Source organism: Microcoleus sp. F4-D5, assembly GCF_036704885.1.
Lineage (GTDB): Bacteria > Cyanobacteriota > Cyanobacteriia > Cyanobacteriales > Microcoleaceae > Microcoleus.
The window spans coordinates 1-57,671 of the sequence record NZ_JAUBSX010000040.1; the positions used below are offsets into that span (position 1 = coordinate 1).

Consider the following 57,671-nt stretch of genomic DNA (forward strand, 5'->3'; position numbering starts at 1 on the left):
ACTCACCCTTGTCTCGGGTGATTCACTTTTACCCCCTCAATCCGACTATGTGCCAGTTTGGGGTGCGGAATGTGGGCTTAAATTATAATCGAATTTTAACCACAAAAAACATGAGCCAACTTTGGTAATATCTCAACCAGCATCCATCCCAAACCCAACGGCTGTAGGGTATGGACTGCGACCAACGGCTCTCCTGAGTTTATGGTGTAAAATGTACCTACTAATAAATTTACCGTTATGAGCTTCCATCTAGACTATTTATTAGCCTTGCCTGGAGTCATATTATGTCCGGTCGATTACCCCTAATACGGTAGGGACTCCCCTCGCGAAAAATATCTGCCAACAATCTCCAATCTCAAAAACCCGCCCTTTTAATCGCGGTCACTCGATCGGACATGATATAAATGGGAATTGAACCCAATAAACTTTAATTGCAACTCGTACAAAAACCCGGTTTCTTCAAGAAACCGGGTTTTTTAAGACAATTACCTAACTTTTACCGTTGCCGTTTCCATTTCCGTTAGTCGTTAGCAAAACCCGCTTAGCTAAAGGTTCCGGCACTTCTTGCAGTCGATCGAACTCCCAATTAAAAAATCCTACTCCCATTGTCTGCGATCGCAATTCTACGATCAAATTCTGCATTTCTGCGATCGGCAAATAAGCAGAAACAGCATCCCATCCCTTCCAGTCTTGTTTACCTTCGTAGCCGAGAATTTGGCCGCGGTGTCCGCTGACCAACTGCAACACCTTTGATGTACACTCGTTCGGAGCGCAAATTTCAACTTTGGCGATCGGTTCGAGCAATGCCGGTTCGCACTTGGTCATTCCCTCCTGCATCGCCAAACGCGCCGCTTGCTTGAAAGCTTGTTCGGAACTGTCCACAGAATGGTAGGAACCGTTCGTCAGCGTTACCGCTACGTCTACCACGGGGAAACCCAGCGGGCCGCGATCCAAATACTCGCGCACTCCCACTTCCACGCCGGGAATGTACTGTTTTGGGACGACTCCGCCGACTATTTTGTCGCTAAAGCTGAAACCTTCTCCGCGAGGCTGCGGTTGAATGTCGAGGTACACGTCGCCAAACTGTCCGTGTCCGCCGCTTTGGTGTTTGTAGCGCCCGTGGATGGAAGATGCTGGTTTGCGGATGGTTTCTTTGTACGGCACTTGCGGTAAGTGAGTGACCATCGGCAAGTTATACTTGCGGCGCAACCTGTCTAAGGCTACTTTCAGGTGGATTTCGCCTTGACCCCAAAGTATAATTTCGTGAGTGTCGCCGTGCTGTTCCCAGACTAAAGATGGGTCTTCTTCTAGCAATTTAGCTAAAGCCGAGCTCAGCTTAACTTCATCGTTGCGCTTTTCTGGGACGATCGCCAGTGCGTAGACAGGCGGGATGATTTCGGCTTTTGGCAATTCTTCCGATCGGTCTTGCGCCAGCGTATCGCCTGTTTTCACGCCTTCTAGCCTTCCCAAAGCCACAATTTCCCCGGCGCTGGCGGATTGCAAACTTTGGGTTTGCTGGCCGGTCAAGCGGTACAAACCGTTAACTCGAACGCCGTTTAAAATTGCTCCGTCTGTCAGCGTTCCCCGCCATATTCTCACTAACGATATTTTGCCTCCCTGTTGCGTGTAATAGGTTTTGAGGCTTTGAGCGAGAACCTTGTTTCCACTTTGTATAAGTACGCGGCGATCGGCTGTAGTTTCCGGTGTCGGCGCTTCCCTCAGCAAAGCTTCCAGCAGAGGCCGCACGCCGAAATCTTGTTCGGCGATGCCGATGAATACTGGCACAATTAAATCTGCGCCTAATTCCATCTTTAAATCGCGGGTAATTTCTTCGGCGTCGGGATTGATTTCTTCGAGCAATTCTTCGAGTAAATGGTCGTCAAAATTCGCCAATTCTTCGAGCATTTGCTGCCGCGCTGCGCTTTCTTGTGCTTTGAGGTGTTCTGGAAGCGGGACGGGATCTGCGGCGGCGCCCGGATGGTAGTGGTAAGCTTGTTCGGTTACTAAGTCGATAAAACCGATGATTTGTTCGTTTTTGCCGATCGGATATTGGTGAGGTACAATTGGTCTGCTGGAAACGGATTTGAGGGCGTCGAGCACGTCGGTGAAGTTGCTGCCGCAAGTAGTTTCGTCTGTGCAAGCGCGATCGATCTTGTTGATGAAAACTAGGTGGGGAATTTCCCAATCGTCGAGGAATTTAAACAGGGGTGCGAGGGTTAAAGTGCGATCGGCAACGGGTTCGCAAACAATGACTGCTGCATCGACACCGATAAGTGCATTGTAAGTTTCTTGGACAAATTCTACCGATCCCGGACAGTCGAGAAATGTGAAGCGGACGCCTTCATATTCAGCGGTGGCGGCGTTTATTTCTACGCTCATTTGGCGATCGCGCGCTTCCGGCGAACTATCACCTATTGTGTTGCCATCTTTGACATTTCCTTTGCGGGTAATTGTCCCTGTCACCGACAGCAAACTTTCGAGGAGTGCGGTTTTACCGCTTAAATAAGGGCCAACAATTGCAACGTTCCGCGCGGCCCCAAGGACTTTTTCGTTCATAATAGCCTCCAACAGAAAACTTGTTTTCCATTGCTCTTGGTGCAATCAGTTCAATACCATTTTCTAGACTTTTTCTAGGTTAATTTTTATTGCATTTTCGAGCAACTTCTGGTTTTGGTATGATTTAATACTTTTGACGCTAGCGTATTTTGAGTAACGCAAACACAAATTGTAGTTTTTCTTAATATTTTTATTTTTTAACCGCAGATGAAGGCAGATTAACGCGGATGAACGCAGATAAGACTCTCGTTCCCAGGAAGAGCCTGAGAACGCATTTCACTCTTGCTCTGCTTCGATTTTAGCGGTTTTTGGTGTCTAATTTCTCAGGAGGCGCAAACCGCTTAAGGTTACTATTACTGTAGAGCCTTCGTGACCGATGACGCCGAAAGGCATGGTGATATTTCCGAAAAAATTAGCCGCCAATAACAGGACAATGCAACTGAGTGCAAAAACAATGTTTTGTTTGACAACATTTTGAGCGCGGCGGCCCAAACTAATTGCTTTAGCTAGTTGCTCTAATTTATCTGCCATTAATACGATATCAGCAGTTTCTAAAGCAACATCGCTGCCGGAAATTCCCATCGCAATGCCCACGGAAGCTTGAGCGAGGGCGGGGGCGTCGTTGATGCCGTCTCCCACCATTGCTACAGTTTGATACTGGGTTTGCAGTTGTTTAATTGCCTGCACTTTGTCTTCTGGCAAAAGTTCGGCGTACACTTCATTGATGCCTAGTTGGCGGGCGATGTGTTGAGCTGTTTGCTCGTTGTCGCCGGTTAGCATAATTATATGTTCTACGCCTAATTTTTGCAAGCGTTTTACCGTTGCTGCTGCTTCGGGGCGGAGGGTATCTGCTACTGCAATGATTCCTAAAAGTTGCTCGCCTTTTGCCACCCAAACAACGGTTTTACCTTCGGCTTGCAACTGCTGGCTGATTTGAGTCAATTCGGAAGTTGCTTCGACAAAATCGGCTTTACCAATGGCAATAATTTGATTGTTGACTTTGCCGATAATTCCTTGACCGATTTTTGCTTGTACGTCGGTAGCGGTTGACAATTGTAACTGTTGCTGCTGGGCGGCACTGACAATTGAAGAGGCGATCGCGTGTTCGGAATGAGCTTCTAGGGCGGCAGCCAATTGCAGAACTTCTGTTTCAGTATATCCGATGGCTGGTACAATTTGGATAACTTCGGGTTTTCCGGTGGTGAGAGTTCCGGTTTTGTCAAAGGCGATCGCCCTGACTTTACCAATCATCTCTAATTGCGCCCCGCTTTTAAACAAAATCCCCTGTCTCGCCCCGTTAGCAATTCCCGAAAGCAGCGCCGGCATAATCGAAGCCATCAGGGCGCAGGGGGATGCGACTACTAGGAAAATCAGCGCCCGATAGATTGTCTCTTCCCAATTCCAGCCCAAAATAAAGGGCGGCAAAGTTGCGAGAAGCAAGCCTAAAGCGACAATTAATTTGGCATAACCGCGCTCGAATTTTTCCACAAACATTTGAGAAGGCGGCGCTGCTGTTTGCGCTTCTTGAACCAGCCGAATCACTCGCTGAATTAAGCTGCTTTCTGGAGTTTTATGAACTTCGAGTTTCAGCGCCCCGGCACCGTTAATTGTACCTGCATAGACTTCATCGCCGCTGGTTTTTTCCACGGGCATCGATTCGCCGGTAATCGATGCTTGATCGATCGCGCTGCAGCCTTCAATAATTATCGCATCTGTGGGGATGATTTCTCCGGGCTTGACTAAAATGTAATCGCCAATTTCCAATTTGTCGATCGCAACTTCGCGTTCCCCGCCGTACATTACCACCCTAGCAGTATCCGCAGTCAAACTCATCAAACTGCGGATGCTGCGTTCAGTCCGCTGCATAGCATAACCTTCCAGCGCGCCGCTAATTGCAAAGATTAAAATCAGCACCGCGCCGTCAACAATTAAATGATATTCTTGCCGCCACAGCCCCAAACCGGCCGCGCCCAAAGCAGCGACAATCATTAACAAATCTACATCTAATTCGCGTTCTTGAAAAAGCGTAGTTAAGCCTTCGCGGGTGCTGGAATAGCCGCCGATAATATAAGCTGCGGGCAAGATTAATACGGCTACACCCAGCCAGCCGAATTGCAGGGCTAGCGAACCCAAGATTACTAGAATTCCGCACAGGGCGGCAGTCACAGCATCTGGATGTTCTTCGGCGAGGCGCCCGAGGCGAGAAATGGGGAGGGAATTGGGAGTCATTGGGGAAATTTGATTTGGTAGAATGACTCCTTTAGCCTAAACTTTGACATTAGTGTCAATGTCAAGAGTGAAACCAAAATAAATTCAGCATCAACGAGGGGCGAGTTGAGTCCCAGAGTCCGACAGGGATTGAAATCCCTGTCTCATAGCGCAAGTCCTCTCAAAGAGGACTCAAGAGAGTTGAGAATTGAATTTAATGTTTTAGTCGGTTTTAACCGAGATATTGCACCATTCTCAATTAGCCGTAGGGGCGGGTTCGCCAACAGCCTTAAAGCTTGCAAATAGGTTCTATAAACCCGCCCGACCCCACGAAAAATCCTCTTATTGATATTGCTGCAAGATGTCAGTTTTAACCGACTTCTGCTATGAGACGGGGGATTTATTCACTCCTAGGAGTGCGGGTGAATTCCAGAACCAAATATACAATTTCCATATCCTAAAATCCCATCCAATAAGAATAGTTGAGTGCCAGAGTCGGACTGTCCGACAGTCCGACAGGGAATGAATTCCCTGTCTCATAGCGCAAGTCCTCTGGAAGAGGACTGAAGATAGCTGAGAATTGAATTTAATATTTCAGTCGGTTTTAACCGACTTCTGCTATGAGACAGGGAATTTATTCACTCCTGGGACTGCGGGTGAATTCGAGAACCAAATATACAATCCCAAAATTCCCAAAATCCCATGCAACAATACCTGACAATCAAACAACTTACAGAAGCGGTAAAAGGCGCAATTACCCCTCGGATGGTGCGGCACTATCACGCTTTGGGGCTGCTATCTCCGGCCGTGCGATCGACCTCTAACTACAGACTTTACACCCGCAGCGACGTGCAAAGGCTGCAAAGAATAGTCGCACTCAAGCAGCAAGGCTTTCAACTGTCTCACATCCGCAAACTTTTAGAAACAGACGCGGATGCTTCGCCTGACGCGCTGATGGCGACTCTCCAACAGCAATATCTGTCGGTTATTCAGCAAATTGTACGCCTCAGAGAAACGGCTTCAGCCCTCGAAGGATTGCTGGGGCGGGATATTTCTTGTCAAGCGCTGCAAGCGGACGCCCTGGCGCAATTGAGGCTGTTGCAGGCGGAAACTGAGGGGGGGTTGGATGAGTTGGAACAACTTTGGGAGGGTTGGGATGCGGGGGCGCACACTCACCCGGAGGATTTTGGGGAATCGTTGCAGCTTTTGTTGCCGGATTTGGGCGATCGCTCGGAAATTGAGGTAGACTTGCTTTCTAAACTGGTGTTAGCTTGCGGAGATTGTTCGCTGCTGCCGTTTGTGAAGTTGAGCGAAACGGCGATTAAATCGGCGCGGGATGCTTTGAAAAATCAGTGTCAAATTGTGGCTGATGTACCGCCTGTTTTTGCGGCTTTGGATGGGACAAGATTGGCACATTTGGGAACAAGTATTGCAACTTTAATTGACGATCCGCACATCAATGCTGCGGCGGAAGCAGAACAGGAATTCTGGCAGCAGCGTGAGTGGTTTGATAAGTTGTTGAAACTGGAAAAAGGATGTATATTGGCGATCGGATATGCGCCGTCTGTGCTGATGGCGGTTTGCGAGGCGATCGAGTGCGGGCAACTGCAACCGGCTTTGGTAGTTGGAATGCCGATCGGTTTTAGTCATTCTCCGGTGGCTAAACGGCGCTTAGTGCGATCGGGCGTTGATTATATTACAACTGTGGGAACTTTTGGCGGCGGATTGTTGGCGGCGGTTGCTTTGAATGCTTTGGTTGATTCTTTGATTGAAAAGCCCAACTGTCACTGTCATCTCAAGTAAAAATAGGCTTGAGAAAAGCGTACAACTCAAATTCTCCTGTATCGGGATTTGTTTGATATAGCAATCCTTGCAGGAGTCGTAAATTTTTTACCCCACCCCAACCCTCCCCTTATCAAAGTCCGGGAGTAAGAAATTCACAAATGATGCGAGGATTGCTATAGCGCTATTCGGGCTTGAAACCTCGTTCCAAGTTGACGGTTGTCAGTTGACTGTTGAGTGTTTGGCCATTTGAACAATACCGATGCAACCGAAAACGAGATCGCCCACAAACAAGATTTGGATTCTATTTTAACCTGAAAATTTCGGAGATTCAAGCCACAGCAATTAACCGCCAAAGGTACTCAGCTACTCACCATTGTCTTTGACCGTGGTGAGTATATCTTGTACTTTGTGAAAGGGAAGTTCAGTTATTATGGCTGCCGATCTTGCACTGAGGCTGCATCTTTGACTCGTGTTTTTGGTTGGCTGTTAGCATAAGCACGAATCAAGGCTGACTTCTTAAGCCGCTTGACGCCACTCAAAACCAAGAGTGCAAACAGGGTTCCTATCAAACTCATCACCCACAAACCGCAGCCTGCCGCTGCACCTAATCCGGCCGCCAACCAAATAGTTGCGGCGGAAGTTAATCCTTTGACTTCGGCTTTACCCACTGGGTATTGAGTTTGTTGCAGAATGATTCCGCCTCCGAGAAAGCCTACCCCTGTGGCAACTCCTTGGATAGTTCGGCTCAAAGCATTGGAAGAGGAAAAGGTGCTGTCGCCATCCATCTGCAAAGGAATCATTACAAATATAGCTGCGCCTAAACTCACGATCGTAAAGGTTCTTAAACCTGCAGGTCTACCTGGCTGCTGGCGGTTCATGCCGATCGCGAAGCCTACCAGTAGTGCAGCCGTCAGCCTGAAGGTTACTGTTTGCCAATCGTTGGGGCTGAAAAAGATAGAACTCAATGCCTGTACTCCTACTAGAACTCGCTGTTGACGTGCACGCATTCCCAGGCGTGGCAGGCTGACTCAACTTAACTCCGGTTAGTCGCTAGACTTACTAGGGAATTAGGTTGATTTTAAGTTAAGACTAAGTTAAATTCAAGTAGAGGTTCAGATCGATGTACGACCCGGAAACGTGAAACGCCCGAACTCCCGCGCTTTGTTCGGGCGCTTGGCTAATAGGTTGCAAAAAAATATCTGCGGTTGCAAATTTATATCGTTGCTTCTTCCTTCACCACTTCCCCAACGCCCCCCAAACAGCACCCGAAAACACCCCCCAAATCGCGCCCAAACCAGCCCCGACGATCGCCCCCGCCACAGGCCCCAACTCCACCGGCACCCCAGCGCTGACAGCCGGAAACATCGCAGACACCACCGCACCCAACACAGCACCGGTGAAAGTCCCCAAAAAACTGCCCCAAATCGCCCCCAAAGCCCCACCTTTCATCCCCGAAGGCTGAAACGAAATCGGCAGCTTCGGCGAAAACCCGCAAAAACCCAACAAACCCCCAGAAACCACACCTCCAACAGAACCCACACCAGCCGCCACAATCGCCACACCCAGCAACAAACTTGAAAACTCGTCCACCGGCCGCATCTGACCGTAATATTGCTGCCAAACCACCAGCCCAGCCCCCAAAAAAACACCTGCCAGAGTTCCCAAAAACGTTCCCCAGACCGCACCCAAATACCCTCCCCGCCGGCCCCACACCCTGCCCACCGGCTGCGCCAGAGGAGGCTGAAAAGCAGCCCAAACACAGCCCCAGACCGCACCAGTCACCGCACCCGACAAAATCGCCTCCCCGATCGCCGGATTGTGATTGATCGCCCCAGATACCGCACCGCCGATCGCCGCTAAGAAAAAAGCCCCCCAAGCCGCCCCCACCAAAACTCCTCCCCACTTCCGCCAAATCTGATTCGGGGACAAAGTAAAAACGCCCCACATCATCCCAAAAAAACAGCCCCAAATCAAACCGACAAAAATCGCCCCCAAAATAGCGCCGCCGCCCTCAGCGATTACCGAAAAAATTCCCGACACCGCCGCCAAACACAAACTCCCCCAAACACCTCCCCAAGCAGCATCCTGAAAAAGGCGTTCAAACTTGCCCGCCGGAACCCGAGGCGCGGGAGTCCGACTCCGAGAAGACATCGGCATCGGCAGCAGCGGTACTGCGTACTGGCCGAGTTGGCGCGGCAGCCCCGTGGCGGTCTGTTGCCGCCGCACTGCGGGCTCCCTCGCGACGGGCGGGGGTTGGGGCTTTTTACGCTTGATTTTCGCTGGCTGCAAGTGCAATCCGTTGCTGACTGCTTGCCGCGAAGGAAACGGATCGCGACCTTTGAGGAGTTTTGCCCGATCGCACCAAGGGCACCGACTCAGATGATTTCCGTATTTATGCTGACTGTTTTTGCTGCAAGTAACTAAAGCATCTTCCGCTTCCCGAATCGCATTCACCCAAGTTTTCGCATCCGGGCGCGCCGCAGGATTGCCGTGCCCTTCCTCAAAACAGCGGACAAACATCTGCCGCAGCCGCGGATGCAGCATCTCAAAAGGAGGCGCAGCCGGCATCGGGCGGTAGGGAATCCGTTTTGTACCTGTGGGGAAATGGCCCGATCGAATTCTCGCTTCCAAAGACGGCGGTTCGCCGCTACCGAGATAAACTCCCGAAAACGGATGCGTACCTTCCATCAGCAATTGAAAAATTAATACAGCTAAACCGAACAAATCGTGCTCTGGAGTTCGATCGATATCGCGGAAAGTCTGCCCCTGCAACTCCGGCGGCGTAAACTCGGGTTTTCCCACCGGACACCGATAAACGTAACCCGTATAAGGATCGCGCACTTGAAACGAATCCGTGTCTACCAGCGTTACCAACGCCGTATCCGTGACGAGAATGTTCGACTCGTTCACGTCGCCGATGACGTAACCCCTGACGTGGAGGGCGTTTACAGCCGAGGCGAGATTTCTGGCGGTACGGTGGAGGTAAAGATAGCTAAATAGCGGTTTTTGTTCGCGCCTGGTTTTGGGAGTGTAGAAAGTGTGTACCGGCATCACTTTGTTGACGCGCGGCATCACAAAGCCGACGATTTTTTCTCGCCCGCCGACAGTATGCAGCAAATCGATCGGCCAAGCAATAGAAGCGTGTCCCGGTTCCGCGATCGGTGCATCCGGCGGCATACTGAACATGACTGTGAGTTTGTCGCCGTCTTCGTCTGTCGGTTTGTGGTAGATTTTTGCTACAAGGGACGAGTCTTGGGCGATCGGGTAGATGCGACCTTCACCCCCGCTGGCGATCGCGCTGTTGCTGTCGATCGCAATCAGTTGTCCGCTAAATTGGCGCTGCAACTGCATAGAATTCCGTTATGGGATAGAGGATTTGGAAGCCATCACTCAATAAACTTGACTTGCACATTAAATCTTACCTTTGTTATGACTTAGGCGCGGGTGCGTCGAAACCGGGTTTTTCACCAAAATAGGCGTTGCAGCCGGCAGATTCGGTAAAAAACCCGGTTTCTTGGGTCGGAGTGCGTCAGCCCTGTTTCCATTAGTGGGATGGGAGTCCCGCCCGTCCATCCATTAGTGGGATGGGCGTCCCGCCCGTCCGCGCTATCCAAATTAAATGTGAACCAGCTTCAAATCCACCGACAATAACAACATTTTATCCTCAATTCTTTGTCTGACGACCGGTGTCACCTGACAATTATCGCTGTTGAGGCATTCCACCAGCAAGTTGTGGGCATAATAATACTGTTTCAGCAATGTTTTCTGTTGGGGGCAGAAATCTAAATTGTAGCCGATCGCGCTTTTGAATTTAGCCATCCAACAGCGACCGCACTCTTCGCGCCACTTTTTCCAGTTTGGCAAATCCGGCATCTGAGTCTGAAATTCTTCCAGCAGTTGTTTGAGTTCTGGTTCAATGTCTAGCCTCAAGATGCCAACTAAGATACCCGCCACATCACCGTCACAGGCCAATTTCAGAGATCCGCTGACCTCGGCAAATTCTACATTTTTTCTAGCGCTTGCCAAAGAATTCCTCAACTTACTAACTTTCGATTTATCAAACTTCAGACTCGGATCGAGAACGCCAGTCAAAGTCAAATCTAGGACGCAAACCAAGGCTAAATAAAAACTGCGAATTTCCGCCGTTTTTAAATTCGTTTTCACTGACTGAGACTTTTGATTGGCCCAGAGTAGCAACTGCTGCAAAGTTTCATTTTTAGCTGCCATACTGTCTATTTTTTGTTGCATCAGCATCAAAAATTCGTCAGCCGGTTGCAAAATGCTGGCCACTCTCAAAAATTCATGTTTCCATTTTTTATCTGTAATCCTGCTGACCAATTCCGGCAGCGATTCTGGGTCTGCACTGTCAATCAGATATTCTGGTTGAGTGTCGGTTTCCTCTACCAGTTCGTCAACTGCGGCTGTGATAAAGTTATCCACCAACCAATCGCGAGTGCGCGAGAAATTGCTCTCCAATTCCAGGTAATGACTGCCTAATTTTGCCTTAAAGTCTTTGGGAAAAATCTTTTTGGCTACTAACATATTTTTCCAGCGAGTTAGCTGGCTGGCGTTGCGTTCGGGAAAGCGGTTGTACAAATAGTCGATCGCGATCGCGTCTAGAATGTCCGCGCCCAGGATTTCCCGCCGTTTGACCTCGTTTCCCGGCACAATTTGCGGCTGCCAAGTTAGATAAAGAGGATCGCTGACTGTTTTTTCAATCAAACGCTGAATCAGCCATTTTCCCGCACGGGAAAAGTCGCGGTCGAACTCTAAGTAAATCGCGCCAAACAACGCCTCAAAAGTCTCGGGCAAAAATCTATTGTACTCGCTTTTGTCTGTCTTTTGACCGCTCCCGACGCGCCAACTAAGTTCGTTCAAGTTCAAAGTTCGCGCAACAGCCGAGAGTTTTTGCTTGTCTGCTAAACTAGCTTTTAAGGTTGAGATAGCATCTGGAGCGAGGTCGGGATATTCGCGGTACAGATAATCGGTAACAACAGCACCAAAAATCGCTCCGCCTAAAAGTGCAAGCCTGTTGTATTTAACTTCTTGCCAAGCGGGACGATCGCACAAACGAGCGGGACAATGGCTGGCATGGGAACCGCGAGTCAAGGCAATTTCCAGCAGTTTGATTTGCTCAAAGCTGCAAATGTCGATCGCTGCTTTGACTGCTTCAATATCTAACTTTTTATTTTTTATTAGTTCTAATTCTTCTTCACATTTTCCCCACTTTTCCAACCAATCACCGCCAGCATCTTCAACATAAAAATCCACAAAATCTACCCCGTAATTCATCCATTCATCCTGCATTTTTCTGGCTGCTTCCAGTTCTTCCCAGACTTTTTGCAAGTTATTTTCAACGGTGTTCGTACCTTGTACTGTCATAGTATTGATTTTGCTGTAATTTGATTTTATTTCCAACAATTTCACCGCCATTAAATCAAATCTCTATTTTATCGATCCCGAGTTGCTAGTTATATGACAAGATTGATTCTTGCGGTAAATATTCCCGTTGCTTAGCTTTCGTATCAAGCACCTGTTGCCGCCGTCTGGCAGACCACTCCCGGAAACAGAAAAGGAGAGGAAGAATCTTCGCGTATCCTTCTCTTTTCCGGAAGCGGGCTGGGGGTTAGGTTTTTGGCATTGTCGAGAATTGTGCAATATGTGAGTTAGTCAAAATTTCTTTTTCACCCAGTTTTTAGCAGTAGAAATATTCTCAGCAGCAGACCTGGTTGATTTACGGGAATTTCAGGTAACGACCTGCGGGCAAATTATCGCTATTATATAATGCAATGTTAACTAGCTGGTTCAGGAAATTTGCATCGTTTCTATCATAACTTAAAAATAATCCTCTGTCAATCCCCCAAGCTTGAAGAGTTTGTTGCCAATTCTGATATTTTTGTTGAGAAAACTCATCCGAAAGAGTAGTGACTTGAATGCAGAGCGGCTGCTGTTGGCGGTTGCTAACGATCGAATCGGTTGCCATAGAAAGATCTGCAACATAGCGATACAAAACAGTTCCTTGGCGTTCGACAATCCGAGCTGCGATCGCGCGAATCACTATATCATCACCTGGATCGAATTTGCCTGCTTTCAGTTTTTGTTTCCAGATAAAAAATTTGCGATCGTTTTCGCTCAGCCATTTAGGAAATAGATAGCTGTACCAGTACCTTTCCCCGGGGGTCATTAACTCAAAAGCGGCTTTTTTTTCTATTTCCGAAGGTAGAGATTGAACTGCCAGCCAAACCTGAGAATCTCGGATAAGCTGTAGCAAAAAAGCCATCACAAATTTTTTAGCCGTTAGCGAACCGGGTTTAACATCTTTCACCCAGCGATTGATTTCATCCAATCTTCTCGCCAAACTCGGATCTATTGGATCTGCTGCGCTAATTAGGGAGTTGAGCTTATCCTTAATCTCTTGTGCTTGCAAACGACGACCTACTGTACAAACTAAACCAGAATTGTTGACACCTCGATTTTATTATAGAACCGCGCCAAATTTTCACCGCTGATTAGGTTGAACGCATTAGACTTGTTGTAAAATTCAGAATCGGAAATTTTTAACCGCAGATCGACGCCGATAGACGCAGATGGGTGTTGGCTTGTGCAAAATGTATATTTTTAATTGTTCTGTCCCTCCGAACTCGAAAAAGTTGCTAACAATAATGTTAAATCATCATCGGTGCGTTCGGAAACGCGGGGCGATCGCAAAAATGACTCTAACTGCTGTTTCGCATCTTCTTCTTCTTTCCACTCGCCCGAAAACCGAAACAAAGGCGCAAAAAACGGCCCGTGCGGCGTGCCTTCCGGGATTTTGAGCGCTAGCATTTGCAAGCCGTCGGAAAAAACTGCCAAGTGCCGCAGTTTTTCCCGCAGTACCTGAAATTGCGCTGTTTCAATTGCATTCGGCGAAATCAAAAAGATAGTTTCGTTGATGTATTCGCCGCAGGGAGGTACAGTCAGGGCGATCGCATTTCCTGCACTGTCACCCGCTACCGCCGCACCGTCGCCGATTTGAGCAACTGCGATTAATTCCGGCGTAGCAACAACCGCAATTAAAGTGCAGGCTAAATCTCTCGCAGCCACTTCCCGCACTGCCGCTTCTGCTTCCACCTGCGCCCGCGCAACTTGCAGTGATGCTGTCAAGAATACCTGCCATTCGCCGTCATTTTGAGGCAGCCTTTCCTGTTGCCGGCAAATCGTTTCGACAACCGCTTCCACAGCAATTTTTGCCCCAACTTCTGCGAGTGCTGCCGAACCCGCGCCGTCGGCAACCGCTGCCGCTAAAACACCGTTTGGCAACAGACGCCAGCAGTGAGCATCTTGACAAGGCTGCGATCTTTTTTCGTGGCTGGTACCTATCACCGATGCCGCTACAACTTGCCAATTAAAGGATGAATTCTGCATTAATAACTCTTTAATTCAAAACTTCGTAAATTCACAACTATGCAAAGTCAGGACGGGTTTATTTATCCCTAATTACAGCACTTTTCTGGGTTCGTAGGTACTAGCCCTTGTAGGGACACGGCACTGCCCTGTCCCTACAGCACTCTTACTAATGACTAATCACCAATGACTAATGACTAAACAGTTCCCCATCCGGGTGGCGGCAGTGCTACTTGTTCGTCAATTTTTGAGTGAGAAACTCTCTGCATACTAGCCGACAGCCAGATGAACATCTCTCTAAAGTCTAATCCTCTCAATTTTACAGGGGTGCGCTCGACAATTTGCGCGAGACGGGCGATATTAGCACCTTCCACTCCGACTGCAAAAAATGCCACGCGCTTGTTAGTTTCTTCCTCTTTAATCCGCTGTGCTGCTATTTCCACAACATCGTCTGATTCGCCTTGAGGTTCGCCGTCGGTAATCATAAATACCCACGGGCGGTAGTAGGTAATGCCGTTGTTGCGGTATTCGGATTTGCGGGCCGCAATGGTATCTAATGCTAGCTGAATGCCTGCGCCCATGTGGGTTTGTCCTTGAGCTGTCAGCAGCGGCGTCTCGAACTGGTCGGCGGTTACGAAGTCTTGCACGACTTTGATATGATTGTCAAATGAAATAATCGCGACTTCTACTCGTTTTTTAGCTAGTTCGTCTTTAATTAGGTCAGCCCTAAAGGTTTCTAGCCCCTCATTCAAGGCATCTATAGGTGCGCCTTGCATGGAGCCGGAGGTGTCCAGCAGGAGGACGCAGGGACAGCGCGGCTCTGGGTTTTCGGCAAATTCTACGGCTTCGTCTAGTCTCATGGTTCGGGGTTGACCTGGGAGTGGCTTGATTTCTAGGTTTGTTACTTTCTACCCTAGCAAGTAGGTGACATATTTAACTCAATCTGCCCGCTGGCGATCGCATTTTACCATTTACCTGAATCGATTTGAGATTTTTAATTGTAGATTGTAGATTTTAGAATTGGATGTCTGCGGTCAAAACAACAAATTCATTCCTGCCTGTGGTACTATAGACTAATAGTATTACTGCAAAGTAAGGATAATCTTATGATTGCAACAGTAACGCAAAAATTAACCTTTGACCAATTCCTTGTAGAATGTCCAGAAGATGGACTCTATGAACTGGTCAACGGAGAAATTGTAGAGAAGAATGCCACAAGAAATCATGACGATGTTGCTAATTTCATGTTATTTGGCTTCAATGATGAAATCCGGCGACTAAAGTTGAATTATGTAGTCAACACTACAGCCGTTATCAGAACTGTAACTAAAACCGGAATCGAACAAGGGCGGAGACCGGATGTTAGCGTAATCGATCGCGATTTGTGGCGGTCGAACCGTTCTGCTTATGCTGCATTGCGGGAACCAATTCAACTGGCAGTGGAAGTAACATCAACAAATTGGGAGGACGATTATACAGACAAATTGGACGAATACCGGCGTCTCGGAGTTCCTGAGTATTGGATTGTCGATTATTTAGCAATTGACAGTAGGGAATTTCTGGGAAACCCCAAAGTTCCCACTGTATTTGTTCACCTTTTGGATGGAGAGGGCAACTATCAAAGAAGCGCGTTTAAGGGCAGCGAACGAATTGTGTCGCGGACTTTTCCCGAATTAACGCTGACAGCAGAAGAGGTGATGAATGTTTAACTTCGATTAATCCAGCTAGCCAGACTATTATCTATAAAAAATTACTGAAAATAAATATGAAATCTGTTTCTGAAAAAAAAGCTCTTAGTCCTTGGAATTACAAACCTTGGTGGTGTCAGCCTTGGTCTATTCTTTTGACAGGCACGAGTCTGATTGCGGGTAGTTGGTTTTTGTTTAAAACTGTTTGGATAACTGTTTTAGTCGCGATTCCTTTATTGGCTTGGATGGGTTTTTTCTTGTTAGTTTGGCCGAGGTTGATGCTGTCTAGCGGAGTTTTGGACTCCGATGCAGATTAGGTTTTGGTGGCGCGCGGCGCGCACCCTACGTTGTGGGTAAGGTGCGCGGCGCGAACCCTAGGTTTGCGGGTAATAATCTTGAATTGCTTTTACTTCCATCGGGTGCGATTTGAGCGATCGAATTCCCGCTGCTGTCGCTTTGGCACCGGCTATTGTGGTAATAATCGGGATTTTGTAAGTCAAAGCTGTGCGGCGGATAAAGATGCCGTCGGCCCGGGATTCTTCGCCGGAAGGTGTGGTGATAATTAGTTGAATTTTCTCATTCTTGATCGAATCCAACAAATTCGGCCGCCCTTCGTGCAGTTTCAATTCCAAATCTACCTGTAAACCTTCCTCTCGCAAGACTTTGCGTGTTCCGTGGGTGGCGACTACACTAAAACCCAGTTCCAAGAATTCCTTGACAACCGGTATAACTGCTAGTTTATCGCGATCGCGCATCGAAACCAGCACTGTTCCCGACAGCGGCATCATTTGTCCAGCGCCGAGTTGAGCTTTGGCAAATGCTTTACCAAAGTCTGTGTCAATCCCCATTACTTCGCCGGTCGATCGCATTTCTGGCCCCAACAAAGTATCAGTTCCCGGGAACTTAGCAAACGGCAATACCGCCTCTTTCACTGAAACATGAGTGGGTACAATCTCTTTAGTAAAACCCAAAGCTTCTAGAGTTTTGCCGGACATGACTCGCGACGCAATTTTTGCTAGGGGAACTCCGATAGCCTTCGATACAAAAGGCACTGTTCGAGACGCCCGCGGGTTAGCTTCCAAAATGAAAACTTGTTCCCCTTGAACGGCAAATTGAATGTTCATCAACCCGATCACTTTTAGGGCTTTTGCTAGTTCCACTGTCTGGCGGCGAATAGTTTCTAAAGCTGCATCCGAAAGCGTTTGGTAAGGGATAGAACAAGCAGAGTCGCCGGAGTGGATTCCCGCTTCTTCGATGTGCTCCATAATACCGCCGATCGTCACATTCCCAGCAGCATCGGCGATCGCATCTACATCCACCTCGATCGCATTCTCCAAAAACTTATCAATTAAAATCGGATGATCGGGTTCTACTAGCACGGCATAGGTCATGTAACGTTCCAATTCAGTATCGGAATAAACAATTTCCATGGCTCGCCCGCCCAATACGTAACTCGGTCGCACCACTACCGGATAACCGATCCGTTGAGCTACTATTAAAGCATCCTCAAAACTGCGGGCCAAACCGTTAGCGGCTTGCTGAATATCCAATTCCCGCAGAATCTTTTCAAATCGCTCCCTGTCTTCAGCAGTATCAATGGAATCCGGCGAAGTTCCCCAGATTTTTGTTTGTACGTCGGGATGATTTTCCAGTGCTTTTTGTAAAGTAACCGCTAATTTCAGCGGTGTTTGGCCGCCAAACTGAATTATTATTCCCTCTGGATTTTCTGCTTCGATAATGTTGAGAACATCTTCTTTTGTTAGCGGTTCAAAATACAGGCGATCGCTAGTATCATAATCCGTCGAAACCGTCTCGGGGTTCGAGTTGACCATAATTGTCTCAAAGCCGTCTTCTCCTAGGGAATAGGAAGCGTGACAGCAGCAGTAATCAAACTCAATTCCCTGTCCGATCCGGTTCGGCCCGCCACCTAAAATCATCACTTTTCGTTTGCTAGAAGGCAAAACTTCCGACTCCGGCGCGAGACTGTGGCCCACAGGCGAAACTTTCTTTTCTTCATCGCCCAAGTCCCAAATTGCAGCTCCCGCTTCGTAGGTGGAATAATAATACGGTGTAAACGCTTCAAATTCAGCGGCACAGGTATCGACTGTTTTGTAAATCGGGATTACGCCTAACTGTTTGCGGTAAGCGCGGACTTCATCTTCCGAGGTTTTAGTGGCGTAAGCAATTTGGCGATCGCTAAATCCCAACTGCTTTACTTCAAACATTGCCTCTTTTGTCAACTCTTCCAGTGGCGTCCGTTTCAAGAACTTCTCAGTTTCCAGCAATTCCTGCATTTTATCCAAAAACCAAGGGTCGATTGCTGTGAACTCGAAGATATCTTCCACCGACATTCCCATCATCATCGCGTGGCGAACAGTAAAAATGCGATCGGGATTTGGCGTCCGCAATCCGGCGCGAATTTGTTCCAAACTCGGCAACTTTTCTGGTTTGTCGCAGCCGAAACCCGCGCGGCCGGTTTCCAATCCCCGCAGCGCTTTTTGGAAGGATTCGTTGAAGCTGCGCCCGATCGCCATTACCTCCCCAACAGACTTCATTTGCGTTGTCAGAGTCGGTTCGGAACCGGGGAACTTTTCAAAGGCAAATCGGGGAATTTTCGTCACCACGTAGTCAATTGTCGGCTCAAAAGACGCCGGAGTTTTCTTGGTGATATCGTTGGAAATTTCGTCTAGGGTGTAACCTACCGCTAATTTTGCGGCCATTTTTGCAATAGGGAAACCAGTTGCTTTCGAGGCCAAGGCGGAGGAACGGGAAACCCGAGGGTTCATTTCAATAACGATGAAATCTCCGTTGACAGGATTGACGGCAAATTGAATGTTGGAACCGCCGGTTTCAACTCCGATTTCGCGGATAATTTTCACGGAAGCATCTCGCAGGCGCTGATATTCTTTGTCTGTGAGAGTTTGCGCCGGCGCGACGGTGATAGAATCGCCGGTGTGGACGCCCATCGGGTCGAGATTTTCGATCGAACAAATAATCACCACATTATCTGCCAAATCCCGCATCACTTCCAGTTCGTACTCTTTCCAACCAATCAAAGATTGTTCGATCAAAATTTGCGATACCGGACTGGCGTCAATCCCGCTTTGTGCCATTTCTTCAAACTCTTCTTGATTGTAAGAAATGCCGCCTCCCGTCCCACCCATTGTAAAAGCAGGACGAATAATTAAGGGATAACTGCCGATTTGGTGACCGATTGCTTTGGCTTCGTCGAGATTGTTGGCAATTCCAGAAGGGCAAACGGCGACTCCAATTCGCGCCATCGCTTCTTTAAATAACAGCCGATCTTCTGCCATTTCAATTGCTGGCAACTTAGCGCCAATCAACTCGACGTTGTACTTTTCCAGAATGCCATTTTTAGCGACGGCAACTGCTAAATTTAGCGCCGTTTGACCGCCCATCGTCGGTAAAATTGCTTGAGGCTTTTCTTTGGCGATGATTTGTTCGAGGATTGCCGGCGTTAAAGGTTCGATGTAAATGCGATCGGCAGTTTCCGGATCGGTCATAATTGTTGCAGGGTTGGAATTCACCAACACTACTTCAAAGCCTTCTTCTCGCAAAGCTTTGCAAGCTTGCGTCCCCGAATAGTCAAACTCGCACGCTTGGCCGATAACAATTGGACCGGAACCAATGAGAAGAATCTTTTTTAAGTCTTGACGACGGGGCATAGGTTCGTAATTGGTAATTGGACAAGATTAACGATTAATTTGACATTTTGCACCAATTTCCACAAGCCGGAGGCTGAAACCTCGCAACTTTCGCAGCTAGGGGAAGCCCCCCCGCGAAGAGTTCGATCGAAAAATGGTGAAAGATATCATCAAGTCCAAACTATTTTAATTGTTGTTGGTAATATCGTGTTGTATAATACAAATCCGCTGCTAAAGTGCTGCCAGCGTTCCGTCGCTGCTGGCTTAACCCGAGGTACAAGGCTTCTGAGTCGATCGCACCGCCTGTTCTACCCCAGATAAATTTTTTTATGGCGAAACAGGCAGAATTGCTGTTCCACCACCACAGGAATTACGCAGAAACCGGGTTTTTTCATCAAAATACTGCGGAAACACGCAAGATGCCTGTTCCACCAAAAATGAATGTGCTTGAGGGGCGGCGGCTGATGTCCGCCGCCCCTCAAGCAAAGATTGGGAAATAGGCATCCTGCCTCAAGTTACAGCAGTTGCAAAAAAGAATGCAACTCCAGGGGCGCGATCCAAACCCCGATAGTCCTCACTAATTCGCAATTCTTTAATCTTTAATCTTTAATCTAAAACAGTATTACCTTTGTCTCTTTTTTAGGTAGCTCTTAATTTTTGTTGTCGGTTCCATCAGCCACGGCTCCCATCTTTTGTATTTTGCCTTTAACCGAGAAAGCCAATCGGAATTATTTTTAATTGGGCGCAGTTCGTCCTTAAACGGTGTCTGAGACAACATCTCCAGCCATAATTTATTAGGGTGCGGGCTTTCCCAAGGTTTCGGACTGGATATAAAGTGCATCACTCTAGTTGACATATCATCCGTATCGTGGTTGTTCCAGATCTGCTCCAATCGCTTCCACCTTCCCGCTAAAACCGAATTAGATGTCCCCTGGTCGCAATCGCACCAAAGGTTGACCCGAGCGTTTTCAAGCATTTTTTCAGAAAGTTTTTCTTCTTCCCAAAGCTTTAGATTGAAAACTAACAGACCCGCATTGAAATAAGGGTTTTTATCTGCCGGGTTGTTCGGATTTCCCCAGACATTGAGCGCGGCAGCTACGGGCATTCCTTCAAAGTCTAAGTTCCACAGTGGCTCTAAACTGCCCAAAACGATCATGTCGCTGTCGAGCCAAATCAGCCTGTCTTTGGCTTTTGTGTATTTCTCCGGTTCCAATCTCGCGTAAGTGAGCTTAGAACCCGACAGGGACAGCAATCCCCCGTAATTCGGTTTAACTTCTTCCCATTCAATCTCGTATTTGCAGCACTTCTGCAACTTTTCCTTTTGCTGTGTATTTATACCTGTTGATACCACAGTAATATTGACAGGCAAATTCGGATCTTCTGTAACATTGAGTTCTATGGATTTCAGCAGCGCTGCTATCCCCAAAATGTAATTTTGATCGCCAATAATGGATAGGTTCATTCCACTCATTGATGAAGGTTTATATAAAATAACCCTAGCATAATTTTTTCTTAAATCAACCCCGATCGCAAGTTGATAGAACTTGTGCAGAAACCGAGTTTCTGCACAAGTTCTACAACTTAATTATGCGACGGCTCAAAGGGCGCGGATCGCCCCCTCGAATTGGATGTGACTTTATTCAACAGCCAAATTCTTAGGCTTTTGGCTGACGGCGGCGAATGAGTGCGCTGACAACTTGTCCCGGCTTGGCACCTCGCTGCGGCGGACTCCAATCCCCGACGGCGGCAAATCCCAGTCGGTACAAGGTGTGGACGGTTTCTAACACGGCCTTGCGGGAACCGACAACCGTTATCCGCACGACTTCCTGTTCCGATACTGCTGAGGTGTCATTTGGACGCGCGGATAATTTATCGTCAGGTACGAATTCCTGTGACATAATACGATCTCCTGGTTTTTGGTTTTCTAGGAAAACCCAAAAACCCAGCCGCCCCGCACGGTAACACAGAGCAGGGCGGCTACAGAGAGTGTTAGAATTCTCCTTTAGCCTCCAGACTGCTGTACTCAGTTTGGCGGTTAGCTGTCCATTGCTGTTGGTAGCAGCTTTGGGCGAAGCGAAGGGAGTGCAACTAGATTTTTGAGCGACGCGGGCTGCTTCCTCTTTGAGCAAACCAGCCTTAATTCCACAGCGCAGCCGCAGATGGGGGCCGCTGTCAATCGATTGAAGAATTGAAGAATTGAAGAATTGAAGAATTGAGATTTTCCTGCAACAACTCTCCGGTCTCTCCCACCCTCCCCTTCTCCCAGTCTCCCCGTCTCCCAGTCTCCCGTCTCCCCCTCTCTCCCTCTCCCCCTCCCTCAACCCAACCTACTAGATGAGGGAATGCGCCGAGGAAGATGTAAAATATGGAATCGTTCCAAAAGCTTAAAATCAAAAATCAAAAATCAAGATATGCCTAGAACTCAAGTGCAAATATTCCGCGCACCTGCTGCTTGAGAGCAACCACATCTATTTTAGATTTGAGATTTTAGATTGTCCTCCAACAACTCTCCCCATCTCCTATGCCTAGAACACCCAGCGAATATTCCGTACACCTGCTGCTTGATGGCGGCCACCGCGAAGAAGTACGTTTCGCAACGCTGCAAGATTTTCAAAAGTGGTACAGCAGTACGCTGGTGCCGAAACAAGATTCAAGAGAATTTCTTAACGTCCCGATCAAAAATATTCAAGGCGAATACATGGTAGTTCGGCCTACCAGCGTTCTCGCAATTCGCGTAGAACCGATATTTACTTCTAGCGTCGAGCGATACGATGAATAAGGAAAATAATCAATTCAGTAGGGAAGATTGGAAATTGAGCAAGATTTTTCGCTATCAGCTATTGGGGGTCGCCTGTTGCGTTTTGGCGATCGCTTTTTCGGTGCCCGCGGTCGCAGCCCGGCCGCTGCAACCAATTAGTATAAATCAACTGCAAGCAGGCGAATCGGAGAATTTTGCCTTTGACTCTCAAATCTGGGGCGAAAATGGCAAACCGGGTGATAAACAATTGCTGTTAAAGTCGATCGACAACAGCCTCCGCTATCTCAATACATCGGCGGCTGCCGCTGCTTACAGCCGCTATCCAGTAGCAGAAGTGACGCGCGATCGAGTTCGGCGTTCCCTCGATCGATTCCGCCAATTAGTTGTCAGTTCCACAAACCCTGCACAACTCCAGGAATCTGTCAAGCGCGAATTTGTATTTTACAAATCCACGGGCAAAGACGGCCAAGGAACAGTTGCATTTACGGGTTATTTCGAGCCGACTTACGCAGCATCTCGCACGCCTAATTCCGAATACCGTTATCCCCTGTACCGGATGCCGCCAAACATGGCATCTTGGCCGAAACCTCATCCGACAAGATTGCAATTAGAAGGCGAAGATGCTTTGCAGGGAAGCAAAGGATTGCTGCGGGGATTGGAATTAGTTTGGTTGCGCGATCGATTCCAAGCATTTCTCGTGCACGTCCAAGGTTCTGCGAGATTGCAGCTAACAGATGGTAGCGTCATGACAGTCGGTTTTGCAGGCAAAACGAGTCACAGTTATACAGGTGTCGGGCGAGAATTAGTTAAAGACGGAAAGTTTACTTTAGAAGAGTTGAATTTGCCGAAATTAAGGGAATATTTCACGAACTTTCCCGCAGATATGAACAAATATTTGCCGAAAAATCAAAGCTTTGTATTTTTCCGGGATAGTAACGGAGTTCCAGCCACAGGAAGCATTGGAGTGCCAGTAACTGCCGAAAGGTCGATCGCCACCGATAAAGCTTTAATGCCCCCCGGCGCACTAGCATTAATTAGTACAAAACTCCCTTATCCGAATGCGGCGGGACAACTCGAACAAAATGCCGTGAATCGTTACGTTTTGGATCAAGATACCGGCGGTGCAATCAAAGGCGCGGGGAGAGTTGACGTATTTATGGGAACGGGGAATTTAGCGGGCGATAGGGCCGGTTATATCAACTCAACAGGAGAATTGTATTATCCGCTTTTAAAGTAGATTAATTCTAATTGATGTGATTGTTTGCTGTGCGCCGAAATCCCGGACACGGCACTGCCGTGTCCCTAAAGATATCGCCGATAATCTATATGCAATCCTCCTGTGGATAATTGCTATAAAATAGATAATACCCACCCTCCCAACCTCACAAATGCTCAACAAAATTTGGCAATTCTTCAAACGACTATTTCAGCGCCTGTTCGGAACCCCAACCCCACCCACCCCGCCGCCAAATACCGCCATCCGCCCAACCTTAACTGACGCGGAATACGAGTCTAAATTCATGGAAATTCTGGAAGGGGTGAATGCCGGCTGGAGTCGAGGGGATGTAGCGGGATTCTTAATCGCAAAACGCCTTAAAGATGGTGAATTGGCGGCTTGGTTGCGACGGTTTGGGCAAAGATTGTTAGAGGGCGAACATGATGGCACCGCTGCTGCGGATGCGGTGGCATCGCTTCAGGAATTGGCGCAGCGGCTAGTTTTGTTAGGTAGAATTGGCAGCGGGGAATTGTCAGAGGTTGCGAGGCAAATTGGGCGGGAGATTTTGACACGGTTTCCGCTGCCGGAGGTTGAGGAGGAGGATGTAAAGGGGAGGGTGATTGAGGCGGTGTTTGTTGGGGATGGTTTGGGTTTTTCTGGGGAAGTGAACCGCAGAGACACAGAGGCTGCGGAGTAAGAATCGCAAGTTAATGTAGATGCTGAGGCATGGTGCGATCGGGGGAACGAGCAGTATAATTTAGGATTTCAAGAGGCGATCGTATCTTATTATCAGGCAATTGCTCTCAAACCAGACTACCGCGATGCTTTGCACAACAGAGAGGTAGCGCAACGCAAGTTAGGACAAATTGAATAGGCGAACTAGCTTGTATCCAGCATTTTGGCTAGGTATTGCGATCGGTATGATACTATTAAGAATTAAGCGCAGTTTCCGCCGCTAATTATTATACACTAAAATAGGAGTTGGAAGATTTAAATTCTCACTCCAAACTCAATTGGTAAGGTGGGCAATGCGAAGCCTACAATAGGTTTATACTATTAGGATTAATCCCAAATCTTTGCATCCAAAATCCCAAATAGAATGACACAAGTAATCGGCATTGACTTAGGCGGAACCGCAGTTAAACTGGGCAGATTCAGCGAAGACGGCATTTGCCATCAATCCTTAACTGTCCCAACCCCTCAACCGGCAACGCCAGAAGCCGTTTTAGCCGCGATGACCGATGCTATTTTACAACTGAATCCGGTCGAAAATGCTGTAAGTGCGATCGGCATCGGCACTCCAGGCCCCGCAGACGCCACAGGCCGCATAGCCAGAGTAGCAATTAACCTCAAAAACTGGCATAACGTCCCCCTCGCTGACTGGTTAGAAGCTAAAACCGGACTGCCGACCATATTAGCAAATGATGCCAACTGTGCCGGATTGGGAGAAGCTTGGTTGGGTGCAGGAAGGCACTTTAAAGACCTAATCTTACTAACTTTAGGTACAGGCGTCGGCGGTGCAGTTATCCTAGACGGCAAACTATTTACAGGTCATCAAGGCGCCGCCGGAGAACTAGGATTGATTGCTATAAATCCCGACGGCCCGGAATGCAACAGCGGCAATCGCGGTTCTTTAGAACAGTATGTTTCCGTGCAAGCAATTCGCCGGGAAACGGGTTTGGAACCTCTAGAATTAGCCGATTTAGCTAAGTCTGGAGATGCCAAAGCTTTAAAATTTTGGCAGAACTACGGGCGCTATCTGGGTATCGGTTTGGCAAGTATAATTTATATTTTAACGCCGGAAGCTATTATTATCGGCGGCGGAATTAGTGCAGGTGCAGAATTTTTCTTACCGCAGGTTCAAGCCGAAATTCAGCAACGTGTACTGCCGAGTTCTCGCGAAGATTTACAGTTATTGGTGGCTGAATTGGGCAATCAAGCAGGCATGGTAGGGGCAGCAAAATTAGCTTGGCAGCTTGTTCAATAGCTGGGGGGGTAACAACCAGGCTCAAACCCAGAGTTCGCAAGGATTGAGCTAATGTATGCTAAAAAAAGATAGGCAGCAAAATTGTTATACGCTTGCCTATCTAAAAAATAATGATACTAACATTCTACCGCATTCCTGAGAGAAAAAAAACTAACGTTAGCTCAGTTTAAGCGGATTGAAATATTTTTACCCGTGATACAATCCGAAAAACAAATCAGATTAGAACGGCTATCCCGCGTATTTCCCTCTCTAATTACAAGCGAAAATCGGCGACGTAAGTTACAAAATTTTTTGGATTTACCCAACTTAACTATTTCCTTAATTTGGTTCCCATTAATTACTTATTGGTTGACTACTTATTGTCGTGTTGGTCAAAGTTTATCAATCGCAATTGACCGCAGTCAATGGGGGTGCATTAATCTTTTTATAGTGACGCTAATCTGGGAAAAAAGAGGAATTCCATTATACTGGTCATTATTGCCAAAATTAGGAAACAGTAACTTGGAGTCACTCTCCTACAAATCTACAGCAAGTTTTACCATTACTTTCAGAATATAAAGTCATAGTTTTAGGAGACCGTGAATTTTGTTCTATTGATTTGGGAAACTGGCTTAAACAAAAGGGTGTGTCTTTTTGTTTGAGACTGAAAAAGAATCAGTGTATAGAAATGAAAGATTTAATTTGGCAACGGTTAGATGAATTAGGAGTAGTACCAGGAACCTATGAGTATTTTCAAGGTAAAAAAATGAGAAAAACACGGGCCTCCAACTGGATTTGATGTCGCTTGTAAATGGAAAAGAAACTATGGAAAAAATCAAGTTAAAGAAGCTTGGTTTATTCTCACAAATTTAGGTTGATTACCAGCAGCGATTCCCTACGGGATAGCTTCGCTTCACTATGCTTAGAAGCAGCGGATGGGCATTGAAGAAATGTTCCGAGACTGTAAAACAGGAGGCTACGATATAGAAGGAACTGGCCTCAAAGGAAACCGACTTATTAACATGATTCTCCTGATGACGCTTGCCTAAACTTGGGCAATATTTCAAGGAACTTAACTGAAGAAAAAGCAGGTACAGAAATATGTATCTCGTCGCAAAGAACCCAAGAAAAAATATCGCAGACGGAGTACATTTGGTGTTGGCGCAAGATGGAGAAAAGTGGGTTAATTATCTTGAACAATATGCTGTGGAGGTGCAACAGTAAACGCAAGTTAACTCCTTCTAAACGTCGCTTTTATCAACAAGGTCTGAGGGCTGCAACCCTGATTCGGTCTATATCCTAGACCTCTTTGTCACCCCCTCAGGTTCAATAGTTAAAATTTAAAAAAGCAACGCATTTTACTGCGCTTTTTTCATATTTAAAATTAGGGTGCAACCTAAGCACTTTAGCTCAAAAAAAAGAAAATGAATGTGAGGAGTCACTAAACATAGTCTCCCTTCATTGTTCATACTTCTAACTAATGACTAATGACTAATGACTAATGACTTTTTCAGGGCAGAGATTGCCCCGTCGTATTTTTAATGTATTCCTGAATTTCTTGATAAGTTTCCGGGTTGCTTTGGCGGAGGATAATAATATTAGTTGCGCTGTCAGGCAGCCAGAAACTTAGCCGACCGTTCTGTTCGCAAGCAAAAGAGCTAATTCGACTCATGTCAATCGTAAATTCTTTGCGGTCATAATTAATTTTAATCCACGAGCCTCTAGAATTGCGCTCGATGGTTTTTTTGAGGTAATCGAGAACTTGCTTGTAAGCCTCATAATTGCCTTGGGGATTGAGGATAATCGGCTGACTGCTATTAGGCAGCCAAAAGGTGATACGCTTGTTATCCAGTTCGCTAGAAAAAGCACTAATAGTGTCAAGATCAATTATGTATGTACTTTTCTCATAAGTAATTTTGCTCCAATAAGCCACAAAGCCTCCTCAAACTTGTGTTTCCTGGTATTTTAGGATAGTTTGACAACTCCTACCATTTTAGATTTTAGATTTTAGATTTTAGATTGGGTATGACAGATGACTATCTGGGTTGGGAACTTGCCTAAATTTGCATTCTTTTTAGAAACTGGTATCACTCTTGAAATCAAAACTAAAAATTCAAGTAAAAATATTAGCATTTTTACCTTCTGCCTTCTGCCTTTTGTCTTCTCCCTTGGGGTATTAGCCCCCCCAACCCCTATGCTAGGGCTGGGGTGTGAAGTTTTTCAATCTTTGAGAATGCGACCCGATATCATGTCCGGTAAGTGCGACCCCTATCAAATTATATTGGTCTGTTGGGCGGGTTTTGTAATGTCGATTGTCGCCCTGATTGGAATATTGTCTGCTCTAACCCGCCTCTACAGACATCTAATATATCAGAACTAATCGATCGGACATGATATCGGATCAGTTTCCTGCAAGTTTCCCGGCTACCAAGTCGCGACCCTCAGCTTCTAAAAAATCCTGCTTTCCCTGGATGCTAGCCGCCTGGATAAACCCCTGAAACAAGGGGTGGGGGGCGCTAGGTCGAGATTGGAATTCGGGGTGAAATTGACTGGCTATGAAAAAGGGATGGTTGGGCAATTCGATCATTTCTACCAATCGACCGTCAGGAGATGTCCCGCTGACTGCATAACCTGATTCCAAGAAAAGATTGCGGTAGGCGTTGTTAAATTCGTACCGGTGGCGGTGCCTCTCGTAAATCACTTCTTTCTGATAAAGTTTGAAAGCTAGGGTGTCTGGGTAGACGCGGCACGGATACAAACCCAGTCGCATTGTACCGCCCAAATCGACTACATCTTGCTGTTCTGGCAATAAATTAATTACCGGATTTGCTGTATCTGGGTTAAATTCAGCGCTGTTGGCATCCTCTAGTTGGGCGATGTGGCGGGCCCATTCAATCACAGCACACTGCATCCCCAAACACAATCCCAAAAAGGGTATTTTATGGTGTTTGGCATATTCGATCGCCGCTATTTTGCCGTCAACTCCCCGAACCCCAAAACCTCCCGGTACAAGAATGCCGTTGATATCTTTGAGATAATTATCGAGGTTTCCCGATTCTAAATCTTCTGAGTTAATCCAGTGCAAATTCAGGTCGCAGCCGATCGAGATTGCTGCGTGCCGCAAAGCTTCTACCACCGAAAGATAAGCATCGTTCAACCGCACGTATTTGCCCACCAAAGCAATATCAATCTTGTGGTTGGGACTGTAAAGCCGCTTGACTAAGGTTTGCCACTGAGTCAAATCCGGTTGCCGCGGTTCGAGTTGCAGCAAATTGATCGTTTGTTCGGCCAAACCTTCCTGTTCCATCATCAGCGGCACTTCGTAGATACTTTTAGCATCTTGAGCCGTGATGACGCATTCTTCGGGGACGTTGCAGAATTCCGACAATTTCTGTTTCATGCCCAAAGACAGCGGGCGATCGCACCGACAGACTAAAATATCTGGTTGAATGCCGATCGACCGCAGTTCCTTCACCGAATGCTGAGTCGGTTTAGTTTTCATCTCCCCAGCCGACGGAATCCAAGGTATCAGCGTGACGTGCATATACACAACATTTTGCCGCCCGACATCTTTGCGAAACTGGCGAATTGCCTCCAAAAACGGCAAAGATTCAATATCTCCCACCGTTCCGCCGATTTCTGTAATCACGACATCGGGATTGGTATTTTTTGCTACTCTGTCAATTCGCTCTTTAATCTCGTTAGTGATGTGAGGAATCACCTGCACCGTACTCCCCTGATACTCGCCGCGGCGTTCTTTGTTAATCACCGCTTGATAGATGGAACCCGTCGTGACGCTGTTGAGGCGAGACATGGAAGTATCGGTAAAACGCTCGTAGTGCCCCAAATCCAGGTCAGTTTCCGCACCGTCTTGCGTGACGAAGACTTCTCCGTGCTGAAACGGGCTCAGAGTGCCGGGGTCAACGTTAATATAGGGGTCTAGCTTCAAAATCGAGACAGAATAGTCCCGCGACTTTAATAGGCGGCCCAAGGAAGCAGCGACAATTCCCTTGCCGATGCTCGAAACCACGCCGCCAGTCACAAACACAAATTTGCTCATAGGATTTTCGACTTTAGATGTTTCTGTTTCTAGTTAAGGTAACACTCAACTCTAAGAGCTAAAATCAAAAATTGTCCAGCAGTGTTTGACCATTTATCAAAGACGGGCGGGGATACGACGAGCGGCCCGCGACCTCGATCGGGGGGTTTGCAGGGGTTTTGAGCTGGTGGGCCAATTTCAAAATGCTTGATTGTTCATCAGTGCGCTTGGGACTCGTACCAGTCAATCGATTTTAGATTTTAGATTTTAGATTTTAGGTTTTAGATTTGAAGCATTGACCCCACGGATAAATTCGGTGGGGAAGTTTCATCGGATACAGGTTTTTTATTCCTGGACGGATGAATCCGGGGGCTTGTATCCTGAATGCTTGATTGTCAAGGGCGATCGATCTTCGGAGAAAACCACATTCACCCTGGCTTTTTTCCCTTCCTCACAAATATGTCTGTAACCGGTCTGTCACATCTGACACACTGGCCAACTCTAAAACGGCCTCTCCTAAATTCTCTAATTGCTCAGCGGATAACTGACTGATGCGAGTTTGAATCTCCGACGACAACGGGCCGACACGGCGCTCCAACAGCCGCACAACTAACTCCAACTTTCCTTGTTTGATGCCTTGTTCGATGCCTTGTTCGATGCCTTGTTCTCTCCCGATTCTAGTAGCTTTGGTAATTGCACCGCGCTGGTCTTGAATAAAAATTTCTCGCCTTTCTAAATCTTCCAATTCATCAGGAGCGAGATTCGCTTCATTCGCAATTGCAAAAGCCTGTCGGAGTTCCGGCACATTTCCCAACTCTTCGGGAACTGACCGTAAAATTTGAGCAGTTTTCATAAAATATATCCACTTATCTGTCAGCGTTTCTAACTCCTGTAATGTCTTGTCAAATTTTGGCAACTCAACAAATACAAGCTCAAATTCATCAGCTAGATAGTCTGTTAAAAAAGTTTTTTCTTTGAAAATAAAGCGCGAAATCACTGTTTCCAGATGCTCAAACATTTGAAAATCTGTAATCGTCAGAGCAATTACAGGGTTTAACAAGCTGTAACTGCTTCCTGTGGTTAGCTGCATTGAATAAGCTTTAGTGGCATTGTATAAAATCCGCTTCTCGAATGACTCTACATTCAATACTTGCATTTCAATAATTACCGTTTTGTTACCATAAATCTTAGCTTTGACATCCAAGTAAGTATCTTTGACTCCTTTGATTTTGGGAGCTAAATAAGGGTCAATAATTTCTAAATCTTCGATGACTGGCTGTGCTTCGTAGAGCATGGCATTCAAGAAACTAATCAAAATGTCCTTACTCTCAGCAGACCCGAAGATTTTTTTAAAGGCAAAGTCGGTTTTGGGGTTAATAAAATTCATGGCTTTTTCAATTTATTAGAAGTTGAGAGGTTGAGGTTAAAGTTATTTAATTATTTAACTATCATACAATCTTCTAGGGTGGGGTTCGCGGACGATCGCCCCAACCGACATCACCCCAATACCGATGCAAGCCTGCAGCAGTCTAGACAAAAGTTCCAGCCCCCCATTAGCGCCTGTGGAGTCAATCTAAAATCAGCCCTACGCCCTTGGTGATTTTTGCCAAAAAGCTAACTCAGGAACGTTTCGGGAATGGTAAAGTCATGGTATGCAAAGCACCTCAAGTCTGCTAAAAAAACAGCTATGAAGTTTGTCTGCGTTCTATCCCCTCAACGGTTGCTTTGTACTGGTATGGCATTGCTCGCTGCAATCGAGTGTAGCGCGTGGCTCGCTCCCTATGCCGCGCGGGCAAAAACTCCTGGGGAAAATTATTCGTCTCTGCCGCCGAAAATCCTCGCTAGTAACGATGTTAATTGCAATGGCGGACGATCGTCCGAAACTCGCTGTCGAGTCGGCGGTTTGTTCGTCAAAACTCCCAATACGACCCCTGAACAAGTCTTTCCTCTCAAGCAGACAGAAGTTAAAGCCAAAATCGCTGGCAATATCTCCCGCGTCGAAGTTGTTCAGAAGTTTGAAAATCCTTTTCCCGAATCTATAGAAGCTGTTTATGTATTTCCTTTGCCCGACGAAGCGGCCGTGGACGATATGGAAATTCAAATAGGTTCACGAACTGTTAAAGCTGATATCAAACGCCGCGAGGAAGCTTTGGAAATTTACGAACAAGCCAGAAAGCAAGGCCGGACTGCGGGTTTGTTGGAACAAGAACGCGACAATATTTTTACTCAGTCTCTCGCTAATATCAAACCGGGAGAAAAAATTGAAGTTACGATTCGCTACACCGAAAGTCTCAAGTTTGCCGGCGGGGATTACGAATTTGTGTTTCCAATGGTGGTAGGGCCGCGCTATATTTCGGGAAATTCGACCCCCCCCAACCCCCCCTCAACAAGGGGGGGGCAGGGGGGGGTTAATGCCGATGCCGATCGCATTAACCCGCCTGTCTTGCCTCCAGGAAGGCGATCGGGTCACAATATTGCTGTTTCGGTAGAAATAGATGCCGGAGTTGCGATCGGGGATGTCCGATCTACTTCCCATCAAATTACCACTCACCGCAGCGGCAATATTGTGCAAGTCCAATTAGCCAATTCTGACACAATTCCCAATAAAGATTTAATTCTGCGCTATCGAGTCGCGGGCGAAAATACTCGGGCAACTATTTTGACTCAATCCGACAAGCGGGGCGGTCATTTTGCTACTTATTTAATTCCGGCATTAAACTACAAAACTAATGAAATTGTACCTAAAGATGTCGTGTTTCTAATGGATACTTCCGGTTCTCAGCAGGGCGAACCGCTAGCAAAATCTAAGGAGTTGATGCGCCGCTTCGTTGAAGGACTGAATCCCAACGATACTTTTACTATTATTGATTTTGCCAACACTGCGAAAGCGCTTTCAACAACTCCTTTAGCAAATACGCCAGCCAACCGACAAAGTGCTATTAATTATATCGAGAAGTTGCAAGCTAACGGCGGCAGTGAACTGCTTAACGGCCTTCAAACAGTGATGAATTTTCCGGCGGCGGCAACGGGAAGGCTGCGGAGTATTGTACTAATTACTGACGGTTACATTGGTAATGAAAATGAAGTGCTAGCGCGGGTTCAGGGGGGTCTGAAACCGGGAAATCGACTTTATAGTTTTGGTGTCGGCGGTTCGGTGAATCGGTTTTTGATTAACCGTTTGGCGGAAGTGGGAAGAGGCACGTCTCAAGTAATTCGTCAAGATGAACCGTCAGCAGAAGCGGCAGAAAAGTTTTTTCGAGAAATTAACAGTCCGGTATTGACTAATATTCAAATTAGTTGGGAAGGAATGGGGGAAAAACCGGAGATTTATCCGATCGCACCCCCAGACTTGTTTGCCAGTGGGCCGCTGGTTTTGTATGGAAAAAAGACCGATCGAGCTAACGGCGAACTTCGCATCCGCGGCACTCTTGCCGGCGGCAAAGCTTACGAGCAAGTTTTACCTGTTAATTTTGCTCGAACCGGCGGGCGGCAGCGGGAGTCAACATCAGTCGCAGCAACCCCTACGGATTTTGGCAATTCGGCGGTAGCTCAGCTTTGGGGTCGATCGCGCATTAAAGATTTAATGAATCAAATGTTTGGTGGGGAGACTAAATCTCTGGTGGAAGCTGTAACTAATACTGCTCTGACTTATCGGTTGCTGTCGGAATACACGGCTTTTGTGGCAGTGAGCGAAGAAGTGCGAGTCGAACCAGATGGAACTCGCCGCCGCGTGCAAGTGCCTGTGGAATTACCGCAGGGTGTCAGCTATGAAGGTATTTTTGAGTCCGAGGGGGCTGAGCCAACTAGAGGCGGCTCTCGTCGCAGCGTTACCTCGAATCGCAACTCGGCACCGGTGAGTCCAGCTCCTGTTATGCCGCCGCGGCCGGAAAGTTACGGTGAGTTGCAACCATCGCAGCCCAAGGCTTCTCGCCTCCAAGTAGTTAGCGCCGAAGGGTTGGATGCCGGGGCGATCGCCGCTTTGACTCAATACTTGCAATCTGTCAATCTCCCGGCGGGGGTTGGCGGTGAAATGGTGTGGGAGTTATCGGTACAAGACGGCCGTATTGCCCGAGCGGCGATCCTCTTCGAGGGCTTCGCTAACGACACTCAAACCTCGACGCTGCAAGCAACAGACGCCGTAGAGACTCTCAAGAAGGCCTTGAGTTCCTGGCAACCTCCGGCAGGATTCAAGGGCTCGCTGCGCCTGAAGTTGCGAATCACGGTCGATCGTTAAGCAATGACTATCTATGTCAAAAAACATTAACTTTTAATTCAAAAATACCGAAAGTGCGATCGGTACCGCGAGGAAGATATAAAATCTTTATTAAGAGATTGCCTTTAAACAGAAAGTAATGTTATGGGGATTTGTACCGTTTGAGGCAAATGCTGAAACAGTCTAATTTCTAAAACAGTTCCCTTTCTGAAACAAGCTTAACAGTAAAGATTTCTGGATCGACACCCCTCAATCATAGAAGGTATCACCCCCTATGGAAGTTAGCGAACTGCTCAACAATTACGAAAAAGGACAAAGAGACTTTAGCGGAGCCGACCTCAGCGGGGCAAACCTCAGCGGAGCAATCTTAATCGGAGTCAACTTTTCGCGAGCTAATCTTTCTGCGGCGAACCTCAGCAGAGCTTTTCTCACCAAAGCAACACTCAAAGGCGCACAGATGCAGAGAACAAATCTGACTTTTGCCAAAATGGGCGAAACCAAACTCTCATGTGCAGATTTGACAAAAGCTAATCTCAGCGGAGCTTTTTTGGTAAAAGCAAAATTGCCGAGAGTAAAGTTAAGCGGCGCAACTTTAACGGGCGCAAACCTGCGGGGTGCTGTGTTGTGGAATGCCAATTTGTGCAGCGCCGACTTGCAATTAGTTAACTTCCTGGGCGCGAATCTGACGGGAGCTAATTTTAAATGGGCAAACCTTTACGGTGCAAGGCTCAACAGTGCAAAACTTTTGGGAGCTCAATTAACCGGAGTGAGTTTGCGGCGAGCGCAGTTGACAGGGGTGAATCTCTGCGGTGCAGATTTGAGCGGCGTTAACGTGAGTGAAGCTAAACTGATGGGAGCTAATTTAGAAGGCTCGAATTTGGCGGGGGCAAATTTTAGCGCGGCTCAATTGCGGGGGGTGAAGTTGGCAGGTGCAAACTTAACCGGGGCTAAGTTGAAGGGAAGTTGTTTGAGAGAGGCAAATCTGAATTGGACGAAGCTGTGTCAAGCTGATTTGATGGCAGCAGATTTGAGCGAGGCGACGTTAATAGGAGCTAATTTAGATAATGCTTTGTTGGCGGGAGCTATTTTGCCGGAATCTACTAGGCGCTATTTTTCCTTAGCTGGAGCGGGCAAAGTCAATTCTTGGGAAGCTACCGAAATAAAAAATGGGTAATGGGGAAGGAAGAATCGGAAATTTTGGGCGATGAAATCGGGAGGATCTCATATTTGTAAAAACACTTCTTCTGGCTCCTTCCTTTTTCCTCTTTCCTCCTGCCTCCTGCCTCAAAACAGAGATTTCTACCTGGGCTGCTTTCATTGAGATGCTCCCGAGCAAATCTGGTAACTGCGGAATTATAGGCGAGTGCCAGCGTCCCGATCGCACTGCTTGAAAATCAATGGACGAACTCGCGCAAAAAAAACCTGGTTTTGTACCGAGATTTAGGGTTTAAACCAAGTATTTTGCTTGAAAAACCCGGTTTCTCGGCCTCGGTGCGTAAGTCCTACAATCTAAAAATTAAAATTGTTATGACTGTTAATTTTGGGGTGGTGCTGGTAACTGCAGCATCGGAGGCGGAGGCAGAGAATCTCGCTAAATCTCTAGTTGAACACAAGCTGGCTGCTTGTGTGAGTTTGTCACCCATTCGCTCTGTTTATAGTTGGCAAGGCGAGATTCATGCCGAGTCAGAGTGGCAGTTGGTGATTAAAACTGATTTGGCTAAATTTGAGGCTTTAAAAACAAAAGTTCAGGAACTCCATTCCTATGAAGTTCCCGAAATTATTGCTATTCCTATTATCGCTGGCAGCGATGCTTATCTGAATTGGCTGGGACAATCTTTAAGTTTGCAGTCAAGGCTTTAGTCCTAAATTATCCAATGAAGAGGAACTGAAGCCTTTACTAAAAACGGTCAGAAACCTAGGAATTATGACTGGTAGGGCCGATGACGCCGATTTTGTGGCGAAAACTTAGTTCGCCGCCGAACCAGCCTGTAACGCCCAGCAAGGTTGCCACGACGAGCGATATTGCTAAACCTGTAAAGACGATCGGCTCAGCCGGATTTCCTTGTCGCAACACCAGGTTAATCAGGGTAAGTACCATAGCCGCCACATTGCCGCCCATGTGCAACCAGCCAGCACTGCGCGAGCGCACTCTTTTAACTTTGAAAAAATCTAAAAAGCCCGTGATTGCGGCCAAAATCCCCGCAGCAAAACCGACACCGATCAGCCAAACCGAAGCTCTCGCCCAAAACGGATCGCTTGTCAGCCAATAACCGATGTCCGAACCGGCTGCTCCTACTAAAAAGGCTACCGGAAAGATGACGATGATGGGGTGGATGGGATGGCCTGCAACTGAAAGGGTACTCGTAATGCCGGCGTCGCGATACTCTGTGTCGTCACTTTCGAGAATCGGCGGAATATTGGGATAGGGCGTACTATTTCTTTGATTTGTTTCCATGATTTCTACCGATAACTTTTGTACAACAAACCCGTTTTTATTGGATTGAAATTAATCCCAAATCCGCTCGCCATTTTCGTCAACCCGGGCCTGCCTAATTGCGTCAGAAATTTCGTCGGCGTCTTTGACGTGGTGCAGGGCTTTCTTTTCCCCATCCGGTTCTTCTACGATCACATAAGTTGGAACTGTAACTGTATCTCCCGTGATGTCTGGCACGTGGTCTACCGCTAGTTGCTGGGCTTTTTCTTCGATGGTTTGCGGTTCGTCGGCAATGCGATCGCCCGGATTGGCACTGCGGTTAATATCTTTTTTCTCGCCCGGTTTGTCGATACTCATAAAACCTCTCTGGTGTTTCTAAATTTTTTGCTGATGCTGGCTGTAATTCCTACTATTGAACGAAAAATATCCCTGCGCCAACATCTCCCGAGGGGTGGAAGTTTCTGTTATGCCGATCGCAGGCAGCCTCTACCTACAGGAAGAGGCTTTTCTGCTGGTTCGGAAAAAACCTAAGCTAAAATCTAAGCATGATATTTTCCTTACCTTTGAGTTGCCCATGAAAAGTTACGATTGGATTGTTGTCGGCGGCGGCATTACGGGTGCGGCACTGAGTTACGAACTGGCAAAAAAAGGTTTTGCTGTGCTGCTTTTGGAACGAGATGCTACGAGGCAAAATGCTACTCGTTTTAGTTACGGCGGCTTGGCTTATTGGTCGGGAACTACTGATTTAACTCGGCAATTGTGTGGCGAAGGTATCGAACGCCACCGCAATTTATCGGCGGAATTAGATGCTGATACTGAGTTTCGGGAGTTGGATTTGTTGCTGACAATTGATGCGGGCAGTGATGCCGAAAAAGCGGCGGCTAATTACGCGCATTTTGCGATTCCTCCGCAGCTTTTGAGCGTTGCAGAAGCTGGCGAGTTGGAACCTTTGTTGAATAAAAGCGCGATCGCCGGAGCTCTGACTGTGCGTCACGGTCACATTTCGCCGACTTCCACAAATAAAGCTTACTGTCAAGGGTTTATGCGGTTGGGAGGAACTATAGAATTTGCTGAAGTAATTGGGTTGATCGAAGAGGGAAATCGGATTTCGGGAGTCCAGACGGCGCAGGGAATTTATTGTTGTGAAAATGCGGTTGTTTGTGCAGGAGGTTGGAGTCGGAGTTTCCTAAAAGCCGCTGGTGTTTCTGTGGGAGTTTATTTTACTCGCACGGAGATTTTAGAAACTGCACCTGTGGATTTGAAACTCAGGACTTTGGTGATGCCTGCGGTATTAAAACGTTTTGAATTGGAAGCTGAATCGAGTAGAATTGAGGTGGATTTTCTTTGGGATGAACCTGGTAAAGAGTTGCTGTCGCCGATTTTAGATTCGGGTGCAATTCAGTTTAATGATGGCAGTTTGCGGATCGGGCAATTGTCGCGCGCTTTGAGCGATTTGAATGCTAAAGTCGATCGCGAAACCAGCGAAACGGCAATTCGTGCAGGAATCAGCAAGGTTTTGCCTGCTTTGGCAGGTTTACCGGCAACTTGGCAAGAGTGTATTGTGGCATTTAGCGCTGATAATTTGCCCGTAGTGGGGCCGATTGCCGATCGCCCGGGATTGCACGTTTTTTCGGGTCTCAGCAATCCTTTGGCTATTGTACCTGCTTTGGCTGAGCGATTTGCCAATTGGGCGGGGGGAGAAGAAGATAGGGCGATCGAGCTTTTATCTCCCGATCGATTTATCGCAGAAGGAAGAAGGCTTTAGTTATCGTCGCGAGAGAAGCCAGAAGCTATCTTCCGCAATGGTTTGGGCCGTGAAAAACGTTTTATTCTCACCGCCGGCGCGCTGGTTATATGACTAATGACTCATTACTAAAAAAGGCAGCGCGACAATAAATGTAGTACCTTTACCTAGTTCACTTTCCACACTTATTGTACCGCCGTGCAGGTCAACTATGTGTTTGACAATGCAAAGTCCCAACCCCGATCCTTTAATCTTGCCGACATTAGCACCCCGTTCAAACTGCTGAAATAATTTCCCCTGATATTCCGCTGTCATGCCAATCCCTTCATCTCTAACGCAAAAAATTACTTGTTTACCCTCACAGCTTAATTCTAAACATATATTCCCACCATTAGGAGAATATTTGATAGCGTTTGAAAGCAAATTAGTTAGGAGGTGTTGCAGCAGTTTTGCATCCAGATTTGCTTGGATTTTTTCTGTTTGATTGCGGAAAGCTACTGAGTGTTTTTGAGTAGCGAGGGGTTGGATTTCTTCTAAAATAGATTTGCACAAATCAATCACATTTACCGGATTTAAGTTCAAGGAAAGTTTGCCGGATTCGGCTTTGCCGATCATTAAAATTTCCTCCAGCAATTCACTCATATTGCTGACGGCTTTTTTTATACGTTCGACATTTTTATTGGTCGTTCCTGGGGTTTTATGCAATTCGCTATCTTCCAACATTTCAGCCGATAGCTGTATGGTAGTTAGAGGAGTGTTTAAATCGTGGTATGCCATTGAAATAAATCGAGACCTGTTTTCGCTTTTGGCTGCTGCTATTGCAATTAGTTGTTGCATTTTAACGGCTTCTTGATGTTTGCTCAGCGCTATCTTGATGGTGGCGTGCAGTTCTCTTTGTTTAAACGGTTTGAGGAGGTAGCCGTAAGAGCCAGTATTTTCGGCTCGCTGCAAAGTTGCGTCATCGGCATAGGCAGTTGTATAGATAATTGGGATATCTAATTCTTGATTAATTATTACTGCTGTTTCTATGCCGTCAATGTCGCCTTTGATGACTATATCCATTAAGATTAAATCGGGTTCCAATTCGCCTGCGCGCTGGATGGCATCGGCTCCTGAAGAAACGATGTCTGCGATTTTATATCCCAACTTTTCTAATTTTTGGGCTAAACTTTTAGCAATTAATAGTTCGTCTTCAACAATCAAAATATAAATTGCTTTTTCTGCAAAATCCATAATTTTAGAACCTTTGAGAGTAGTTTAACTCGTTAAATTTTAGGTGAAAGGCTGTGCCAGTTTGGCTTGACAGTTCGATGCTTCCTTCTAACTGCTCAGTTAAAGTGCAGACAACTTGAAAGCCCATTGAGTTAGTTTTCCGAAAATCTAAGTTTTGAGGAAAGCCGATCCCGTTGTCCTTAACTAAGAGGTTGATTTCTCCATCGCCCGTTTGATAACATTCTACACTAACTGTACCGCTAGTGCCATCAGGAAAAGCGTGTTTGAGGGTATTTGAAACCAATTCATTGGCAATTAAACCGCAGGGACTAGCAGTTTCAATATTTAGGTAAATTGGTTCAGCTAATACCTGCAACTGAATGCGATTGTCACTAATATTGTAAGAGTGAAACAAGTTACTTACTAAATCTTCGAGATATTCGCCAAAATTGATTTGCGCCAGGTTAGTAGATCGGTACAGTTTCTCGTGAATCAGAGCCATAGAGTAAAGGCGATTCTGACTTTCTTCAAACATCTTGGCTATTTGCTGGTCGGCAACTGTGTTAGATTGCAATTCTAACAGACTGGCAACTACGCAGAGGTTGTTTTTGACGCGGTGGTGAATTTCTTTGAGCAAAATTTCTTTTTCTTTGAGGGAGTTTTTCAAATTTGCTTCTGCTTGTTTGCGATCGCTCAGTTCAGCTTGCAGTTGCTGGTAGAGTAGAGATTGCTGAATGGCGATCGCTAATTGATTCACCAACTGCTGAAATAAATTCATTTCCCATTCTTGCCACTGGCGAGGGCGATCGCATTGATGGGCAATCAGCAATCCCCAAAGCTGGCTGTGCTGAATAATCGGCACTACTAACTTTGCCCTAACTTCAATTTCTTTCATAAACTCCATCACACAAGGTGTAATGCTGGGAGAATCTAGTTCGGAAATTGCAGAAATTCGCCCTTGCAAATAAAGCTGATAACTTTCAGGCGGAAAAACTTCTTCGCCAAAAAATCTATCCACGAGTTGGCTGCATCCTTCTGCCACGGCTTCAGCAATGACTCGCCCGCCGCTTTTGGGTAAAATTTGATAAACCAAAACTCGATCGGCTAACAATACTTGCTGGAGTTCGGCAACCGTAGTATTGAGAATTTCTTCTAATTGCAAAGACTGGCGGACGCGACGGGCGATCGCCTCCACGAGCCGTTCTCGCTCAAACTGCTGTTGCAGCGCGATTTCGGCATATTTAGAATTGGTGATCTCGGCGGCGTAACCAATAATTTCGATCGGAATGCCCCTGCTGTCAACCAATAGTTTCAGTTCGGTTCGCAGCCAGCGGTAAAGTCCATCTCGGTGCAGAAAACGGTACTCGCAAATGCAATTTTTACCCTCGGACAAATTAGAAAAGTTTACTAAAAATAGTCGCCGGTCTTCAGGGTGAATTCGGCTCGACCAAAATTTAGAATCTGCTAACATTTCTTGGGGTTCGTAGCCAACGATTGCCTTAACGTTGTCGCTAATGTAAGTAGTACAAAAATCTCCTGTAGGTGCGGCAGTAAAAATTACCGCCGGATTAGAAGCCAGTAAAAATTGCAGGCGTTCTTTTAACTGCTGAAATTCCATTTCTGCCCGCTTGCGATAACTGATATCTTCGAGCGCCCCCATGCTGTAAAGAGGAATTCCCTCGCGGTCGCGGATCAGCGTCATCGTCAAGTTTGCCCAGATCAGCTCGCCATTCTTCTTAATTAAGCGTTTTTCGATCCCGAAGCGAGAAATATTGCCGCAGACCAACTCCTTGACTTGCTCGAGCTCTGCTTGTAAATCTTCTGGATGCGTGAGTTCAGTAAAAGTCATGGTCGCCAACTCCGAATCGCTGTAGCCCAACATCTGGCGGTGAGCTTCATTCACTTTGATAGTGCGGTAGTCGCGCACGCTTGTCAAACCGATCGCGATCGGAGCATCGTCAAATAAGTTGCGAAACTTTTCCTCGCTTTTTTGGAGTGCAGCTTCTGCCTGTTTGCGAGCGGTAATGTCTCGGGCGACCCACATCACCCGCTCAAACTCCAGCGGCGAAATAGTGGCATCAAACCAAAATAACTTGCAGCCAATTTCCATCATGTATTCAACTCTGTGGCTTTGGCCAGACTCCAATGTTTGGCGAATGTGACTCAGGGCAAAATTAGCTTCGGCTTCTGGAAAGATTTCGGCGAGGGTTTTGCCCAGCACTTCATTAGCCGGTTTGTACAGCAGTTCGGGAGCCGTGGGGGCTATTTTGAGGTAGCGGCCGGTTGCGTCGAAAACCAGCACGATATCCGTCATGGCATTAAACAGCGCCAGCAGTTCTGCTTCGGAGTTTTGGAGTTTTTCTTCGGTCAATTTGCGATCCGTAATGTCGGTATCAGTGCCAGTCAGGCGCAAAACCTTGCCGGAAGCCGATCGGATCGCGCTGCCGCGGGCAAGTATCCAGCAGGTGCTCCCGTCTTTGCACAGCATCCGGTGTTCTACTTGATAAATTTCTGTCACACCTTCTAGATAAGCCTTTACTGCTTCCTCGACTGCAACTCGATCGTCGGGATGAACGTGAGACACCCAATTTTCCATGCGGTTGGGAATCTCTGCATCCTGATAGCCCAACAAAGCTTTCAAAGACGGAGCAATGTAGATTTCGTCGGTTTCCAAATTCCAGTCCCAAACCCCCACTTTGCCAGCCGATACTGCCAGTTCGTACCATTGAGTCCGCTGCTGGACTCGTCGTTCTAACTCTGCATTGAGCTGCTGCAAAGCGATTTCTGCTTGTTTGCGCTCCGTGACATCGCGGCCTGCTGCTTGATACTCGACGATTTCTCCGCTCTGGTTGAATATAGCCCGATCGATCCACTGCTGAGTGCGAATTTCCCCGCTCGGCAAAATGACTCGGTGTTCGCACGTAAAAACAGGCTTTTCGGGAGACACAGAAGTATATTGCTCTTGAAAAAGTTTTCGGTCTGGTTCTGGGATCGCCGTCATGAAGCTGTTGCCGAGCAAGTCTTCTGGTTGCGCGCCGAAATAACGGCAGTAAGCTTGATTGACAAAAGTTATTTTACCGTCGGGGAGGTAGCGGCAAATCAGTTCGGTTTGGTCTTCCACAATTGCCCGGTAGCGCGCCTCGCTCTGCTGCAAAGCATTTTCGGCATTTTTGCGATCGCTGACTTGTTTGGCGATTTCTGACTGGTTTTCTAATATTTCACACTGTTTTTGCTGAAGTTTTACAACTTTTTGCTGCAACTTTTTGACTCGCCTGTAAATTTCTCGGCGTATTTTTTTTTCGCTGACTAAACCTACGGGCTGACCCCGTTCGTCCACAATTGGCAAGCAATCGATCGAGTGTTGACAAAATAGCTTAAATGCGGTAAAAACATTTGTAAATTCTGATTCTTTTAAGACAATTAAATTCCGCCTCATGGCGTCGGCGACTTTCATTGTTTGCCATTCGTTTTCGGCGGCGAAGTTTAGGACATCTTCCGGGCTTAGCAGTCCGACTAGCTGATTTTCATCGACAACTAAGACGCAACTAATCGAGGCTTTTACCCTTTCGTTTGAGTGCGGCGGTGAATTAGTCAGCGGACAAGGGTTTCTCCCCCCACGCATCAGGGCGATCGCATCCCCCAGGGAAGTAGAGGGCGCAACCGTCACAGGGTGGGGATCCACAACTTCGTCGGGCGATCGTAAATTTGCGGGCAAATTAGCAAATGGCATCAGTCTTGGCGAAAAAGTATTGCTAATTAACTTTAGCAACACTTTTTGTCCTCAGCCAGAGGACTGATGACTGATGAGTTATGACTGACATTATTTTTTCCTAACTAGAATATAAGTTTTCATTTTCCCTTTGCCTTTAACTTCAATAATTCCCCGTTCCTGAAACAAATATTTGTCTGCCAATAACTTATAAGTAGTTTCGCTGACTTGAATCCGCCAAGGCAAACCCTGAGATTCCATGCGGGAAGCAATATTTACCGTGTCGCCCCACAAATCGTAAATAAACTTCTTGATGCCAATTACTCCGGCAACAACCGGGCCGCTGTGAATGCCAATGCGTATGCTAAAATATTTATTATGGCTACCATTAAATCGGGCTATTTCTGCTTGCATATCTAGGGCCATTTGGGCGATATCCTCTGCGTGGTCTGCGCTGGGTTCCGGTAGTCCTCCTACTGCCATATATGCGTCGCCGATAGTCTTAATTTTTTCTAACCCGTGCCGTTGGCACAAAAGGTCGAATCCTGAGAAAATCTGATTGAGTATCTCCACGAGTTCGATCGGATTCATGACGGCAGACAAAGCAGTAAACCCTACAATGTCGGCGAATAAAACAGTCACTTCCGGAAAGTATTCCGCAATAGTAGTTTCGTTTTGTTTGAGGCGTTCTGCTATTGCCTGCGGCAAAATATTGAGCAGCAGCTTTTCGGATTTTTCTTGTTCTTCCCGCAAGGCATCTTCTGCTTGCTTCCGTTCCGTAATGTCGTGGTAACTCCAGACTCTGCCGATAATTTCATCTCCCAGCCGCTGCGGTTGCGAATAGCGTTCAAAAAATCTGCCGTCTTGAAATTCCAACAAGTCGTAACTTTCGGCTTCTGGCTGCTCGTAAAGCGATTCTATTCTTGCTTGAAATGCTTGAGGGTCTTTGAGTTGTTCCAGAAAAAAAGCGTTCATTGTGGCGTCATCTCGCAGTGCCATCACTTCGTTAGGTATGCGCCACATTTCCACAAATTCTCGATTGAAAGTGACTATTTTTCCGCTCCTGTCAATAGCTAAAATACCGTCCGCAGTAGAATCAAAAGTTGCTTGCAGCAGAGATACAGATTTTGCCAGGGCGTCTTCGGCCATCTTTCGAGCCGTAATGTCTCGCAAAATAGCGCGAATCGCTACTAGCGAACCTTCCGCAAATTTACAGCTTATGCTGCCTTCCAGCCAAATTTGTTCGCGATATTTAGTAATAAATATTGCTTGAATAGAGTCTGGATACAACGTCTTTTCATTTACGGTCTTTTTGGTAATAGCTTGAGAGAATATATCCAGAGACTCTTGGGAACTGTTGGGATGAATGATATCAAAAACAGTCATTTGAGCAATTTCGGCTTCGCTGTAGCCCAGAGTTTCCCGCCAAGCCCGATTAACATACAAAAAATGACCGTCTGCTCCAATACTTTGAATTAAGTCAGTAGCATTTTCAAATAAGTCTCGCAGTTGTTCTTCACTTTCCCGCAAAGCTATTTCCGCTTGCTTTCGCTTGATAAACTGACCGACTTGGCTACCGATTGTTGCCATTGTCTGAAGCAATTCTTCATCGAAAGACTGCACTTCCCGGCTAAAGAAAGTCATCACCCCCAAGACAGACCGAGCAGAATTTTCCGACTCGTAATCGCCCAAAATCGGGAAGCCAAAAGCTCCGTGCAGTCCTTCTTCGGCGGCGATTTCTCGGCGTAGAAACCTGTCGCTTTCTGTGACATCTGCAATCCACTGAGAGGAACCGCTGGCCCAAACGAGACCGGGCAATCCTTCGCCAAAGGCACAGGTCATTGTTTCAGCAAATTCGGCAAATTTGGGGATGGAAACTGAGCGTTTTTTCCAACTGGCGACGCACCGAAGCAAATTGGGGTCGGAAACAGCATTTATTCTGTTACTTCCTGACAGCAGTTTTTCCCCAGCTTCCGGCATCCAAAGTTCACCGGTATCCCATCCCAAACTGTCGCAAATTACGGGAATAATTGCTGCTAGAGCTTTTTTGATTGTTTCGGATGCCGACAGGATGCGAGTGGTGACGTACTGAGCTATTTTTCGCTTGCGGGCTCGCTGTCTGTCTGTAACATCGCGGCCGATGTACACGAAATCTTGGAGGGCGGCCCAAGAGCCAGAAATGCCTTTAATGTCAGCCGGAATCGCAGTACAGGAAAAGGCAACTGTTAGCTTTTCTCCGGTTTTTGCCGTGCAAATTACTTCGGCGTTAGTTTGCGATTGTTGAGGTCCCTCTTGGCTGACTGCTGGCAAAGAGGAACCCACAGCAGCAAGAGCATCTATTTGCTGGCCTACTAATTCCGATTCGCTGTAACCGAACAAATCTTGAGCCGCTTGATTGACTTTTTTAATTTTTCCCGTAGCCGTTGTTACCAACAAAACTTCTGCCATTGAAGTAATAATTTTTTCCACATAATTATTAGTAGCGGCTAAGGTTGTCAACAAAATATTCATTTCATTGGTAGCTTGGACTAGAGTTTGTTCCAAACCCATCCTATCGGTTACGTCTTCAAAAAATATAATTAATCTCTGATAATTATCGTCATTGCTGAACTCGACGATATACATATCAAAATAAAGCTGCAAGCCATTTTCTAATACCCGCGCGATTGCTTTTAATTCAAAATTGGGCAAACGTCTTTCAAAAATATCGATTAAAATTTCTTCAGTTCCCACCAATTCTGGAAAGGGAATGCGGACATCGTTGCCGGCGACTACTTCCTCGGGACTATCGGCAAACCGCTGCACTTTGAGAGAGATTTCTTGGATTAAAAAGTCTTTATCCAGTGCTAGGTACTCCAAGTGGTGGGGAACTAACAGTTTTTTTAATAAGGTTTTCATGTGAGATTGGTAGTAGTGAATGCGCCCTCTGTTGTACCGATTTATCTGAACTTAATCTATTTATCTCTGTTTGTAAAATGGAATTTTGACTACAAAGGTAGTGCCTAACCCTGTGTCGCTGGAAAAGTCGATTTTACCTCCGTGCAAGTCTACACACAGCTTCACTATGGATAAACCCAGTCCTGTACCTGGTATTTTTCCGACATTTTGCGCTCGGTAATAAGATTCAAAGAGTTGTTCTTTGTCCTCGATAGGAATGCCAATTCCTGCGTCTTTAATTTGAAATTTAGCTTCTTCATTGTCACAATTTAATTCAAAATAAATATTGCTGTCGATCGGCGAATATTTGACAGCATTTGAAAGCAAATTTGTCAAGATGTGCCGGAGCAATTTTGAATCGAGTGCGGGCCAGTGTTGTTTTTCCTCCGACTCCCGATCTTTTTTTTTCGCGGGCGCCACTAATTCTGGGCAAATAAAGTTAATTCTATGATTTTTTCCGTAACTCATTTTAATTGATTCTACTAACTCGCTGCAAAATTTTTGTAAGTCAACTGGTGCGGGATTGAATTCGAGTTTTCCGGCTTCAGCGCTGCTGAGCAACCGCATATCATCTAATAGCTGAGCCATGTGTTTAGATGCTGATTTAACGTGTTGGAGGTATTGTTGTTTTTCCGCGCTGGTGAATTGGTCGTCGTAGTCTTCGAGGATTTTTGTAGCAAATAATACTGTACTTAAAGGATTGCCGAATTCGTGAGCGAGCATTGAGAAAAAACGAGATTTTACCTGTCTGAGTTCTTGCTCTTTTGCCAAAGAGCGGCGAATTTCTATTTCTTGTTGCTTGCGTTCTGTGATGTCCCTGCCGATATAGATGAAATCGTAAAGTTCCTGTAATTCTGTCTGAATTGCCGAACAGGAAAATTCTACCCAAATTTCTTCTCCTGCTTTAGTAGTGCAGATTACTTCCAGTTCTCTGAGCAGCTCTTGATGACACAAAATATAGCGGTGGCGAGCTTGGTAAAGTAATTTTTCTTCGACTACTATTATGGAGAGGGGGTGGCCGATCAATTCGGCTTCGCTGTACCCAAATAAGGATTCTGCTGATTGATTGACTGTTTTGATAGTTCCTAATGTTGTTGTCACCAACAAAGCATCGCCCATCGAACTAATAACTTTATCTATATAATCTTTAGAAGCGGCTAAGGCGCTCACCAAAAGATTAGCTTCATTCGCCCTTTGAATCAAGGATTGCTTCATCACCATCTTTTCGGTGGCATCTTCAATCAAAATTAGCAATTTACTTGGCACATCTTCTTGTTCGCCTTCATGCTCAATAGCCAACATATCAAAGTATAAAGGGCGGTTGGGATCGGCAAATCGAGCGATACCTTTGAGTTCAAAACTCGGCAGCCGTCCCATAATGATAGACATGAGGATATTTTCTATGCCAATCAATTCGGGAAAACTGATGCGAGCATCTGCACCGGGTATCGCGTCGCCCGAAGTATCGGCATAATGGTGGAGTTCGGCGGAGGTTTCCTGAATAATGAAATTGTGATTTACTAACAAATACTCTGTTTGCCGTGGCTCCAACAGCTTTTTCAAAAGGGGGTTCATACTTGTTCTACCATTGTGTAAGCTAGTTTATAGAAGATTTCGTCAACGTCTTTGCCTGTTTTAGCAGATGTCGCGTAAACTGCTATTACTTTGTCTTGACCTATCGAATGGGATATTTCCACTAGCAGCCCCAATTTTTCCTCGTCAATCAAGTCTACTTTGTTCAAAGCGACGATTATTGACCCTTTAGGATTGACTGAAGAAAAAAGCTGAATGTGTTCGGAGATTCGCTCTATTGTTTCGGAGCGGCTGACATCGGCAACGATTAAAACGCCGCTAGCTCCCTGCAAGTAAGTCGGTGCTATTCCTTTGAATTTTGTATGCCCTTCTAAGTCCCAAATTAGCAACTGTGCAGTCACGTTTTCCCGCTGTTTTACGCCTTCTAATTCTACGCTTTTGCGGGAAATTTTTACTCCCACAGTGGACAGGTACTGGTCGCTGAATTGCCGATCGACAAAACGGCGGATTAGGCTGGTTTTGCCGACGCCAAAGTCGCCGATCATGCACATTTTTTTAGATATAGTAACTGACATAATTATTTACTGTTTACGGTCTTGGTTATTGGTTCAAATAGCACGCATCTGCTTAAAAGTAGCGGTTGATTGGGTTCCAAGCCGGGAGGAGGATTTGTGCTGCCGACCGTTTGGAGGCGCTTCGGGTCAGCACCTTGTCGCACTAAAGCATCTCGCACTGCTGCGGCACGCTTGACCGACAACTGTTGATTTGTAACAAGTTCTCCAGTTCGATCGCTGTGCCCAATTATCTTAATATGTTTTTGAGGATATCGATCCATGAAATTTTTGACACTGGCGATGATTTCTCCATATGTAGAGTCTAATTTTGTGCTTCCTGGGTCGAAGTAGATGCGGGTTGTAATTTTAAGAGGCTCTAATTTAACAGTGCTGATGACCGACTGAACACCGGGAATTTGCTTGAGGGACTGAGCTATTTTCTGTGCGTCTGCACCGTCCCTGACCGTGCCCTCTACTGTAACTTTGCGGTCGCCGTACCGAGTAGAAATTAAAACGCCCTCTCTCTGGTTCAAAACAGCGGTAATCCGCTGCACCTCGGCCGCTGCCAAAACTGGATCTGGGGGGACATCTACAGCTAGAATCCTATTATCTAATTGCAATTTCGGTGCAGTTGATGCGGCTATTTTTTCGGCTTGTGCCCGCAATTCTTGATTTGGCAACTTACCGGTTAGCTTTAAAGTTTTGCCATCAACTGCAACATCTAAGCGGTAAACTGCTAATTCGGGAGTGGATGCTAAAGCTGCGATGGCATTTGCTTCGAGGCGGCGCTCAACACTGCTGCGGTACTGATAAATTCCCCAAGGTACTAAGATGAAGCTCAAGGCAGCTAAACTGATAACGGCTAGGGCGATCGGAGGTTTGGTTGATTTTTCCGTTTCCAGCGGGTCGAATAAAGTTTTTATGTACGGGTGCAGCGACTCGGGTACAGTACCGGGGTCGCCGTTAAACTCGTGAATTACTTTAGCGTAATTAAGGATGATATTACTAACTGTTTGCCGCAGTTTGTTGATGAACGACTGTGGCGGTTCTCCTTTGATCACGACTGCCATGTAGCAATATCCCGCTACTTCTAGCATAATTTTTGAGTCGCCATATTCAATTTGATTTAGTTCTGAAACTTCTCCCGGCTGCACGATGCACTCGTTAACAAAGCTGCGAATAGCTGTGAGCATTCCTGCTACCATTTCTGATTCTAACTGGTAGCTTTCTGAGTTTTGAACTTCGGAAATTATCAAGCCAGATGCTTTGTGAATTAAGAATGCTGCTTGGACGGTAAAGGGTACTGATTCTTTGAGGATTAATTCGGCTTCGGAGACTCCTTGTACTTTGGAGCGAATTTTGCGCTGAACTCCTTCGACGCTGAGGGCATTTGACACTTTTTCATTGATTGTCTTGATAGCTTCTGCCATGTATCTGGAAATAGTATTGCCAATTACCGGATAGAGGGCATCGACCATTGCGTCGCGTTCGAGTTCAATTTGGGCTGTAATCGCTTTGCCCATTTCCGGGGCGAGGGCCTGGGCGATCGACTCTTGGTCGAGGCGAATTTGCTCTTTAATTGCCAGACCGATTTCTGGGGCGATCGCCTTAGCAATATCCGCTGGCGAATTGACTATTTGTTGAGCAAGTGCGTCGGGCAGCAGTTCAGCTATTGCTGCACTCATTGCCGACTTGTTTTCCTGAGTTTTTGCCCTAATCACTTCGTCAATAATTGGCCCGATCGTCTTGACAACTTCTTCTCGGGAATCAGCAATTTTGCGGCTGAGAATTTCTGCGATCCAAGGCAGCATCAACTCAATCAACTCTTGGGGATCGTAGATTTGGTGCTCCAATTTTCCTAATTTATCGTCGATTTTTGCCATCAGGTGGCGCACCCCCGGCAAGTCGTTTTCTGCCAGCAGATTTTTGACTTGCTCGATATCTGATATTTTCGAGCCGAAAATCAGATTTTGCAGCGTTTCCATCGCGCTGTCGGCTTGATTTAAGTCTTGTTTAATTTGGCCTAATATTTCTGTCGGCTGTTCTAGTAAGTTTGGGATTTCTCGATCCGAAACCATCGCAGCATCTAAATATCCAGTTTCTGGTGGATTTGAGACTGGGGAAACTATGGGGTTATGGGGAATTACCGAGAATTTTGACTCGGTTTCGGGAGGGGAAACATCCTGTAAATGCCGATCGAACCGCTGGGATTTTTGAGCCTGTACTTCCTGTAGAGAATCTTCCATTGTCAAGTTAGACAATTCTTCGACAGGCTTTGATTTCTCCTCCAAATCCGGCTGGGCGATCGCGGAAACATCTATAGTTTTGGCAGAGGAATAGTTTCTTTCGAGTTCTGAAGTGTTGAGTTTTTGAGTAGCGAATAGCAAATTTTTGAACTTATCTTGAACATCCCAGGAATCGCCAGACTCTGGTTCGCGAGATCCAGTTTCGGGCAGACTCGCTGCAACTTCCTCTTGCTTGTCTGAAGAAATACCTAACAAATCCATCAACCCGCCGAGATCCCCAGCTCGATCTTTTTCGCTGCTGCTGTCACCTTCTGGCTCTGCATTTTGCTGGTTTGAACCAGCAATAATTTTGAGATCGACTAACAGATTCAGCAACGGTTCTAGCTGGGCGGCTGCATCCGCAGCGGACTCGTCAGGTTTAGAAACAAAACCCTCTAACTCATTGTCGTCAGCCGGATTTTCTTTCGATAAAGCCATGCGTTATTATCCGTGATGGTGGCGCTCCGGCAACAGAAATTCGGTATTTAACTTATTATCAGCAACGCCTTTAAGTTCGGGGACAAATTCTGTTCCTTTGAGCCTCATGCCGAGTTCAAACAGAATTTCTGCCATGTCGTCTCGGGAAACTTTAACATCTCTGAGCATGGAAAAGCGGCGATCTAGTTCTTCAAAAACCTGTGTTTTCAAAGTGCGGGTTTCTTCAGATAGTCGCTCTCTGGTTTGGGAGAGTTCGTCGCGAAGCGAACTGGTTTGATTGTCTAAAGCTTCGTCGAGGGCTTCCATGCTGCTGGAGAATTTGCGGTTAACGCGATCGACTTGCTGACGGATGTCTGCGCTTTCTTCTTGAGTGTTTGAGGTGAGCGATTTAACTTTTTTTTCTAACGAATCAACCGCAGCCCTCATTTCTCCTGAAAGAACTGTTTTTACTTGTTCGATGCGAGCTTGCATATCTTGCTGCATCATCGACAAGTCGGAATCTATTTTATCGAAGCGATTGTCGTATTCTCTAAGCTGCGCTCCAAAAATTATATCGCGAATCTGGTCGATATTTCCCAGCCGTTCCCGCATTTCTTCTTTAGTTATTTCGGCCATACTTGTACCTGGAATCTCCGGAGATTGTGAGTTTAAGAACTGTGCTAGTGATTTATGAAAGTTGTTGGCGGCACTAGCTTTTTTGAGTGGGCGGGCTTTTGTTGTTTGAACTCTCACCCCTGCGTCGGGGATGGGATTTTTTAGAATTTTGACTCTAAATATTCTGAGATTCAAATTCTTGAGCCAGGTTTTGTCACCAAAAATGGCGGTTTGCTATCCTTGCCTGGCAGCAAGCTCACAGAAGCGTAGACTTTCCTGCTATACAGCGGGGTAGGTTTTAATGTCTTGACTGACATCTTCAATCATATCGCATCTTGAGTGTGCCTCATACCACAGCGCTGGCGCCGCGGCAAAAAGCTGCGGCTGCGATCGCACAGGTCTTATGTATAAGATATAACTCAAAAACTGCACCGATCGATCGCGATCGACTCCGAGGGGAGTTTCTTTTCAGCAGAAATCATTTATGCAGTCGAACTCTGCCCTCTCTCCCTCTCTAACCCTCTCCTCCTGCGATCGCCCTATAAAAATTCATAGGGCCCGATCGACAGCGACCAGACCCAATAATATGAGAGCTTTGTTTTTTCTAACAAACGAAATGTGTTTCCGGTGGAGAACTTTTACTTACTAGGGTTTACAACTTGTCCAGCTTTACTTTTAATCGCAACTACAACTAAGCCTGACTCGATTGCGGTTTGGCTTGACTGCTCGATCGGCAGTTCGCCACTATTCCAAGTTGTGTTCGGTTAATTTCTGCTGCGCCTGGGAATCTAGACCGGAGACACCATGTCTATATCCTCGAAATTTGTTTCTAAATATAGCGACCTCCTTTCTCTTCCTGTCCCGGTGTCTATTATTAAGTTAGCACGAGCTTTCCGAGGAGTAAAGCACCATTTGCAAAACTTGATAGCTCTTTACATTACTAAGTATAATGATATGAATATCCAAATAGATGTAAGTTAGCACTCACGCACTCGCCCACAAAGAAACCGGGTTTTTTCACCCAGATTGAGGATTTACAGCCCGTGTATTTTGGTTTAAAAACCCGGTTTCTGGACACCCGTGCAAAAGTCCTATAAATTCTATTGTTGCTACATCTTTACATACTTAACAGTTCTTGTCATGTCTATTTCTCCTAAGTTTCTCAGTGGCAGCCAAATCCGCGAAACGTTTCTCGAGTTTTATGCCCAGCGGGGACATAAAATCTTGCCTAGCGCTTCTTTGGTGCCGGAAGATCCGACTGTGTTGCTGACGATCGCCGGAATGCTGCAATTCAAGCCGATATTTCTCGGACAGCGCGCCGCCGAATCACCGCGCGCCACGACTTCTCAAAAGTGCATCCGCACCAACGACATCGAAAACGTCGGCCGCACCGCCCGCCACCACACGTTTTTTGAAATGTTGGGCAACTTCAGTTTCGGGGATTATTTCAAGAAACAGGCGATCGCCTGGGCGTGGGAACTTTCCACGGAAGTTTTCGGCTTACCAGCATCCAATTTGGTTGTTAGCGTTTTCCGAGATGATGACGAAGCTTTTGCGATTTGGCGCGATGAAATTGGCATTCCGGGCGATCGGATTCAGCGCATGGGAGAAGATGACAATTTCTGGGAATCGGGCCCGACTGGCCCCTGCGGCCCGTGTTCGGAGATTTACTACGATTTCCACCCAGAAAGAGGCGACAATATTGACCTCGAAGATGATAGCAGGTTTATTGAATTCTACAACCTGGTTTTCATGCAGTACAATAAAGATGCAGAGGGCAATTTAACACCGCTGAAAAATCAAAATATTGATACTGGCATGGGACTGGAACGGATGGCGCAAATCCTCCAGAAAGTACCCAACAATTACGAAACAGATTTGATTTTTCCGATCGTTCAATCGGCGGCGGAAATTGCCGGGATTGATTACTACAATAGCGATGAAAAAATCCAGGTTTCGCTGAAAGTAATTGGCGATCACATTCGGGCTGTGGTGCACATGATTGCGGACGAAATTCGCGCGTCGAATGTAGGCCGGGGTTACATTTTGCGCCGGTTGATTCGCCGGGTGGTGCGCCACGGGCGAATGATTGGAATTCAGGGCGAATTTACGGTGCGGGTGGCCGAAAGTGCGATCGCCCTTTCGGAAGCAGCTTATCCGAACGTGCGGCGGCGGGAAGCTCAAATTAAGGCGGAATTGGCAAGGGAAGAGGCGCAGTTTCTCAAGACTTTGGAACGCGGAGAGAAGCTGCTGGAGGAAATTGTCGATCGCACGAAACAGCAAGCAAACCAACAAATCAGCGGTCAAGATGCTTTCACTCTTTACGATACCTACGGTTTCCCCTTAGAACTGACTCAAGAAATTGCTGAGGAACAGGGAATAACTGTGGATTTGGACGGCTTTGAAGCGGCGATGAAGGAACAGCAAACTCGCGCTAAAGATGCTCGCCAAACCATCGATTTAACCGTGCAGGGTTCTTTGGATAAGTTGGCTGAAACAATCCAGGGAACTGAGTTTGTCGGTTATGCTGAATTGTCGAGTTTAGCTGAGGTGGAAGTTATTTTGGTTGACGGCAAATCAGTCGAGGAAGCCGCTGTCGGCACTGAGGTACAAGTTGTTTTGAACCAAACGCCGTTTTATGCCGAATCCGGCGGACAAATTGGGGATAAAGGTTATTTGAAAAGCGGAGATAATGGTGATGGTTTGTTGGTGAGAGTTGATGATGTGAAGAAGGAATCGGATTTCTTCGTGCATTTCGGCTTTGTGGAACGGGGAACGCTGAAAGTTGGCGACAGTATTACTGCGAAAATTGACAATAGCGGTCGCCGCCGAATTCAGGCAAACCACACAGCAACTCACTTATTACAATCAGCTTTGCGAAAAATTGTGGACGATTCGATTTCGCAAGCTGGTTCGCTGGTGTCCTCAGAGAGATTGCGGTTTGATTTCAATTCTCCGCGCGCTGTCACAGCAGAAGAGTTGCAGAAAATTGAGGATTTAGTTAATAGCTGGATTGCTGAAGCCCACGCTGCTGAAGTTGCAGAAATGCCGATCGCCCTTGCGAGAGAAAAAGGCGCGACTGCGATGTTTGGTGAGAAGTACGGCGATGTGGTGCGGGTGATCGATTTTCCCGGCGTTTCGATGGAATTGTGCGGCGGGACTCACGTCAGCAATACCGCAGAAATCGGGCTGTTTAAGATTGTTTCCGAAGCGGGGGTAGCGGCGGGAACTCGCAGGATTGAAGCGGTTTCGGGACAAGCTGTTTTGGACTATTTAAACGTGCGGGATAAGGTGGTGCGCGATTTGGGCGATCGATTTAAGGCAAAGCCTGAAGAATTGCCGAACCGGATTACTAATTTGCAGAATGAGTTGAAGGATACTCAGAAACATTTGGCTGCTTTGAAGTCGGAATTGGCGATCGCGAAATCCGACCAGTTGCTGAGTGCGGCTGAGGATGTCGGCGAATTCAAAATCATTGTAGCTCAATTGGGAGATGTGGATGCAGAAGCGCTGAAAACTGCAGCCGAAAGATTGCAGCAAAAGTTAGGAAATGCTGCGGTTGTTTTGGCATCAATTCCTGAACCGGACAAGGTAAATTTGGTGGCAGCTTTTAGTCCCCAAGTCAATAAAAAAGGATTGCAAGCTGGCAAGTTTATCGGGGGAATTGCTCAAATTTGCGGTGGAAAAGGCGGCGGGCGACCGAATTTGGCGCAAGCTGGGGGACGCGATGCAAGTAAGTTGCAGTCAGCGTTGGAAAGTGCTCGCAATCTGTTAGTTGAAGGGTTGGGTTAATTACTCGGATCGGGTGATTTTGGGGAAACTGTAGGGGCGGGTTTTACCAACCATAATTGCCAATAATCGACAATCTCGAAAACCCGCCCCCACCCAACCATAAATCACAATGTACATGGTGTTCGTAGGGGCGGGTTAACCAACCATAATCGTCAATAATCGACAATCTCGAAAACCCGCCCCCACCCAACGAAGAATACCAACCTACATTTTCCGATGCGATGCAAATTCCAGGTTGATGTGAGTTATCGGTGGTGGGGGGCGGGTCGATCTAGATTGTTGGTATTCGTTAGATATGGTTGGTAAAACCCGCCCCCAGAAAATCTGGGTAAAGGTATTGTGCAAAAATCCCGGCTTTTTCCCCACAACAAATGTAAAATATCTCAAACATAGGTAGTCCAATGAACGAAAAACAAATTTATCTCGCCCCGATCCAATCCCTCCTCAACTCCCCTGAAGACGAACAAATCGCTATCTTGCAAAACAATCTCGAACTAATCGACGATAACTTCACCTCAGTTTTCCGCGAGTGGGCTACTCAAACTCTGGCATCAATGAAGTCAGAGGCAGCTACAAACCTTACTATTAATATTATTAAGTTCAGCAACTTGATTCAACAGTTTCCGCAGGGAAGCAAAAGCAAGAATATGGAAATTGCCATTGCCGGCTATGAGGTGGGACTGCAAATTTTTAAGCGAGATGCTTATGCCAAAAATTGGGCAGGTCTTCAAAATAATTTGGCGGCTGCTTACCGTAACAGAATCAAAGGAGAACGGGGTGAGAATATCGAACAGGCGATCGCCTTTTTTGAAGCTGCTTTACAAGTTTACACCCGCGATGCTTTTCCGCAAGATTGGGCGATGACTCAAAATAATTTGGCAAATGCTTACTATAGCAGAATCAAGGGAGAACGGGGTGAGAATATAGAAAGGGCGATCGCGTTTTATCAAGCAGCTAGTGAATTTATTACCCGCGCTGATTTCCCGCAATATTGGGCGATGACTCAAAATAATTTGGCAATTGCTTACAGTGAAAGAATCAAAGGAGAACGGGGTGAGAATATCGAACAGGCGATCGCCTTTTTTCAATCAGCTTTAGAAGTTATTACCCGCGCTGCTTTCCCCCAAGATTGGGCGATGACTCAAAATAATTTGGCGGCTGCTTACAAAAACAGAATCAAAGGAGAACGGAGTGAGAATATCGAACAGGCGATCGCCTTTTTTGAAGCAGCTTTAAAAGTTTACACCCGCGCTGCTTTTCCGCAAGATTGGGCGATGACTCAAAATAATTTGGCAAATGCTTACCGTAACAGAATTAAAGGAGAACGGGGTGAGAATATCGAACAGGCGATCGCCTTTTTTGAAGCTGCTTTACAAGTTTACACCCGCGATGCTTTTCCGCAAGATTGGGCGATGACTCACAATAATTTGGCAAATGCTTACTATAGCAGAATCAAGGGAAAACGGGGTGAGAATATCGAACAGGCGATCGCCTTTTATCAAGCTGCTTTAGAAATTTACACCCGCGCGGCTTTCCCGCAACAATGGGCTGGTACTCAAACTAATTTGGCAAATGCTTACCGTAACAGAATTAAAGGAGAACGGGGTGAGAATATCGAACAGGCGATCGCCTTTTATCAAGCTGCTTTACAAGTTTACACCCGCGATGCTTTTCCGCAAGATTGGGGGATGATTCAAAATAATTTGGCAAATGCTTACAGTGACAGACTCAAGGGATAACGGGGTGAGAATGTAGAAAGGGCGATCGCATTTTTTGAAGCAGCTAGTGGAGTTTACACCCGCCCTGCTTTCCCGCAAGATAGGGCGATGACTCAAAATAGTTTGGCGGCTGCTTGCAGTGACATGATCAAGGGATAACGGAGTGAGGAGCTCGGCGAATTCAAAATCATTGTAGCTCAATTGGGTGATGTGGATGCAGAAGCGCTGAAAACTGTAGCCGAAAGATTGCAGCAAAAGTTAGGAAATGCTGCGGTTGTTTTGACATCAATTCCTGAACCGGACAAGGTAAGTTTGGTGGCAGCTTTTAGTCCCCAAGTCAATAAGAAAGGATTGCAAGCTGGCAAGTTTATCGGGGGAATTGCTCAAATTTGCGGTGGAAAAGGCGGCGGGCGACCGAATTTGGCGCAAGCTGGGGGACGCGATGCAAGTAAGTTGCAGTCAGCGTTGGAAAGTGCTCGCAATTTGTTAGTTGAAGGGTTGGGTTAATTACTCCGATCGGGTGATTTTGTGGAAACTGTAGATACTGTCTAGACAAGTCAAGGGGTAGCGTTCAAATAATTGGGGTCGAAAGCCTTTTGGGGTTTTAAAATCCCAAAAGCCCAATGTACCAACTTCCGATATCATTGCACCAATCACCTGCATTTTGACCTGGACACGACCCAATAATCGCACAGCGAGTCGCTTTGAGTAACGGGTTGCAGGGCATCGCCACTACCTCCGGCATATACAACGCCTTTTTTCGTCGGACGTTTCCGGTACCAGACAAACGAGTTTTGCCTTGAACCGAAGTTCCAGAACTCCGTTCGCGCTTGAGTTAGACCAGCACAGGCTGCTAATTGACGAGCATTATCGCAAAAGGCTGAGTTTGTTGCCAAGGTAGCCAACCTTGGTCTTTGGTTTCAGTCCCCTTGCGGGGAAGTGATTAACCAAAGAGCTTTTATGCAGAGTATCAACATCTCGAATGAAAAACGTTTCAGTCCCCTTGCGGGGAAGTGATTAACCAAAGTTGGTTCTGTTCTTTCTGCCGCCGCAGTTTCCTTTTTTGTTTCAGTCCCCTTGCGGGGCAGTGATTAACCAAAGCAAACATTGCGGGAAACATTGGTTATAAAGGCGAAAATTGTTTCAGTCCCCTTGCGGGGAAGTGATTAACCAAAGCTATTTCGTCGATCAAGATGGAATAGTCCAACTAAAAGTTTCAGTCCCCTTGCGGGGAAGTGATTAAC

39 protein-coding genes, 1 pseudogene and 1 CRISPR repeat array (1 of these 41 running past the window's edge) are annotated in these 57,671 nt (G+C 46.6%); of the genes and pseudogenes, 16 read left to right on the plus strand and 24 right to left on the minus strand.

What is annotated here, in order from left to right; all coding sequences use genetic code 11:
- Nucleotides 1-489 precede the first annotated feature (489 nt).
- Both QUA80_RS18980 and QUA80_RS18985 read right to left on the minus strand, forming a co-directional pair.
- Nucleotides 490-2,556 carry an elongation factor G gene (locus QUA80_RS18980; protein WP_333426661.1) on the minus strand — a complete coding sequence of 689 codons (2,067 nt, stop codon included), beginning with the start codon at nt 2,554-2,556 and terminating at the stop codon, nt 490-492.
- Between the two features lie 315 nt (nt 2,557-2,871).
- Nucleotides 2,872-4,785, minus strand: a complete 1,914-nt coding sequence (locus tag QUA80_RS18985; RefSeq protein WP_333426662.1) for a heavy metal translocating P-type ATPase — start codon at nt 4,783-4,785, stop codon at nt 2,872-2,874.
- 681 nt (nt 4,786-5,466) lie between these two features.
- On the opposite strand from QUA80_RS18985, the gene QUA80_RS18990 reads away from it, so the two are divergent.
- Nucleotides 5,467-6,567: a precorrin-8X methylmutase gene (locus tag QUA80_RS18990; RefSeq protein WP_333426663.1), complete on the plus strand. Its 1,101-nt coding sequence runs from the start codon at nt 5,467-5,469 to the stop codon at nt 6,565-6,567.
- Nucleotides 6,568-6,977: 410 nt separating this feature from the next.
- Here QUA80_RS18990 and QUA80_RS18995 read toward each other — a convergent pair whose 3' ends face one another.
- From QUA80_RS18995 to QUA80_RS19020, 6 genes are all read right to left on the minus strand, one after another.
- Entirely contained in the window at nt 6,978-7,556 is a 579-nt protein-coding gene (locus tag QUA80_RS18995) for an MgtC/SapB family protein (protein ID WP_333426664.1), read from the minus strand.
- 226 nt (nt 7,557-7,782) lie between these two features.
- Nucleotides 7,783-9,900, minus strand: a complete 2,118-nt coding sequence (locus QUA80_RS19000; RefSeq protein ID WP_333426665.1) for a DNA-binding protein — start codon at nt 9,898-9,900, stop codon at nt 7,783-7,785.
- A 264-nt stretch (nt 9,901-10,164) separates the two neighbouring features.
- On the minus strand, nt 10,165-11,931 hold the full coding sequence (locus QUA80_RS19005; RefSeq protein WP_333426666.1) for a ribonuclease III domain-containing protein: 1,767 nt from the start codon (nt 11,929-11,931) through the stop codon (nt 10,165-10,167).
- A gap of 352 nt (nt 11,932-12,283) precedes the next feature.
- The gene (locus QUA80_RS19010; protein WP_333426667.1) at nt 12,284-12,976 is read right to left on the minus strand and encodes a hypothetical protein; all 693 of its coding nucleotides are present in this window, start codon (nt 12,974-12,976) and stop codon (nt 12,284-12,286) included.
- Nucleotides 12,977-13,167: 191 nt separating this feature from the next.
- Entirely contained in the window at nt 13,168-13,953 is a 786-nt protein-coding gene (locus QUA80_RS19015; RefSeq protein ID WP_333426668.1) for a PP2C family serine/threonine-protein phosphatase, read from the minus strand.
- A 176-nt stretch (nt 13,954-14,129) separates the two neighbouring features.
- Nucleotides 14,130-14,792 (minus strand): VWA domain-containing protein, encoded by a 663-nt coding sequence (locus tag QUA80_RS19020; RefSeq protein ID WP_333236160.1) that lies wholly within the window; start codon nt 14,790-14,792, stop codon nt 14,130-14,132.
- A 246-nt stretch (nt 14,793-15,038) separates the two neighbouring features.
- Between QUA80_RS19020 and QUA80_RS19025 the strand changes: the two genes are divergently transcribed.
- Nucleotides 15,039-15,641, plus strand: a complete 603-nt coding sequence (locus tag QUA80_RS19025; RefSeq protein WP_333426669.1) for a Uma2 family endonuclease — start codon at nt 15,039-15,041, stop codon at nt 15,639-15,641.
- Between the two features lie 56 nt (nt 15,642-15,697).
- Complete coding sequence (locus QUA80_RS19030) at nt 15,698-15,937, plus strand: DUF6737 family protein (protein ID WP_333426670.1); 240 nt, start codon at nt 15,698-15,700, stop codon at nt 15,935-15,937.
- Nucleotides 15,938-15,994: 57 nt separating this feature from the next.
- Here the strand turns inward: QUA80_RS19030 and carB are convergent, their stop codons facing one another.
- The 4 genes from carB to QUA80_RS19050 form a co-directional block, all read right to left on the minus strand.
- Nucleotides 15,995-19,306, minus strand: a complete 3,312-nt coding sequence (carB, locus tag QUA80_RS19035) for a carbamoyl-phosphate synthase large subunit (RefSeq protein WP_333426671.1) — start codon at nt 19,304-19,306, stop codon at nt 15,995-15,997.
- Between the two features lie 306 nt (nt 19,307-19,612).
- Nucleotides 19,613-19,789, minus strand: coding sequence for a hypothetical protein (locus QUA80_RS19040; protein WP_333426672.1), 177 nt, complete (start codon nt 19,787-19,789; stop codon nt 19,613-19,615).
- Nucleotides 19,790-19,907: 118 nt separating this feature from the next.
- Nucleotides 19,908-20,747, minus strand: a complete 840-nt coding sequence (locus tag QUA80_RS19045; RefSeq protein ID WP_333426673.1) for a glycosyltransferase — start codon at nt 20,745-20,747, stop codon at nt 19,908-19,910.
- Nucleotides 20,748-20,940: 193 nt separating this feature from the next.
- Nucleotides 20,941-21,414, minus strand: coding sequence for a hypothetical protein (locus QUA80_RS19050; RefSeq protein ID WP_333426674.1), 474 nt, complete (start codon nt 21,412-21,414; stop codon nt 20,941-20,943).
- Between the two features lie 392 nt (nt 21,415-21,806).
- Here QUA80_RS19050 and QUA80_RS19055 point away from each other — a divergent pair, with 392 nt between their 5' ends.
- The 6 genes from QUA80_RS19055 to QUA80_RS19075 all read left to right on the plus strand — a co-directional run bounded on the left by QUA80_RS19055 (nt 21,807) and on the right by QUA80_RS19075 (nt 26,449).
- On the plus strand, nt 21,807-22,064 hold the full coding sequence (locus QUA80_RS19055; protein ID WP_333070949.1) for a hypothetical protein: 258 nt from the start codon (nt 21,807-21,809) through the stop codon (nt 22,062-22,064).
- Entirely contained in the window at nt 22,057-23,280 is a 1,224-nt protein-coding gene (locus QUA80_RS19060; protein WP_333426675.1) for a murein transglycosylase A, read from the plus strand. Before QUA80_RS19055 ends, QUA80_RS19060 begins: the two co-directional genes overlap by 8 nt.
- A 151-nt stretch (nt 23,281-23,431) precedes the next feature.
- Nucleotides 23,432-23,956 (plus strand): hypothetical protein, encoded by a 525-nt coding sequence (locus tag QUA80_RS19065; protein WP_333426676.1) that lies wholly within the window; start codon nt 23,432-23,434, stop codon nt 23,954-23,956.
- 402 nt (nt 23,957-24,358) lie between these two features.
- On the plus strand, nt 24,359-25,246 hold the full coding sequence (locus QUA80_RS19070) for an ROK family protein (RefSeq protein WP_333426677.1): 888 nt from the start codon (nt 24,359-24,361) through the stop codon (nt 25,244-25,246).
- Nucleotides 25,247-25,808: 562 nt separating this feature from the next.
- Nucleotides 25,809-26,024 carry a transposase gene (locus QUA80_RS33855; protein ID WP_445302262.1) on the plus strand — a complete coding sequence of 72 codons (216 nt, stop codon included), beginning with the start codon at nt 25,809-25,811 and terminating at the stop codon, nt 26,022-26,024.
- A gap of 302 nt (nt 26,025-26,326) precedes the next feature.
- Entirely contained in the window at nt 26,327-26,449 is a 123-nt protein-coding gene (locus QUA80_RS19075; RefSeq protein ID WP_333426678.1) for a hypothetical protein, read from the plus strand.
- 286 nt (nt 26,450-26,735) lie between these two features.
- Here QUA80_RS19075 and QUA80_RS19080 read toward each other — a convergent pair whose 3' ends face one another.
- The 3 genes from QUA80_RS19080 to QUA80_RS19090 all read right to left on the minus strand — a co-directional run bounded on the left by QUA80_RS19080 (nt 26,736) and on the right by QUA80_RS19090 (nt 30,651).
- Nucleotides 26,736-27,158, minus strand: coding sequence for a hypothetical protein (locus QUA80_RS19080; protein WP_333426679.1), 423 nt, complete (start codon nt 27,156-27,158; stop codon nt 26,736-26,738).
- A gap of 468 nt (nt 27,159-27,626) precedes the next feature.
- Nucleotides 27,627-29,285 carry a CTP synthase gene (locus QUA80_RS19085; protein WP_333426680.1) on the minus strand — a complete coding sequence of 553 codons (1,659 nt, stop codon included), beginning with the start codon at nt 29,283-29,285 and terminating at the stop codon, nt 27,627-27,629.
- Nucleotides 29,286-29,715: 430 nt separating this feature from the next.
- Nucleotides 29,716-30,651, minus strand: a complete 936-nt coding sequence (locus QUA80_RS19090; protein WP_333426681.1) for an Rpn family recombination-promoting nuclease/putative transposase — start codon at nt 30,649-30,651, stop codon at nt 29,716-29,718.
- Between the two features lie 300 nt (nt 30,652-30,951).
- On the opposite strand from QUA80_RS19090, the gene QUA80_RS19095 reads away from it, so the two are divergent.
- The 3 genes from QUA80_RS19095 (at nt 30,952) to cutA (ending at nt 35,337) form a co-directional block, all read left to right on the plus strand.
- The gene (locus QUA80_RS19095; protein WP_445302263.1) at nt 30,952-33,498 is read left to right on the plus strand and encodes a VIT domain-containing protein; all 2,547 of its coding nucleotides are present in this window, start codon (nt 30,952-30,954) and stop codon (nt 33,496-33,498) included.
- 253 nt (nt 33,499-33,751) lie between these two features.
- Nucleotides 33,752-34,651, plus strand: coding sequence for a pentapeptide repeat-containing protein (locus QUA80_RS19100; protein ID WP_333426683.1), 900 nt, complete (start codon nt 33,752-33,754; stop codon nt 34,649-34,651).
- A 353-nt stretch (nt 34,652-35,004) separates the two neighbouring features.
- Nucleotides 35,005-35,337 carry a divalent-cation tolerance protein CutA gene (gene cutA / locus QUA80_RS19105; protein WP_333426684.1) on the plus strand — a complete coding sequence of 111 codons (333 nt, stop codon included), beginning with the start codon at nt 35,005-35,007 and terminating at the stop codon, nt 35,335-35,337.
- A 55-nt stretch (nt 35,338-35,392) separates the two neighbouring features.
- Here cutA and QUA80_RS19110 read toward each other — a convergent pair whose 3' ends face one another.
- Nucleotides 35,393-35,932: a DUF2231 domain-containing protein gene (locus QUA80_RS19110; protein ID WP_333426685.1), complete on the minus strand. Its 540-nt coding sequence runs from the start codon at nt 35,930-35,932 to the stop codon at nt 35,393-35,395.
- Nucleotides 35,933-35,983: 51 nt separating this feature from the next.
- A complete protein-coding gene (locus tag QUA80_RS19115) occupies nt 35,984-36,268 on the minus strand; it encodes a hypothetical protein (protein WP_333426686.1) in 285 nt (94 codons plus the stop codon).
- Nucleotides 36,269-36,485: 217 nt separating this feature from the next.
- On the opposite strand from QUA80_RS19115, the gene QUA80_RS19120 reads away from it, so the two are divergent.
- Nucleotides 36,486-37,676 (plus strand): NAD(P)/FAD-dependent oxidoreductase, encoded by a 1,191-nt coding sequence (locus QUA80_RS19120; protein ID WP_445302264.1) that lies wholly within the window; start codon nt 36,486-36,488, stop codon nt 37,674-37,676.
- Between the two features lie 93 nt (nt 37,677-37,769).
- Here QUA80_RS19120 and QUA80_RS19125 read toward each other — a convergent pair whose 3' ends face one another.
- Genes QUA80_RS19125 through QUA80_RS19155 form a run of 7 tightly spaced genes read right to left on the minus strand, consistent with a single transcriptional unit; the run spans nt 37,770 to nt 50,938 of the window.
- A complete protein-coding gene (locus QUA80_RS19125) occupies nt 37,770-38,888 on the minus strand; it encodes an ATP-binding protein (protein ID WP_333426688.1) in 1,119 nt (372 codons plus the stop codon).
- 4 nt (nt 38,889-38,892) lie between these two features.
- The gene (locus QUA80_RS19130; protein ID WP_333426689.1) at nt 38,893-42,636 is read right to left on the minus strand and encodes a PAS domain S-box protein; all 3,744 of its coding nucleotides are present in this window, start codon (nt 42,634-42,636) and stop codon (nt 38,893-38,895) included.
- Between the two features lie 51 nt (nt 42,637-42,687).
- Nucleotides 42,688-45,474 carry an adenylate/guanylate cyclase domain-containing protein gene (locus QUA80_RS19135; protein WP_333426690.1) on the minus strand — a complete coding sequence of 929 codons (2,787 nt, stop codon included), beginning with the start codon at nt 45,472-45,474 and terminating at the stop codon, nt 42,688-42,690.
- Between the two features lie 60 nt (nt 45,475-45,534).
- Nucleotides 45,535-47,088, minus strand: a complete 1,554-nt coding sequence (locus QUA80_RS19140) for a PAS domain-containing sensor histidine kinase (RefSeq protein WP_333426691.1) — start codon at nt 47,086-47,088, stop codon at nt 45,535-45,537.
- A complete protein-coding gene (locus QUA80_RS19145) occupies nt 47,085-47,621 on the minus strand; it encodes a Rab family GTPase (protein WP_333426692.1) in 537 nt (178 codons plus the stop codon). The genes QUA80_RS19140 and QUA80_RS19145 overlap by 4 nt, the downstream gene beginning before the upstream one ends.
- 2 nt (nt 47,622-47,623) lie before the next feature.
- Entirely contained in the window at nt 47,624-50,323 is a 2,700-nt protein-coding gene (locus QUA80_RS19150) for an OmpA family protein (protein ID WP_333426693.1), read from the minus strand.
- A gap of 6 nt (nt 50,324-50,329) precedes the next feature.
- On the minus strand, nt 50,330-50,938 hold the full coding sequence (locus QUA80_RS19155) for a hypothetical protein (protein ID WP_333426694.1): 609 nt from the start codon (nt 50,936-50,938) through the stop codon (nt 50,330-50,332).
- Nucleotides 50,939-52,057: 1,119 nt separating this feature from the next.
- Here QUA80_RS19155 and alaS point away from each other — a divergent pair.
- The 3 genes and pseudogenes from alaS to QUA80_RS19170 form a co-directional block, all read left to right on the plus strand.
- On the plus strand, nt 52,058-54,709 hold the full coding sequence (alaS, locus tag QUA80_RS19160; RefSeq protein WP_333426695.1) for an alanine--tRNA ligase: 2,652 nt from the start codon (nt 52,058-52,060) through the stop codon (nt 54,707-54,709).
- Nucleotides 54,710-55,110: 401 nt separating this feature from the next.
- A complete protein-coding gene (locus tag QUA80_RS19165; RefSeq protein ID WP_333426696.1) occupies nt 55,111-56,448 on the plus strand; it encodes a tetratricopeptide repeat protein in 1,338 nt (445 codons plus the stop codon).
- A gap of 141 nt (nt 56,449-56,589) precedes the next feature.
- Nucleotides 56,590-56,934, plus strand: a pseudogene (locus QUA80_RS19170) (DHHA1 domain-containing protein); the annotation flags it as partial.
- Between the two features lie 410 nt (nt 56,935-57,344).
- Nucleotides 57,345-57,671: a CRISPR direct-repeat array (repeat unit 36 nt; unit sequence GTTTCAGTCCCCTTGCGGGGAAGTGATTAACCAAAG) (it continues 2,998 nt past the right edge of the window).

Excerpts from the sequence above, each read along its gene's own strand:
- QUA80_RS18980 (WP_333426661.1), bottom strand. The coding sequence starts at position 2,556 with ATGAACGAAAAAGTCCTTGGGGCCGCGCGGAACGTTGCAATTGTTGGC.
- QUA80_RS18985 (WP_333426662.1), bottom strand. The coding sequence starts at position 4,785 with ATGACTCCCAATTCCCTCCCCATTTCTCGCCTCGGGCGCCTCGCCGAA.
- QUA80_RS18990 (WP_333426663.1), top strand. The coding sequence starts at position 5,467 with ATGCAACAATACCTGACAATCAAACAACTTACAGAAGCGGTAAAAGGC.
- QUA80_RS18995 (WP_333426664.1), bottom strand. The coding sequence starts at position 7,556 with ATGCGTGCACGTCAACAGCGAGTTCTAGTAGGAGTACAGGCATTGAGT.
- QUA80_RS19000 (WP_333426665.1), bottom strand. The coding sequence starts at position 9,900 with ATGCAGTTGCAGCGCCAATTTAGCGGACAACTGATTGCGATCGACAGC.
- QUA80_RS19005 (WP_333426666.1), bottom strand. The coding sequence starts at position 11,931 with ATGACAGTACAAGGTACGAACACCGTTGAAAATAACTTGCAAAAAGTC.
- QUA80_RS19015 (WP_333426668.1), bottom strand. The coding sequence starts at position 13,953 with ATGCAGAATTCATCCTTTAATTGGCAAGTTGTAGCGGCATCGGTGATA.
- QUA80_RS19020 (WP_333236160.1), bottom strand. The coding sequence starts at position 14,792 with ATGAGACTAGACGAAGCCGTAGAATTTGCCGAAAACCCAGAGCCGCGC.
- QUA80_RS19025 (WP_333426669.1), top strand. The coding sequence starts at position 15,039 with ATGATTGCAACAGTAACGCAAAAATTAACCTTTGACCAATTCCTTGTA.
- QUA80_RS19030 (WP_333426670.1), top strand. The coding sequence starts at position 15,698 with ATGAAATCTGTTTCTGAAAAAAAAGCTCTTAGTCCTTGGAATTACAAA.
- carB (WP_333426671.1), bottom strand. The coding sequence starts at position 19,306 with ATGCCCCGTCGTCAAGACTTAAAAAAGATTCTTCTCATTGGTTCCGGT.
- QUA80_RS19040 (WP_333426672.1), bottom strand. The coding sequence starts at position 19,789 with ATGCCTATTTCCCAATCTTTGCTTGAGGGGCGGCGGACATCAGCCGCC.
- QUA80_RS19045 (WP_333426673.1), bottom strand. The coding sequence starts at position 20,747 with ATGAACCTATCCATTATTGGCGATCAAAATTACATTTTGGGGATAGCA.
- QUA80_RS19055 (WP_333070949.1), top strand. The coding sequence starts at position 21,807 with ATGCCTAGAACACCCAGCGAATATTCCGTACACCTGCTGCTTGATGGC.
- QUA80_RS19060 (WP_333426675.1), top strand. The coding sequence starts at position 22,057 with ATGAATAAGGAAAATAATCAATTCAGTAGGGAAGATTGGAAATTGAGC.
- QUA80_RS19065 (WP_333426676.1), top strand. The coding sequence starts at position 23,432 with ATGCTCAACAAAATTTGGCAATTCTTCAAACGACTATTTCAGCGCCTG.
- QUA80_RS19070 (WP_333426677.1), top strand. The coding sequence starts at position 24,359 with ATGACACAAGTAATCGGCATTGACTTAGGCGGAACCGCAGTTAAACTG.
- QUA80_RS19075 (WP_333426678.1), top strand. The coding sequence starts at position 26,327 with ATGTATCTCGTCGCAAAGAACCCAAGAAAAAATATCGCAGACGGAGTA.
- QUA80_RS19085 (WP_333426680.1), bottom strand. The coding sequence starts at position 29,285 with ATGAGCAAATTTGTGTTTGTGACTGGCGGCGTGGTTTCGAGCATCGGC.
- QUA80_RS19090 (WP_333426681.1), bottom strand. The coding sequence starts at position 30,651 with ATGAATTTTATTAACCCCAAAACCGACTTTGCCTTTAAAAAAATCTTC.
- QUA80_RS19095 (WP_445302263.1), top strand. The coding sequence starts at position 30,952 with ATGAAGTTTGTCTGCGTTCTATCCCCTCAACGGTTGCTTTGTACTGGT.
- QUA80_RS19100 (WP_333426683.1), top strand. The coding sequence starts at position 33,752 with ATGGAAGTTAGCGAACTGCTCAACAATTACGAAAAAGGACAAAGAGAC.
- cutA (WP_333426684.1), top strand. The coding sequence starts at position 35,005 with ATGACTGTTAATTTTGGGGTGGTGCTGGTAACTGCAGCATCGGAGGCG.
- QUA80_RS19110 (WP_333426685.1), bottom strand. The coding sequence starts at position 35,932 with ATGGAAACAAATCAAAGAAATAGTACGCCCTATCCCAATATTCCGCCG.
- QUA80_RS19115 (WP_333426686.1), bottom strand. The coding sequence starts at position 36,268 with ATGAGTATCGACAAACCGGGCGAGAAAAAAGATATTAACCGCAGTGCC.
- QUA80_RS19120 (WP_445302264.1), top strand. The coding sequence starts at position 36,486 with ATGAAAAGTTACGATTGGATTGTTGTCGGCGGCGGCATTACGGGTGCG.
- QUA80_RS19125 (WP_333426688.1), bottom strand. The coding sequence starts at position 38,888 with ATGGATTTTGCAGAAAAAGCAATTTATATTTTGATTGTTGAAGACGAA.
- QUA80_RS19135 (WP_333426690.1), bottom strand. The coding sequence starts at position 45,474 with ATGAAAACCTTATTAAAAAAACTGTTAGTTCCCCACCACTTGGAGTAC.
- QUA80_RS19140 (WP_333426691.1), bottom strand. The coding sequence starts at position 47,088 with ATGAACCCCCTTTTGAAAAAGCTGTTGGAGCCACGGCAAACAGAGTAT.
- QUA80_RS19145 (WP_333426692.1), bottom strand. The coding sequence starts at position 47,621 with ATGTCAGTTACTATATCTAAAAAAATGTGCATGATCGGCGACTTTGGC.
- QUA80_RS19150 (WP_333426693.1), bottom strand. The coding sequence starts at position 50,323 with ATGGCTTTATCGAAAGAAAATCCGGCTGACGACAATGAGTTAGAGGGT.
- QUA80_RS19155 (WP_333426694.1), bottom strand. The coding sequence starts at position 50,938 with ATGGCCGAAATAACTAAAGAAGAAATGCGGGAACGGCTGGGAAATATC.
- alaS (WP_333426695.1), top strand. The coding sequence starts at position 52,058 with ATGTCTATTTCTCCTAAGTTTCTCAGTGGCAGCCAAATCCGCGAAACG.
- QUA80_RS19165 (WP_333426696.1), top strand. The coding sequence starts at position 55,111 with ATGAACGAAAAACAAATTTATCTCGCCCCGATCCAATCCCTCCTCAAC.